Here is a 57,671-nt window from a genome sequence, read left to right as displayed (position 1 = left end):
GCGAGCCTCCTGCGTCGCACGGTCGTACGGTAGCGGCGCGGGCGCCACGACACTCTCTCCGCGCTCCTTGGCCTGCTCATACTCGGCCATCTCGAGCGCCGACGGCGGCATCGGGACGTCCGGGCCGTACTCGGCGATCAGGTCCTCCGGCGACATCGCGAAGTTCTCGAGCACCTGCTCTTCGAGTTGTTGGATGCGCAGGGCCGATTGGGCTCGGGCCACCTCGTCCCGATGTACCGAGTCACGCAATGCGTTGAGTTGGTCGGTCAGCGCAGCGGCCCTGGTCTTCAATGCCTCGAGGGTTTCGGTGCGTGAGGCCTTGATCTGCTCGAGTTCGTCGCGCCCCTCCTGCGCCGTCGCTACAGCACCAACCAGACGCTCCGACACGGCGGTGGCGGCGTCGGCGACCTCCGAGGCAACGCGCGCGGCGACTCGTCGCGCCTCGTCTTGGCGACGCGCCCGTTCTCGGGCATCGCGTTCACGCTGTGCGGCCCGGCGCAGGGAGTCGGCCCGTCCGCGCACCGACGCGAGGCGCTCCTCTGCCGTGCGCAGCGCCAGCCGCGCTTCCATCTCGCTCGACCGCGCACCCGCCACCGCTGCAGCTGCGGCCGACCGTTCGTCTCCGTCTCCCCCGGCGTCTGTCGGTTCGGTCGTCGATTCGTCGCGCGCCAGGCGCAGACGTTCCCGGAGCTCGGCAAGGGTGGCGAGCATCTCGCCGCGGCCGTCCTCGGCGCGATCGCGCTGACGTGTGAGCCTCTCGGCCTCCGACTGCGCGGCACGCACCTCCTGCCCCAGTCGGGCGAGTTGCTCGTAAGCAGCTCCCACGGCAGCATCCGACTCGTGCAGGGCGGCCAGCGCCTCCTCTGCCGCCTCGCGACGCGCGCGTTGCTCGGTCAGCGCGCCCTCGAGTGCTGCCTCGGTTTCCTCAGTGGTCCGCCTTGCTGCGGCCAGATCTTCTGTTGCGGCATCAATGGCCGAGGTGACCTCCAGCGTCGACGGCCGGCGAGACGACCCGCCCTCGACGGACGCCGGGCCGATCCGATCACCGGCACGGGTGACGCAGCGCACGCCGTGGCGAACGGCGAGGTCGACGCCCTGCTCGGCATCGTCGACCACGACGACGTCGCCGAGTAGATGGTCGACCGCACCCGCGATCTGCGTCGGGGCGGTGACCACAGAGACCGCCCAGACAGCACCATCGGGAAGTGTGAGGTCGGGGCGCGACGAGACGCGGTCGAGCCCGCCGAGCAGCAGTGCTGCCCGGCCCCCGTCGCCGTTCTTCAACGCCTCCAACGCCCGCACGGCTGCCTGCGCGTCGACGGTCGCGAGGGCATCGGCTGCAGGCCCCAGCGCGCCTGCGATCGCCGTCTCGAAGCCTGCTTCGACGTCGACCAACTCCGCAACCTGACCAGCCAGCCCGTCGGGCGCGTTCTCGAGCAGCCAGGCACCACCGTCGTTGCGTTCCAGACCGACCGAGAGCGCCTCGATCCGCGCACTCAGCGATGCGATCTTCTGCTCCGCTTCGCGTTCGGCAGCCTGTAGCGACGCGACCCGCTCGTTCGACAGATTCAGCGCGGCAACACACCGCTCGTGGTGCTCGTCGAGACCCTTTTCGGACGCCTCCATCTGACCGAGGGACTCAGCAGCCGAATCCTGTTGCTGCGCGGCAGTTTCCGCACGTTCAGCCGCAGCAGCTATCGCCGCGGTGAGACGTGCGGCCTCCGCGTCGACCCCGTCTGCCTTGGTTTGCAGGCTCTCGACCTGCCCTTCGAGCCGGGCGAGCCCCTCGCGCCGGTCGGCAACAGCACGCACTGCGGCCATATGAGCACGCTCGGCGTCTGCGGCCACGCGCTCGTACTCCTCGAGTTCGAGCTTGGCCACCTCGAGTGATTCCGCGGCCAGCGACACCGCCTCGGCCATTTCGGCTTCGGTCAGCGCGGCTTCCTCGGCCTGTCGCTCGAGTTGATCCGGGTCCGGACCATTCGAGGTGACCGTCGGCTCAGCGAGATACCGACTGCGTTCGGTCGCGACACGGTTCGTCGCGTCGACGCGCTCGGCGAGCGCCGAGAGCCGAAACCACGCCTGGCTGGCGGCAGCAGCCGCGGGAGTCACCTGGGCCAGATGATCGGTGTGCTCAGCGACCTCGGCGTTGACGGCGTCGAGTTCTGCGGTCACCTCGTCGGAGCGGCGTCGGATCTCCTCCTCGACTGCGGTGTGCTCGGCCATCTCTGCACGACGCGTGACGAGGTCGTCGGCGGCCAGGCGCAGTCGCGCGTCACGGAGGTCGGCCTGCACCGTCTGGGCTCGCCGGGCGACCTCGGCCTGACGTCCGAGCGGTTTGAGTTGACGCCGCAATTCTGCGGTGAGATCGGTCAGGCGGGCCAGGTTCGCCTGCATGGAGTCGAGCTTGCGAACGGCCTTCTCTTTGCGCTTGCGGTGCTTGAGGACGCCTGCGGCCTCCTCGATGAAGGCGCGACGATCCTCGGGACGCGATTCCAGGATGGCGGCCAGGCGACCCTGCCCGACGATGACGTGCATCTCGCGGCCGATACCGGAATCCGACAGCAGTTCCTGCACGTCCATCAAACGGCAGGAGCTGCCGTTGATCTCGTATTCGCCTGCGCCGTCGCGGAACATGCGGCGGGTGATCGAGACCTCGGAGTACTCGATCGGCAACGCACCGTCGGAGTTGTCGATGGTCAACGTCACCTCGGCGCGTCCGAGGGGTGGTCGGCCGGACGTTCCGGCGAAGATGACGTCTTCCATCTTTCCGCCGCGCAGCGCCTTGGCACCCTGCTCACCCATGACCCACGTGAGTGCGTCGACCACATTCGACTTACCCGAGCCGTTAGGGCCCACCACGCAGGTGATGCCGGGCTCGAATCGCAGCGTCGTGGCCGACGCGAAGGACTTGAAGCCCTTCAGGGTCAGGCTTTTCAGGTGCACGACCGTAAAGCCTACCCATCACCGCAGTGCGGTTCGCACAACCGGTGACGCCACCTCCAGACAATTCAGCGTTCGACGAAACCCTGCAGGTCACCGCGCGCGGAGTCGAAACGTTCGACGACGAGGTCGACACGGCCGGGTGTGTCGCCGGAGCGGAGTTGGTCGAGTAGCGCGTGGACCTGCGAATCCGGTCCCTCGGCCACCACCTGTACCCGACCGTCGGCGAGGTTCGTCGCCGAACCGACCAGCCCCAACTCCAGGGCCCGCGACCGAGTCCACCAACGGAACCCGACGCCCTGCACCTGCCCGTGGACGTGCGCCGTCATCCGAACCGCCGCGCCGGAGTCTGTCATCGAGGACTCACTCGCTCTCGATGACGAGTTCGACCTCTGTACCTGCCTTGAGGGTCCGGCCAACGGTACACACCGAGTCGATCGCACGCGACACGACGACCAGCAACCGCTCGGCGGCAGCCGGATCGAGCTCCGACAGATCGACGTCGAGCACCTCGCGTAGGCTCGGGTACACCTCGTTCTCGCGATCGGCATCGCCCGATACGTGGATCGTCGCGTCGTAGTCGTCACCGAGACGACGCGACAGCGGCCGATCCGACGACATACCCGTGCACGCCGCCAGCGCGATCTTCAACAACTCACCGGGTGTGAACACGCCGTCGACGTCCTGCGAGCCGATCAGGACCTCAGCCCCACGCGAACTCTTACCGGTGTAGCGGCGCGTGCCGGTTCGCTGCACCCACAACTCGGTGTGCGCGCCGGCGTCGGGTTCCTGCGAACCCGTTGCTGCCGCGGGCACGGTCGAATTCTCACTGGTCATCTCGCGATGACTCCCTTCACACTTGTGATCGACGACGCGCCGCACACGGTCGCCTCGCATCGGTCGTCAGCTCAGGTCCACTTCCGTCAAGCTCAACGGCGCCGCGCCCCGTCCGTATTTCCTTGTAGTAGCGCACGCCCTGTTGCGGTGTCGCCGACTCCATCGACCACGCCAGCGTAGACCACCTTTCCGCCGTGTCGGCCAGGCCCGGGACCCAGATCTATGAGCCAGTCGGCCACACGGATCACCGCGAGGTTGTGCTCGATGACAACGACCGTGTGCCCGTCGTCGATGAGATCGTCGAGCACCGAGAGGAGGCGTGCGACATCTCCGAGATGGAGCCCTGTCGTCGGCTCGTCGAGTAGGTAGATACTCGGTTGGGTGGCCTCCCGCAGTTCCTTGGCGATCTTCACGCGCTGCGCCTCACCGCCGGAGAGCGTGTTGAGTGGCTGCCCGAGCCTGAGATAGCCCAGCCCGACCCGGTCGAGGTGAACGAGTCGGGACCGGATGGCGGGCTCATCGAACCGCGTGATCGCCTGTGTGATGGTCAACTGCTCGACGTCGGCGATGGACACGCCGTCGACGGTATGGGCACGTGCCTCGTCGGTGAACTTCGTCCCCGAACACGCTGGACACGTCGTCTCCTGCCCGTCCATGAACGCGAGGTCGGTGTAGATGATGCCGAGCCCCGCGCATACCGGGCAACCACCGTCGGAGTTCGCGCTGAACAATCCTTCGGGCGCGCCGGTGCGCCGCGCGAAGTACTTCCGCAACGGCTGGGCGATCTGGGTGTAGGTGATCGGCGATGACCGGCGATTGCCCGACACCGGCTTTTGATCGATGGTGATCGCACCCTGCTGCGCGACGAGGTCGACGGCGAGGCTCGACTTCCCCGATCCGGCGACTCCGGTGAGAACGGTCAGCACACCGAGTGGCACCTCGACAGTGACGTTATCGAGGTTGTTCGTCCTCGCATTCGCGACGGTGACCCACCCCGCCGGTTGCCTGGGCGTCACCTTCGCAGCCCTCTCCGTGTTGAGGGCACGACCGGTCGGGCCGTCGGAGCGCACCAACCCGTCGAATCGCCCCTGAAAGACCAGTCGTCCGCCCGCGCCGCCGGGGCCGGGGCCGATCTCGATGATCTCGTCCGCGCGTTCCATCACGGCCGGATCGTGTTCGACGACGAGGACGGTGTTCCCGCGGTCGCGGAGTCGGCACAGGAGTTCCACCATGGCGTCGACGTCGGCGGGATGAAGGCCGTCGGTCGGCTCGTCGAAGACGTACAACATCTCGATCAGGCTCGAGCCCAGATGCTTCACGGCTTTGATGCGTTGGGATTCGCCTCCGGAGAGGGAGCCGGTCGGCCGGGCGAGGTGGAGGTATCCGAGACCGATCGTGTCCATCGCTTCCAGCCGTTCGACCAGAGCGGCGACGACGTTTTTCACTTCCGGCGAGTCGATGGCGGTGACGGTCTCTCGCAGCGCGGCGACCTCCATGCGCGACATCTCGCCGATCGTGCGGCCGTGGACGGTCGCGGTGCGGGCGGCTTCGGTGAGGCGCTCGCCGTGGCAGTCGGGGCACGTTGCCGAGTGTGTGAACTCGGCGATCGTCTTCTTTTTGCGTTCCGAGAGCGCATCGGAGGTGCGCAGGTAGATGCGTTCGAAGCGGTCGACGATGCCCTCATAGTCCTTGGGCAGCGAGGTGTCGAGCGCTGGCGCTGCGTCGCCACCGCGGAGAAGCGCATCGATGTGCGCCTGAGGCCACTGCGTCAGCGGCGTGTCGACGTCGAAGACACCGATCTCGGCGTATTTCCGGTACCAGTACTGTCCGCGACCGAACCCCGGCAGACGGATGGCCCCCTCCCGCAGACTGCGGTCCCGATCGACGAATCGCTCGACATCGGGCGCCACGACCCGTCCCAGCCCCGAGCAGCCCGGGCACATTCCGCCGGGATCGTTGAACGAAAACGCCGACGACTCACCCACATACGGCTCGCTCAGTCGGGAGAAGAGTAGCCGTAGGTAGGTCCACGCATCGGTGATCGTGCCTACCGTCGAGCGCGCGTTGCCACCGAGACGTCGCTGGTCGATGACGATGACCGGCGAGAGACCGGAGATGGTGCCGACATCCGGTCGCGTCCACTTCGGTAGCCGATTGCGGGTGAACGGAGGATAGGTTTCGTTCAGTTCGGCACCCGCCTGCGCAGCAATGGTGTCGAACACCAGCGAGGACTTCCCCGATCCGGACACACCAACGAAGACGACCAGTCGGCCACGGGGGATGTCGACGTCGAGATGGTCGAGGTTGTTGGTCACGGCGTCGCGAATCCGAATCGTCTGCTGGCTCACGGTGTCGACACTATGAGCAGATCCGGCCGGATTCTGACCGCGATGTGTGCCATCGTGACGACATGGCGGATGTGACCAGAAGAATGCTGGATCTCCTCAGCTTGTTGCAGACCAAGCGGCAGTTCACCGGCGCCGAACTCGTCACCCGGCTCGGGGTCAGCGAGCGCACCGTTCGCCGCGATATCGATCGCCTGCGCCACTACGGCTACCCGGTCGACGCTGCGCCAGGACCTGGCGGACGCTACGGCCTCACCGCGGGGCGAGCGATTCCCCCACTGATGTTCGACGACGACGAAGTCGTTGCGATCATGCTCGCACTGGCGGCGAGCGCGAGCACCGATCCGGGTGGCCCTGGCACGATCGGCGAAGCGATGACCAGGGCATATGGAAAGCTGGATCACCTCTTGCCGATCCGATTGGCGGCGAGCGCCACTGCGATACGAGCCAGCGTCGAGGCCGAGGCGTTCCACTCACCGGTTGTCGACATCGCCGACATCACCCGCATCGCCACGGCCATTCACCAGCATCGCGAACTGGAGTTCGACTACCGGCGAGCCGATCGGGTCGCCCACCGCCGCGTCGAACCGCATCGTCAGGTCCACCACCTCCTGCGGTGGTATCTCGTCGCGTGGGATGTCGACAAGGACGCCTGGCGAGTCTTCCGCACAGACCGAATCGACACTCTCGTGCTGCGCACCGCGACGTTTACCCCACGCCCGATGCCCGAGGGCGCAGCACTCGACCTCGTCAAGGTCGGGGTGACGCGCTCTAGCCGACAAGCCGTCGTGACTGTCGAGGCGTCGGTCGATGACGTCGTCGCCGCGCTGGCCTATCAGTCCATGGAGGTCGAGGCGACCGGCGAGGGCCGAACCCGCGTGACACTCTGGTGCGAGGACTGGCACTGGCTTCTGTTCGTTCTCAGCCACCTCGACTGCGCTTTCACGATCGACGAGCCCACCGAATGGTCGGACACCATTGAGCGTTTCGCGGCATCGGTCGCGCGGCGGCCGGCGAGCCGGTGACGACAGGCGCCAGGTCGACAGGTGGCTAGCGTTTGCGCTGACAGACCGGGCAGTAGAAGCTCGAGCGGTTCATGAACTCCTCGCGTCGCATCGGCGTCCCGCAGCGTCGGCAGGGTTGCCCCGCGCGCCCGTAGGCGTTCAACGATCGTTCGAAGTACCCCGACTGCCCGTTGACGTTGACGTACAGCGCGTCGAACGACGTGCCGCCCACCGCCAACGCATCGCTCATCACCTCGGTCGCCGCGTCGAGCAATTCGGCGAGTTTCGCCTTCGAGATTCCGTCGGTCACACGGGTTCCGTTGAGCCGAGCCCTCCACAGCGCCTCATCGGCGTAGATGTTGCCGACACCCGAGATCAGCGACTGGTCGAGAAGCGCCCGTTTGACCTCGGTGTGCTTGCCGCGCATCCGACGCACCACGTCGTCACGGTCGAATGCGGGATCAAACGGATCGGGCGCAATGTGTGCGATCGAGCGGGGCAGTGCTCCGGAATCGCCGGGTAGCTCGACACCTGCGTCGACATAGTCGTCGAGATGCCAGCCGCCGAAGGTTCGCTGGTCGACGAACCGCAGCTCATTGCCGTCATCGAGTGTCGCCCGTACCCGAAGATGGGTGTGATCGGGTGCGCCGACCCGTGCCACAAGCATCTGCCCGCTCATGCCCAGGTGGACGACGAGCGCGAACCGGTCATCGCCCTGCGGCGCCGCGACGTCGAGCCACAAGTACTTGCCTCGTCGACGAGCGGCGAGAATCGTTGCGCCCCTGAGCCTTCCGATGAGATCGGGAGCGTCGCCGACGTGCCTGCGAACCGCTCGCGGGTGCAACACCTCGACGTCGGTGATGGTGCGCCCGACGACGTGCTTCTCGAGACCTGCACGAACGGTTTCGACTTCGGGAAGCTCAGGCATCGTTCGCAGCGCCGCGCTCGGTGAGCGCCTGCCATGCCAGAGATGCTGCCTTCTGCTCGGCTTCCTTCTTGGTGCGCCCGATACCCTCGCCAAGTTCTTCCCCTGCGATCACCGCACGCGCGGTGAACTCCTTGCTGTGGTCGGGGCCTGTGGAGCTGATCTGGTACTGAGGCGGCCCGTAGCCGCGTTCGGCCGCAAGCTCCTGCAGCGACGTCTTCCAGTCGAGACCGGCGCCGAGCTCACCCGCGCGCTCGAGGATCTCATCGAAGAGGTCGAGGATGATGCGCTGCGAGGTCTCAAGGCCATGATCGAGATACATTGCGCCGAAAAGTGATTCGAGCCCGTCAGCCAGGATCGAATCCTTGTCACGGCCACCGGTCAGCTCTTCGCCGCGCCCGAGATAGAGGTGGCGCCCCAGGCCGCCCTCCCCTAGTCCCCGCGCGACGTCGGCCAGCGCATGCATGTTGACGACGCTGGCCCGGATCTTCGCGAGCTCACCCTCGGGACGATCCGGGTACCGCAGATACAACCGCTCGGTGATCACGACGCCGAGCACCGAATCGCCGAGGAACTCCAGGCGCTCGTTGGTCGGCAACCCACCGTTCTCGTAGGCGTAGGACCGGTGGGTCAACGCGAGGGTGAGTAGTTCATCAGAAATGGGTGTGCCGAGTGCGGCGAGCAACGACCCGACGCCCTCTTTCTCGACGCTCCCGGTCGTGCGGGCTTCATGCTTGCCGTGGTGGGGTGCAGGCGACGCCGCGTCGTCGACACCGCTCACGCCGAACCCCGTTCGCCTCGGCCTGAATCCTTCGCCCCCTGCTCCAGCGAGCCGAACTTGTCGGCGAGACCGGCCCACCGCGGGTCGATGTCTCGTGCGAGTGACCCGGGTTCGGCGACGGCCAACCGCACGCCGCATTCGCTACACAGGCCTGCACAGTCCTCACTGCACAGCGGAGACATCGGCAGTTCGAGCGCGACAGCGTCGATCACGGCCTGCTCGAGGTCGATTCGATCGTCGACGATCCGGTGGACGTCTTCGGAATCGGTCGTCTGTTCGGTCTCGCTGTCGGGATAGGCGTACAACTCTGTCAGGAACACAGTGACGGTCCCGTCGACGGGTTCAAGACAGCGCACGCACTGCCCCTCGGTCTCACCGGAGACCGTGCCGGTGACCAGCACACCCTCGGACACAGACTCGAGACGAAGGTCGAGGTCGACGTCGGATCCCGCGGGAATGGCGATCATCTCGACGCCGATCCGCTCAGGTGCGACGACCGTGCGATGCACCTCTTCCATCGTCCCCGGTCGTCTGCCCATCGAGCGGATGTCGAGGACGAAGGGATCGCGCTGCGCCTGCGCACCTTGAGTCACTGCATTCTCGGCCACATGTGCACCATACGCTCGGGCAGGCCATTCATCGAACGACCCGACGCGCCAGTCAGACCGCGAGTGGCGAGCTGGTGTCGTGCAGGTCGCCCGAACCGGGTCGTGCCTGCTCAGCGCTCATCCGGCGAGCACCCGCATCGTCGACGCTCCGCGGGTATTCGACGTAGTCGTGCATGCCCGCGCCGGTGCGCAACTGGTGCCGCCCACGGTTGACCGAACGGAGGGTCCCGGTGAGGACTTCCTCGAACTCGGCGAGCTTCTCGTCGACGTACACGTCGCAGTCACCGCGCAGACGGTCGGCCTCGGCGTGCGCGGCGTCGATGATCCGCTCGGCCTCGGACTTGGCTGCCGCGACGACCTCGGTCTCCGACACCAGTCGCTGCTGCTCGGCGATACCGTCCGCCACGGACTTGTCGTAGGTGTTGTTCGCGGAGTCGATGGTCCGCTGCGCCTCGGCGCGTGCGCGCCCCGTCACCGCATCGAATTCACGTGCAGCGCTCGTCGAGAGCCGGTGGGCTTCGGACGTCGCCTCGTCGAGCAGGTTCTTGCCGTGCGTGCTGGCCTCGTCGACCATCCGATCCGCCTGCGCCTTGGCATCGGCGAGGATGCGGTCGGCCTCGGCGCGGGCGTGCGCGAGCATCGCGTCGGATTCCGACTCGGCGGTGGTCACGACCTTATCGGCGTGATCGGCGGCGTCGCCGAGCATGTTCTCGCGCTGGTCGAGCACGTCCTGGGCGTCGTCGAGTTCGCCGGGGATCGAGTCCTTGATGTCGTCGAGGAGTTCAAGCACATCACCACGCGGTACGACGCACCCGGCGGTCATGGGAACGCTTCGCGCCTCTTCGACGATGGCCACGAGTTCGTCGAGAGCTTCAAATACCCGGTACACAGCTACCCCAATCCGGCTCATGCCATTGCTTTCGGTGAACCTCGCGCCGCGATGACACGAGCCCACCTGAAACTGATGTGACTATTGTGCCGAATGTGATCGCTGGGATTATGGAGCTGGATGATATGGGCGTGTCGCCTGTGACCATTGTGGCGACTCAGCGGCGCCGATGAGCGCTCCAAAAGTCAGACCGTGCGCTCCCCCGCCAGCACGGCGAGGAGCCGGGAATGTATATGCGGAGAGAGGTAGGGCGACGCGTCGCCACCGAGCTTGGCCACCTCTTTGACCAGTGAACTCGACACGTGCGCGAAACGCGGATCGGTGATCATGAAGACCGTTTCGACGTCGGCGAGCTCACGGTTCATCTGCGCCATCGGGAGTTCGTAGTCGAAATCGACACCCGACCGCAGTCCCTTCACCAGGGTTGCGATGCGGTGTTCGGTCAGATAGTCGACGAGCAGGCCGGTCCAGCGATCGACCCGCACGTTGGGCAGGTCGGCGCAGTCCTCTTCGATGAGCGCTATGCGTTCGTCGATACTGAACAGCCCGTGCTTGTTGGGGTTGACCACCACGACGACGACGATCTCGTCGAACGCGGACGCCGCACGTTCGACGACGTATCGGTGCCCCCGGGTGAACGGGTCGAAGGAGCCGGGAATCACTGCGCTGCTCATGGCGTAAACCTACCGACTTGCACCCGTGTCTCCCCGTAGACCTTCTCGACGATCACATCGAACACCTCCGGCCACGTCGGAGGGGTCGACCGCACGTCCCGTTCGACGACCACGACTGCGTCGTCGGCGAGCCACGCGGATGCGAGTCGTCGCAGGTCTGCCTCGACCTCGTCAGTCTCGAGGGCGTACGGAGGATCAGAGAACACGAGATCGAAGCCTGCCGACTCCGCATCCCGTGCACCCGCTTCCGAGAGAAAGGACGCGACCGGTGCCGTCACGACCCGCGTCCGCCCCGCAATGCCGAGCGACCTCAGGTTGGCGGCGACGACCGAGGTGGCACGGCTACGACTGTCCACCAGGACGGCCGACGCCGCGCCGCGTGACACCGCCTCGATGGCGAGCGCGCCCGAACCCGCGTACAAATCGAGAACACGCGCGTCGTCGAACTCGATCCGCGCCCCGAGCACACTGAATACGGCCTCGCGGACACGGTCGGACGTCGGCCTGGTCCCGTCGTCGGGAACCTTGAGTCGACGCCCGCCGAACTCGCCGGCGATAATCCTCGTCATTGCACGTATTCTTCCCCTGATCGGCATCGTCTCCTGCACCCACCTCGTCATCAGGACGTGGTCGCGAATTGCATGCATGTGACCCCAATCACATTGCGGTGTTGAACTGCGCGGACACCGTGCTTTCTATGTCCGATTTCCGCAGCAGCATGACTTCGCTGACACACGTTGTTAACCTTTTAAACGTTATGAGCCCTTCCTCAACGAGAACGGCCCCATCAACTGTCCTGACGATCGAATATCGGATGCCCACGGTGTCCGACGGAACCCGACTCTGGGAAATCGCCTCAGATTCACAGGTTCTCGACGTCAACTCGAGTTACGCCTATGTGCTGTGGTGCCACGACTACGCCGACACCTCGATTGTCGCCGAAGTCGACGGCCGCGCAGTAGGTTTCGTCACCGGGTACCGACGCCCGTCGGACCCGTCGACGATCATGGTCTGGCAGGTCGCCGTAGACGACGACTTCCGCGGACATGGGATCGCAGCAAAGATGCTGCACCACCTGTTCGATCGTGTTCGGCGCAGTTCGGTGGTGGCCATGCACACCACAATCAGTCCCGACAATGTTGCGTCACAACGCCTCTTCGCATCGGTGGCGCGCGATCGCGGCCTGGATTTCGTCCGACGTGATCTCTTCGCCGTCGACGACTTCCCCGACGCACACGAGCCCGAGGATCTCTACATGCTCGAGCCCAAGGTCGGCGAACCCTAACCCGTCCGCCGGTGGCGACGTTGCCCCGGCCCTCACGAAACGGCTCACTGCGCCGCACGCTCCCTGATGCGGAAAGTGCATGCGTCGGTCTTCGACGTCCGTCAGCGAGTCGGCGCGCACCGGCGCGTCCCCACAGCAGTTCTCGACGACGCGCGGCCGAACTGAGCTGTGGCCCACAGATTTCCCACTATGGAGGATGCAGGATGCAACTTCTCGAAACCACCATCGATGACTCGGTGTTCACCCAGAATGAGTCCGAGGTCCGCAGCTACTGCCGCAACTGGCCGACCGTGTTCGGCCGTGCGCGAGGCTCGTGGATCACCGATACCGAAGGCCGCGAATACCTCGACTTCTTCGCGGGCGCGGGTGCACTGAACTATGGACACAATCACCCGATCCTCAAAGAGGCTCTCCTCGAATACATCTCGGCGGACGGCATCACCCACGGCCTCGACATGGCGACCGTGGCGAAGGGTCAGTTCCTCGAGACCTTCCAGAACAAGATTCTCGCGCCGCGTGGACTCGACTACAAGGTCCAGTTCCCCGGCCCCACCGGCACCAACGCTGTCGAGTCGGCACTGAAGTTGGCCCGTAAGGTTACCGGCCGCGAGTCGATCGTCAGCTTCACCAACGCCTTCCACGGCATGACGCTCGGATCGCTGTCCGTGACGGGCAATTCCATGAAGCGCGCCGGTGCAGGCATCCCGCTGGTCCATGCCACCCCGATGCCCTTCGACAACTACCTCGACGGCACGGTCGAGGACTTCAGTTGGTTCGAGCGCGTGCTCGAGGATTCCGGCAGCGGCCTCAACACCCCTGCCGCGGTCATCGTCGAGACCGTGCAGGGCGAGGGCGGCGTCAACGTCGCACGTGCCGAGTGGCTGCGCGGACTTGCCGACCTGTGCAAGCGTCGCGACATCCTGCTGATCGTCGACGACGTCCAGATGGGCTGCGGCCGCACGGGCGAGTTCTTCTCGTTCGAGGAAGCAGGCATCAAGCCCGACATCGTCACCATGTCGAAGTCGATCAGCGGTTACGGCCTGCCCATGGCCCTGACCTTGATCCGTCGTGACCTCGACGTCTGGGCCCCAGGCGAACACAATGGCACCTTCCGCGGCAACAATCCCGCATTCATCACCGCGACGAAGGCCATCGAGGAGTTCTGGTCCGACGACCAGCTCACCCGCGACGTCTACCGCAAGGGTCGCCAGATCGACGAGGTCTTCTCGGCTCTCTCCGATCGCCACGAAGGTCTGTCGACGCGTGGCCGCGGTATGGTCCGCGGACTCGTCTTCGCCGAGCCGACACTCGCCGCCAAGGCGTGTGCCCGCGCATTCGGCGCCGGATTGCTCGCCGAGACGTCCGGCCCCTCGGATGAGGTTGTGAAACTTCTTCCGCCGCTCAACATTTCCACCGAAGAACTTGACCGCGGACTCGGCATCCTCGTCGATTCCGTGGAGGAGGTGATCGCATGATCGTCCGTACCACCCAGGAAATCACCGGCACCGACCGCGAGGTCGCCGATCCCAAGGGCAACTGGGTGTCCAAGCGCATCGTCCTCGGCGGCGACGGCGTCGGCTTCTCGTTCCACGAGACCACCATCAAGGCCGGGAGCGTCAACGACTTCCACTATGCCAACCACATCGAGGCGGTCTGGCTCGTCGAGGGCGAGGGCACCCTCCTCAACAGGGACACCGGGGAGACCTATCCTCTCGCCGCAGGCTCGATGTACCTGCTCAACGACCACGATCGCCACACGGTGACGGCCGAGACCGAGATGCGCATGCTGTGCGTCTTCAACCCTCCGGTCGTCGGCACCGAGGTACACGACGAGAACGGCATCTATCCCCTCGTCACCGTCCCGGAGCAGCCGAACGGCAAGCACGCCAACGCCTGATCGTTTTCGGCGACTGTCCGACATCGACTCGTCCGCGGCCTCGTATTCTCGAGGCCGCGGACGAGTCGTATCAGCGGTCTATTCTGGACAGAGTGCGCACGCGGTTACAGATCGGCTGGACGCCGGCCGAACCGACCCTGATCGACGACGACCTCGATTCCCGTATCGAGCAGATGCGGCATCTCCTCGACGGTCGCCGGTGTGTCGTACTCACCGGAGCAGGTATCTCCACCGACTCCGGTATCCCCGACTATCGCAGTCCCGGTGCACCGGTCCGCACACCCATGACGCTCGAGATGTTCCTGTCCTCACCGGAGTTCCGGCGCCACTACTGGGCGCGTAATCACCTCGGCTGGCGCCACATGGACGCCGCACGTCCCAACGCCTCCCATCACGCACTGACCGATCTACAGCGCGACGGACGCGTCACCACGGTGATCACCCAGAACGTCGACATGTTGCACACCAAGGCGGGCACACGCGGGGTGATCGAGTTGCACGGTTGTTATGGACGTGTCCGGTGTCTGGACTGCGGACAAACCATGTCACGACGCCGCCTCGCCGACGCGCTGGAGGCGTTGAATCCGGGATTCGCCGAACGCATGGCCAGTCGCGGAGCGATCGAGGTGGCCCCCGATGCCGACGCAACACTCGACGACACGGGCGGCTTCATCGTCGCCGACTGCGCTGCGTGCGGCGGGACCCTCAAGCCCGATATCGTCTACTTCGGCGAGAACGCGTCGAAAGACACGGTGCAGCAAGCATTCTCGGCAGTCGACGACGCCGACGCGATGATCGTCGTCGGCTCGTCGCTGACTGTGATGTCCGGTCTGCGGTTCGCACGGCACGCGCATCGCTCGGGAAAACCGCTCGTGGTGATCAACCGCGGCACGACCCGCGCCGACGACATCGCCGACCTCAAGATCGACCACTACTGCGGCGAGGTGCTCCCCGCGCTCAGACGGCGACCAGATCGTCGGCGTGAATGACGGGGCGGTGCAATTCGTTCGGAAGTTCCGATGTCGAGCGGCCCACCATGCGGGCGACGTCGTCGGAGTCGTAACTGCTGACCCCCCGCGCACGTAGATTGCCCTCGGTGTCGACGAGTTCCACCACATCGCCGTCGTAGAAGCGTCCGCGCACCCCGACGACACCCGCGCCGAGAAGCGAGCGTCGGCGCCGTGCGACCGCCGCGACAGCGCCGTCGTCGAGCACGATCTGCCCACGCGCGTCGGCAGCGTGTCTGACCCAGAAGCGTCTGGCGGACAGGCGTTCCGGACGTGCGGCGAACACGGTGCCGACCGACCCGTCTCCGAGCGCGCGGTCGGCCTCGGCCGCGGCGGCCAGCAGAACCGGCACCCCTGCGTCGGCCGAGAGGCGGGCTGCAGCCAGCTTGGACGCCATGCCGCCGGTTCCCAGTGCCCCGCCCGAGCCGGCGATCACACCATCGAGATCCTCCGGGCCGTTCACCTCGTGGATGAAGCGCGCACGTTGGCCGTCGGGGCCGACCTTGCGCGGATCACCGTCGTAGAGGCCGTCGACGTCGGAGAGCAGCATGAGCGCATCCGCGCCTGCCAGATGCGCGACCAGCGCGGCGAGACGGTCGTTGTCGCCGAAGCGGATCTCGTTGGTGGCCACCGTGTCGTTCTCGTTGACCACGGCGACGGCGTGCAGCGCGCGTAGCCGGTTGAGCGTGCGCTGCGCATTGGCGTGGTGAGCCCGGTTGGAGATGTCGTCGGCGGTCAGCAACACCTGCCCGACCGTGCGGCCGTAGCGGTGAAACGACGTACCCCATGCGTGCGCGAGAGCCAGCTGCCCGACACTCGCTGCCGCCTGCTTGGTGGCGAGGTCCGTCGGCCGTTTCTTGAGTCCGAGGGGCGCGATACCCGCACCGATCGCTCCCGACGACACCACGATGACGTCCGAACCGGCCCGCATCCGCGCCTCGAGCGCATCAGTGAGCCGATCGAGTCGTTCACGATCGAGGCCGCTGTCGAGGTCAGTGATCGCCGAGGACCCGATCTTGACGACGATGCTCCGAGCTGCCGCGATCGACTCCCGGACGTCACTCACCGTCGGGCTCATCCTGCAACCCGCGGCGCAGACGACGCGCCTCCTTGCGCTCGGCGGCACCGACGCGTTCGGAGCGGTCGAGCCGAATGTCGGTGCCGCGCCCCGTGATCGGGACGTCGTCGCCCATCGGTGTCGTCGGCTCCCAGTCGAAGCTGACGTCGCCGATGGTGACCGGCGCCCCGGGTTCGGCTCCGAGCCGGACGAGTTCGTCCTCGACGCCGAGGCGGTTGAGACGGTCGGCGAGGTAGCCGACCGCTTCGTCGTTGTCGAACTGGGTCTGCGCGATCCACCGCTCGGGTCGCGTACCGCGCACGATGAACCCGCCCGGCGTCGCGGGGTCGGCGACCACCGTGAAACCACTGTCGTCCACAGGCTTCGGCCGGATGACTGGTCGACGGGCCGCAGGTTTCGGATGGGATTCGCGATATTCGTCGACCATCGTGGCGAGTGCGTCGGTCAGCTCCTTGAGGCCCTGGTGCGCGACCGCCGAGATCCGGAACACAGGCCAACCGCGTTCTGCGAGTTCGGGTTCGACCAGATCGGCGAGCTCGTTGGCCTCGGGCACGTCGGTCTTGTTCAAGATCACCACGCGCGGACGCTCGGCGAGGTCGTCGAGTCCGTGGTCGGAGTGGAGCGCGGGCTCGTACGCGGCGAGTTCGGCTTCGAGCGCGTCGATGTCGGACACGGGATCGCGCCCCGGTTCCAGTGTCGCGAGGTCGACGACATGCGCGAGCACCGCGCAGCGTTCGAGGTGACGAAGAAACTCCAACCCCAGCCCGCGACCGCTCGACGCACCCGGAATCAGCCCGGGCACGTCGGCGATGGTGAATACCCCTCCGGCCGTCTGCACGACGCCCAGATTGGGTTGCAGTGTGGTGAACGGGTAGTCGGCGATCTTGGGCTTGGCGGCCGAGAGCACCGACACCAACGACGACTTGCCCGCGGACGGGAACCCCACGAGTCCGACGTCGGCAACCGACTTCAGCTCGAGAACGAGATCACGGTGCTGCCCCTCCTCGCCGAGGAGTGCGAAGCCGGGAGCCTTGCGTGCCTTGGACGCCAGCGCAGCATTGCCGAGTCCGCCGCGCCCACCCGAGGCGGCGTCGAACGTCGTCCCCTCCCCGACCAGGTCGGCCAGGATGGCGCCGTTCTCATCGAGCACGACGGTGCCATCTGGTACATGGAGGATCAGGTCGTCACCGTTGGCGCCATTGCGGTGGTCTCCCATGCCCGGCGTCCCGTTGCCCGCCTTCGCGTGCGGCCGGAAGTGGAAGTCGAGCAGCGTGTGTACCTGAGGATCGACGACGAGGCGCACGGAGCCGCCATTGCCGCCGTTGCCCCCGTCAGGGCCGCCGAGCGGCTTGAACTTCTCCCGATGCACCGACGAACAGCCGTGGCCACCATTGCCCGCGGCGACGTGAATGGTCACCCGGTCGACGAACCGCGACATGACGTCCTTTCTCGTTCGATGATCTCCGCACCTGCTGCGGTCGCCTCGTCGAACCTGATGTGTTGTTCACCCTTTGAAACAACAGGGCGGGCCGGGTGCATATGCCCCTGGCCCGCCCTGTGATGAGAGCTGTGTGCTCGAAAACCGCTCGGTCAGGCCTGCACGGTCTCCGGAACGATGTTCACGGTCTTGCGGCCGCGCTTGGTGCCGAACTGCACCGCGCCCGACTCGAGAGCGAACAGGGTGTCGTCGCCACCGCGACCGACGTTGACGCCCGGGTGGAACTTGGTGCCGCGCTGGCGGACCAGGATCTCACCCGCGCTGACCTGCTGACCGCCGAAGCGCTTCACACCGAGGCGCTGGGCGTTGGAATCGCGACCGTTGCGCGAGCTGGACGCGCCCTTCTTGTGTGCCATTTTCTCGTCCTCCTGGCTACCTGGATGTCTGGGTGGGGATCAGGGCCGTGGCCCCGGGATTTACTTGATACCGGTGACCTTGAGGACCGTCAGCTTCTGACGGTGGCCCTGGCGCTTGTGGTAGCCGGTCTTGTTCTTGAACTTGTGGATGCGGATCTTCGGGCCCTTGACGTGCTCGACCACCTCACCGGTGACCGAGATCTTCGCGAGCTTGTCCGCGTCGGTGGTCAGGGTCGAGCCGTCGACGACAAGCGCCACGGGCAGGCTCACGCTGCTGCCGGGCTCGCTGTCGATCTTCTCGACCTTCACAATGTCGCCCTCAGCGACCTTGTACTGCTTACCGCCGGTCTTGACGATCGCGTACGTTGCCATCGAAGCTGTCCTCTTACTCATCATCGGGCTCGCGGCGCGTTCGTCGCGCACGAGCGTTGTGGGTGTGTGCGTCCCGGTGCGGGCCGCACGGCATCGGGCATTGCTGCCCGGGATGCTCACGGATCACACCAGAGGGCCTGTCCGCGGGTCTCGTCAGCAGTGCTCACAGCATGACCGGCACAGCTCGAACCCTCCGCGGAAGGCGACCAATCAAGATTACGGGACGCCCGACCGCTGGGTCAAACTCGCCCTATCATGTCATGGCTGCTGACGTGCTACTCAGTCCTCCACCGGAGGTCCAGCGGGCCGCCCGGCGGTGCGCCTGCGCGGTCGACGCCGCACCGCGACGGTTGTCGGCGCCGACGACACCGGTCCGAACGTCGTCAGCGGCTCGCTCGCGGGGGTCTCGTCGCTGAGTACCACCGGCTCGGCCACCCCTGTCGGCGATGCGGCCCGACGCACCGCACGGCGTCGACGTTTCGCCGACTGTGCGCTCCCGTCCGTCGACTGTGCGCTCTCGTCCGTCGACTGTGCGCTCTTGTCCGCCGACTGTGCGCTCCCGTCCGTCGACTGTGCGCCCGTCGCATCGGTTGAGGAGGTCACGGCCTCGTCGACGACCGTCTCGACGTCGACGACCTCGCTGTCCTCGTCATGGGTGTGCGCAGCCATCGCGCGGAACATCGGATGCTCGGCAGGGTTGTGGGCAGGTTTCTGCTCGACCTGCTCGGTCTTCTTCTTGCTGCGGCGAGACCGCTTCGAGCCGGAATTCTCCGATCTTCCGCCGTCGTCCGAGGTCACCTCGACAGGACTCGAATGCACGATGATCCCCCGGCCACCGCACGTCGTGCAGGTCGTCGAGAACGCCTCGAGCAGACCCGTGCCGAGTCGCTTGCGCGTCATCTGAACCAGCCCGAGCGACGTGACCTCGGAGACCTGGTGGCGTGTGCGATCGCGCGAGAGCGCCTCGGTCAGCCGACGCAGCACCAGGTCACGGTTGGACTCGAGCACCATGTCGATGAAGTCGACGATGATCATGCCGCCGATGTCCCGCAGTCGCATCTGCCGCACGATCTCCTCGGCAGCCTCGAGGTTGTTGCGCGTCACCGTTTCCTCGAGGTTGCCACCCGAGCCGGTGAACTTACCCGTGTTGACGTCGACGACGGTCATCGCCTCGGTGTGCTCGATGATCAGCGTGCCGCCCGAGGGCAACCACACCTTCCGGTCGAGGGCCTTGGCCAACTGCTCGTCGATGCGGTGCACGACAAACGAATCCGGTGCATCGGCACGCGGGCGCTCGAAGCGCTCCACCCGATCCATCAGATCCGGTGCAACCGAACTGACGTAACCCTCGACGAGGTTCCATGCCTTGTCGCCTTCGACGACGAGCTTCTTGAAGTCTTCGTTGAACAGGTCGCGCACCACGCGGACCAGCAGGTCGGGCTCCTCGTAGAGGGGGCGCGGCGAGACGGATCCCTTGTTGGCCTTGCCGAATGCCTCGTCGATCGACTTCCACTGCTTCTCGAGTCGCTCGATGTCGGCGGCGAGGTCTTCGGCGCTCACGCCCTCGGACGCCGTGCGGATGATGACCCCTGCGTCGTCGGGTACCAGCTTGGCGAGGATCTGCTTGAGGCGCTTGCGCTCGACATCGGGAAGCTTGCGGCTGATACCGGTCGACGTTCCGCCCGGCACATAGACCAGGTAGCGCCCGGCCAACGAGATCTGTGTGGTCAGGCGAGCGCCCTTGTGTCCGACCGGGTCCTTGCTGACCTGAACGAGCACCGGATCGCCCGGCTTGAGAGCCTGCTCGATCTTGCGGGACCCGCCATCGAGTCCCGCGGCATCCCAATTGACCTCGCCCGCGTAGAGCACGCCGTTACGACCGCGACCGATGTCGACGAAGGCGGCCTCCATACCGGGCAGCACGTTCTGAACGCGCCCGATGTAGATGTTCCCGACCATCGACGACGACGTCTCCGTGGTGACGAAGTGCTCGACGAGCACACCGTCTTCGAGGACGGCGACCTGCGTGTAGTCCTCGACAGGCGTGACGTGATCGTGCTCGTCGGACTGCGCAAGTCGCACGTTGGCACTGCGCTCGCGCACCACCATCACGCGGTCGACGGCCTCGCGTCGCGCGAGAAACTCCGATTCACTCAGGATCGGCGGCCGACGGCGGCCAGCGTCTCGTCCGTCGCGGCGTCGCTGACGCTTGGCCTCGAGTCGTGTTGAACCCGAGATGCCCTGAACCTCGTCGCGTGCTCGCTTGCTGCGCGGTTCGCGTTCGTGGACCACGGTGTTCGGCGGATCATCGGGCGACGCGTCGTCGGAGTCACCGCTGCCGCCCTTGCGACGGCGGCGGCGCCTGCGGCGCTTCGTCGACGATCCCTCCCCGGACTCGGAGTCGTCAGAATCGTCCGAACCGGCCTCGGCCTTGTCGGAGTCGTCGTCGGTCTTCTCATCAGCGTCTGCGTGCCGACCTTCTGGCTCCTTGCCCTCGGCGGGCTTGCCCTTGCCGGACTTCTTGCGCTTCTTTCCCGCCGGCCGATCGCCCGAGTCCGTCTCGGTCGCGTCGGTCTCCGACCGGTTCGCGTCAGCCTGGTCGGTGTCTCCGTGATCAGAGTCCGACTCCGAGTGCTCGGGCTCGGTGGACTCGGAGATGTCGGTGTCGTCATTCTGGTCCCGATCGTTCTGATCACCGCGGCCGCGTCCGCGGCCCCGACGACCCCGCCGACGACGACGGTTACGGCTGCCCTCGTCTCCGGAGGTCTCGGTCTCGTCCGAGTCCGCTGCGTCCGCAGCCGGACTCGACGTCGATTCCTGCGCATCGGATCGGGCATCGACGTCGCTACGCGGTTCGCGCTTTGTGCCCTCTGAGGCGGCCGCTTCGACGGCGTCATCGTCGCTGCTCTTGCGGTGCCGGCCGCTGGGGGCCTCGGATGCCGCAACCGGCGCGGGAGGAAGGAACAGCGGGCCGGTGGCGAACTCGTCGGCCGGAGCCGGCACATGCGGGTTCTCCGTCTCGATCGCGGAGAAGAGCGTGTGGGCTTCCGGCGCACTCGCCTCGTCGGTCGAGGCAGGCGCATCCGAGTCGGTTACGGAGTCCGCAGTCGTGGACTCGACTGCGGATTCGGCGTCTAGGGCCTTGGGTACAGAATCAGCCGTCGCGGACTCGGCTGCGGACTCGGCGTCCACCGTCTCGGATACAGAATCCGCGGTAGCCACGCCAGCGGTCGGCTCACCCTGAGGAGCGACACTCTCGGACGTCTGGCTACTGGTGTCGCCGGGCCCGGGCGCCTCGGATGACTCGGTGGTCGCGGACTCCTCGGACACCTGCTCGGGCGTGGAGGCGGCAGCCTCCGCGGCTTCGTCTGCCTCGAGGTGGTTGCGCACGCGGTCGGCAACGGCCTGCGCCATGCTGCGTTCGACGCTCGATTGAGCACTTCTGCTCGGCCAACCCAGTTCTGTGAGGTGTGCCAGCACCTGCCTACTCGTGAGGCCGAGTGTGCGCGCCAACGCGTGCACCCGAAGCTTGCTGGGAAAATCCTCCGCCGAGCCTGACGCAGCGTTCGCGTCGATCGGCGACCCGTTGTCGGTCACTGATGTCTCCTTGAACCCCCGGGCGCGACATTGTCGGCGGCCACGCGAGGGTCTCTCGTGTGTCCCGATCCTTCCGGACCGGTGTTATATGGTCTCCGCGCTCCTGGTGTTCCGTTGTCCGGAGTCCGCAGGCTGCGCTCTTGCTGGGTGATGAGGCCCGTCATGCCTTCCACGCCATGCGCGGCGGTGTGAACCGCCCGTCGAGTCTCTACCTCGACGTCGATGGGGAAAGCGATCTGTCGAACGCGAGTAGTGCGAACCGCTGCCAACTGCAACGATCTCCACTGCCTTGTCCGGCGCCGAACGCCATCGTCGTCATCACGAGCAGAGTGTGTTCGCGATAACCAAGCAAGTATCCCACACGGGGCGACCTATCCCGCAAACTATGCAAGAAAGCGCGCGTCGACGGCTTGACTTCCGTCGACGCGCGCGTGATCTCGCGGGATGTGCTCAGTCGGTCAGGTCGGGGAACCACAGAGCGATCTCACGCTCCGCCGATTCCGGTGAATCCGACCCGTGGACAAGGTTGTACTGCGTGCTCAGCGCGAAATCGCCGCGGATCGTGCCCGGCACGGCCTTTTCCACAGGGTCGGTGCCGCCGGCGATCTGCCGGAACGCAGCGACCGCGCGCGGTCCCTCCAGCACGGCCGCGACCAGCGGACCCCCCGTGATGAACTCGACCAGCGACGGATAGAAGGGCTTCCCCTCGTGCTCCGCGTAATGCTTGGCCGCGAGGTCGTCGCTGACATTCTTGAGTTCGAGAGCGGCGAAGGTGAGACCCTTGCGCTCGATGCGGGCGAGGATGTCGCCGACGAGTGCGCGAGAGACGCCGTCGGGCTTGATGAGTACCAGTGTCCGTTCAGTCACGAGCACACTGTAGCGACCCGACGCCGCCACACCACTCCGACCTGGCGATTCCAGCCCCAGGTGCTCAGGGGCAGTACTTGGGCTCGATCGGGAAGAACCCGTAATCGAACAGATTTCCCGCTGTGGTGTGCGAATTGATGATCACCTGGACGCATCCGCCCGGTTCAGCGAGGGCCGCGGTGACCGCACGGTCGAACTGCCCGGCGAAGGCCAGGTTCGCGGGTCGATACGAGTCGGGTACCGGAAGTGCCGCGACCGCCTGCGGCAGATTCATCGCGTCCATACGCTTGGTCAGATCGTGCGTCGCCAGGTAGCCGTAAGCCTCACCGGGCACAGGCATCGGAGGTCCCGGCGTCGGAAGCGGGATGTCGGGGTTTGCGGTGCCGCGGTCAACAGACGGTGGCGTGGACTGAGGTGCCGCCGACCGAGGTTCCGCCGACTGGGGCGCCCCCGACAGGGGTGCAGTCGATTGGGGAGCAGCCGAGGCCTCCGGCGCGCCGATCACACCCAGAGACACCAGCGCCAGGGAGGCTGCTGTCGCCAAAGCGAGACGGCCATGCCGCGACGCCTGTGCTGCAGGGCGGAGGAAAAAAGTGGTCGGGGCGCGAAAGGTCACGCGGCTCCTCTCGGATAGACGACGTATCCGACGTCGTACGGGACCTCTCGTCGCCACCCAGGACGCAAGACGTCATAACGAGCGCGCGGGGACCGTCGAATCGCAGATGCAGCCCCCGGGTGCGTGCGCCATTGTCACAGAGCACACCGGGAATGCAAAGATGCATACATCACATTTCGGTCCGCTTCGTCGCGGGCATCGTCGTCGACGCCGCTCAGGCGAAGTGCACGACGCTGATCGCGCCCGCCACGAGGCAGTAGACCACAAACGGGTAGAGCGTTCTGGTGTGGAAGTACTTCGCCAGAAACGCTACCGCGGCGAACGCCGCGACAAACGCACACGCCGAACCGACGAGTACCTGTCCCCCGATGCCCTGGCCGTCTGGCCCGAACAACTCTGGGATCTTGAGCACACCGGCGGCGAGTATGACCGGCGTGGCGAGCAGGAAGGCGAAGTGCGCGGCATCCTCGTGATCGAGACCACGCAGCAGACCGGCAGAGATCGTCGTTCCCGACCGTGAGATCCCCGGGAACAGCGCGAGAATCTGCGCCGACCCGATCGCCGTGCCCTCGCGAAACGACAACGAGGTCACCGGCCGGGCAGGGGCCTGCCGTGCCACGGCATGCCTCCCGATTCGACGGCGCCGCCTGCGCAGCAGTTCCGTGGTGAGCAGCACCAGACCGTTGAGGAACAACAGGATCGCCGCCGCGAGTGGGGTGGCGAACAAGACGCGCAGCGGTTTCTCGGCAACGAGACCCACGACGCCAACCGGAATCGTTCCCGCGATGAGAAGCCACGCCAGCCGACCGTCGTTGTCGTCGATGACGCTGCGACGCCGAATGGACCGGATGAGTCCGGTGACGATACGCACCCAGTCACGCCAGTAGAAAAGTATCAAGGCGAGCGCGGTCGCCACGTGCAGCGCGACGACGAATGCCAGGAAGGGAGTGTGACCGGAGCTCTTCGACTCGGTGACCAGCGAAGCCCAGTCGCCGCCGAGCCACGCAGGCACGAGGATCGAATGGCCGAGACTCGATACCGGGAACAGTTCGGTGACACCCTGCAGCAATCCGAGCACGACGGCTTGCGGGTAGGACAGATCACTCACGTCGGCGGCCCCCTCAACTCGGACGACGAACGTCGCCCCGGGAGGCCACAGTAGCGAAATCCGTTGCGCCGCGCGCTAATCGGACAATTGCGGCGACGACCTCACCCCTCGATGGGCTCCTGCCCGTAGAGCAGTCCGCGGTCGATCCGTTTCTGGACGTCACCCTTGATGTAGCGGATGTAGAGCCACACGCAACCGAAGATCACACCGATCACCGCGATGGACCAGTGGAAGACACCACCGATGATGACAAGCACCTGCAGTGCCAGATCGATGTTCAGTGCCTGTGGTCGCTTCTGCATACCGACGGCGAGCACCATGAGCACCGTCACCACACCCAGGTACGTTCCGGAAACCCACGTCAGGCCGTTTCCCACCCGCGCCACGATCGGGAAGGTCAGGATCATCACGATGATCTCGAGCACCATCGTGCCCGCCATGACACCGCGCAGACCCTTCCACGGATCGTTTGTCGGTGGAGTGAACTTCGGTGCCTCACTTGCGGATTCGCTCATGACGGGTCCTTCCCGAACAGGGTACGTCCCGCACCTGCGGTCACGACCGACCCTGTGATCACCACGCCCGCTCCGGAGACCGGCTCGCCGTCGGATTCCTCTGCGAGTCCGATCGCCATCTCGACGGCGTCGGGCAGGAAGGGCTCCACGTGGACCCGTTCCTCGCCGAACACCTCACGTGCGGTCTCGGCGAGAGCCTCGGCCTCCACTGCCCGCGGTGATCCGTTGTTGGTGATGACCACCGCGTCGAGCACCGGCTCGAGCTGGGTGAGGAATCCCTCGGCGTCCTTGTCGCCGAGCATTCCGACCACACCGACGAGACGGCGGAAGTCGAACTCGTCCGTGAGTGCGTGTGCCAATGCGTGCGCCCCGTGCGGGTTGTGCGCGGCGTCGACGAACACCGTCGGTGCGCTGCGCACCCGTTCGAGCTTTCCCGGACTGCTGACCGCGGCGAAACCGGCACGGACGGCGTCGATGTCGAGCTGTCTATCGGGGCCGGCACCGAAGAACGCTTCAACGGCAGCAAGCGCAATCGAGGCATTCTGCGCCTGGTGCTCGCCGTGCAGTGGCAGGAAGACCTCGTCGTACACGCCACCGAGTCCCTGCAGCCGCAGCATCTGGCCACCGACCGCGGTGATCGAGTCGAGCACGGCGAACTCCGAGTTCTGCCGTGCGACGACGGTGTCCTGTGCGACGGCCTCCCGTAACAGAACGTCCATCACCTCGGGCTCCTGCGGCGCAATCACCGTCACGGGATCGGTCACCACCAGATCGTCCTTGGCCGGCTTGATGATCCCGGCCTTCTCCCCTGCGATCGCTGCGAGCGAATCGCCGAGGTAGTCGGCGTGATCCATCGCGATCGGGGTGACGACGGCGACTGTCGCGTCGACGACGTTGGTTGCGTCCCAACGCCCGCCCATCCCCGTCTCGACCACGGCGACGTCGACAGGTGCCTCGGCGAAGTAGGCGAACGCGATGGCGGTGAGGACCTCGAACTTACTCATTCGCGGACCGTCGGCCGCGGTCGACGAATCGTCGACCATGGTGATGTACGGCTCGATGTCGCGGTAGGTGTCGATGAAGTCGCGCGCCGGGATGGGCCGACCGTCGATTGCGATGCGTTCGGTGACCCGCTGCAGGTGCGGACTCGTGTAACGGCCGGATCGGCGATGCAACGCGACCATCAATGCGTCGATCATCCGCGTGACAGACGTCTTGCCGTTGGTACCGGCGATGTGGATGGCCGGATAGGCGTGCTGCGGTGAGCCGAGAAGATCCATCAACGCTGCGATCCGCGTGAGTGACGGCTCGATCCGCGTTTCGGGCCACCGTGTGTCGAGTTCGTTCTCCAGATCGGCGAGCTCGGCCAGATCCGACGGGCTGTCGACGACGATGATCGGTGTGTCATCGATGTCGTCGCCGAGGAGCGACCCCAGATTCATCGGGTCGGGTTCGACGTCGCCGTCCTCGTACCCCGCGAAATCGGCAGAGGTGAAGATCGGGTCGTCGTCACCGTCTGGAGAGTCGGGAACATAGTCGTCGTCCGACCGGTCTGAACGGCCGTCGCGCGGACTCATGACCCGCCCAGCGATGCCAGTTTCGCCGTGAGCCGCTCGACTTCCTCGGTCGCCACCTGCTGCCGCTGCCGGATCTTGGCGACGACGTGGTCGGGAGCCTTCGCGAGGAACTGCTCGTTACCGAGTTTGCCGGTCGTCTGCGAGAGTTCCTTTTCCGCGGCGGCGAGATCTTTGGCCGCGCGCTTACGTTCGGCTTCGATGTCGACGGTCCCCGACGTATCGATGCGGACCGTCACCGTCGCCGATGACAGGCGCACGTCGATGGTCGCGGTCGCGCCGAAATCATCGCCCGCGGGATCCAGACGTGCGAGTGAGTCGAGGTAGGGACGCGTCTCTGCGAGGCCCGCAACGTCGAGACCGTCGATCTCTGCCGCGACCCGCTGCCCGGGACGGAGTCCCTGGTCGCTGCGGAACCGTCGGACCTCTGTGATCAACCGTTGCAGATCATCGATCTCGGTGGCAGCGGCGCCATCGGTCGGACGGCCCGAACGTGTCGGCCATGGTGCGATCACCACAGACTCGCCGCCGGTCAGCGCTTTCCACAAGACCTCGGTGACGAACGGCATGACCGGTGACAACGCGCGCAACAGGGGATCGAGAACCGCGCCGAGCACCAGCGCGGTCGTCTGCGAGCGCTGCGGATCCCCTTCGGCGAACTGCACTTTGGCGAGTTCGAGGTACCAGTCGCAGACCTCGTCCCACGCGAAGTGGTACAGCGCCTCGCAGGCTTTCGAGAACTCGTACGAGTCGAAGCCGCTGTCGACGTCGGTGAGCACCTCGTCGAGCCGTCCGAGAATCCAACGGTCGGCGACGGTGAGCGCAGCGGCGTCGGAGAGTTCACCGTCGGCAGGCACCTGTGCACCGTTCATCAGCGCGAACTTCGTGGCGTTGTACAGCTTCGTCGCGAAGTTGCGTGACGATTGTGCGTGATCCTCGCCGACGGAGATGTCCGAACCCGGGTTGGCACCTCGAGCGAGCGTGAAACGCAGCGCGTCGGCACCGAAGCGGTCGACCCAGTCGAGCGGATCGATGCCGTTCCCGCGCGACTTCGACATCTTCTTCCCGTGCTCGTCGCGCACCAGACCATGCAGGAAGAGGTTGTGGAACGGCACCTTCTTGTCGGCGTCGAGTTGCTTGCCGACGTACGTGCCGAACATCATCATGCGCGCCACCCAGAAGAACAGGATGTCGTATCCGGTGACGAGAACCGATGTGGGATAGAACTTCTCGAAATCGGGAGTGTCGTCAGGCCAGCCGAGCGTCGAGAACGGCCACAGACCGGACGAGAACCACGTATCCAGAACGTCGGTCTCCTGGACATACCCTTCGGGAGCCTTCTCGTCGGGTCCGACACACACCACCTCGCCGTTGGGGCCGTACCAGATCGGAATCCGGTGCCCCCACCACAGCTGACGCGAGATCGTCCAGTCGTGCATGTCGTCAACCCATGCGAACCACCGCGGCTCCATCGACGTCGGATGGATGACCGTTGATCCGTCGCGCACAGCGTCACCGGCGGCCTTGGCCAGTGATTGCACCTTGACCCACCACTGCATGGACAGTCGGGGCTCGATCGGCTCACCCGTCCGCTCCGAGTGCCCGACGCTGTGCAGGTACGGCCGGACCTCTTTCACGATCCGTCCCTGCGCGGCAAGCGCTTCGCGGATCTTGACCCTCGCCTCAAAGCGGTCCATGCCGTCGAACTCGGTCCCGGTGCCGGCGATGCGCGCTTCCTCATCCATGATCGTCGGCATCGGCAAGCCATGGCGCGTCCCGACGGCGAAGTCGTTCGGGTCGTGTGCCGGGGTGATCTTGACGGCGCCGGTACCGAACTCCGGATCGACATAGTCGTCGGCGATGACCGGGATCTTTCGATCAACGAACGGATGGTCGAGCTCGGTTCCGACGAGAGCCGCATATCGCTCGTCGTCGGGATGGACGGCTATCGCCGTATCGCCGAGCATCGTCTCCATTCGCGTGGTCGCCACGACGATGTGCGGCTCCGAATCGTCGAGCGATCCGTACCGGAAGCTGACGAGTTCGCCCTCGACATCGGCATAGCTGACCTCGATGTCGCTGACCGCTGTCTTCAGCACAGGTGACCAGTTGACCAGACGCTCCGCCTGGTAGATCAGCCCGTCGTCGTACATCCTCTTGAAGACCGTCTGGACCGCGCGCGAGAGCCCCTCGTCCATGGTGAAACGCTCGCGGGTCCAGTCGACGCCGTCGCCCAGTCGACGCATCTGCTCGCCGATATTGCCGCTGATCTCGGCCTTCTCCTGCCAAACACGTTCGATGAACGCGTCACGGCCGAGATCGTCGCGCGTCAGCCCCTCGGCGGCGAGCTTGCGCTCGACCATCGTCTGCATCGCGATGGCGGCGTGGTCCATACCGGGCAGCCACAGCGTCTCGAAGCCCTGCATCCGCGCGCGCCGGGTCAGCGCGTCCATCAGGACGTGCTCGTAGGCGTGCCCCATGTGCAACGATCCGTTGACATTGGGCGGCGGAATGACGATGGAATAGGCGGGCTTGTCGCTGGTGGCATCCGGGGTGAAGTATCCGGCGTCAACCCAGCCCTGGTAGAGCTTCGACTCGTGGTCGGCAGGGTCCCAGGACTTCGGCAGCGCAGGCGTCGAGTCGGTCACCCTTCAATCTTAGGGAACCGCTCCGACGGCACTCGCACCCTCTCCGGGCAGCCGCTCAACCGATCGCCTCGGCGCGCGCGGCGTCGGCCGAGATACGGACACGGTGCACGTCCTCGGGCGAGTTGACGTTGGTCAGCCACAGCGGGTCGGAGACGGTGACGCGATAGGTTGCGAGTGCTTCGAGTGCAGCGGTCATCCGACGCTCCCCTGCTGCGACGAGTTCAGCGATGGCGTCCGCGGCGTCGGTGCGGTAGATCGCAGCCATCGGATGATCACGTTCTGCGTCGTGCGCGACGACGGCCCCCGCGGTGTCGGTGACCGCCGCCTGCAACTCGTCGATGAGTTCCGGCTCGATGAGAGGCATATCGGTGGCCGAGACGAAGGCGAGCTCACAGCCTGCATCGCGTGCCGCCGCCAGTCCGACGGCGAGGCCGGCGAGTGGCCCTGCTCCCGGTTCCTCATCGGTGACCCACGTGGCATCCGGCCCACCGGTTCCATGTAACAGCCGGTAGGCAGCAGAGTCTTCGGTTGCGACGACGAACACCGGCTCGCAGCGCTGCGAGATGGTTCGCACCAGACCCGCCAGCATCGGCTCGCCATTCCAGTCCAGTGCCGCCTTGTCGCTGCCCATCCTGCGTGAGCGGCCGCCCGCCAACACAATGCCCGCGGTTGTCTCTTCGCTGCGTGTCATCTGCTCAGTCTGTACCAGCTGCGCCGTCGACGTCTGCAAGACGACGAAACGCGGGTCACCGTCCGGAGACGATGACCCGCGTGTCGAAGACCAGATATGTCAGGCGCTCTTGTCCCGACGCTCCTCGGAGCTACTCGACCGCGGCACGATGGTCGGCAAGACATTGTCGTTGACGGTCTCCGCGGTCACGACGACCTTTTCGACGTCGTCCCGGCTGGGGATGTCGTACATGACCGGCAGCAACACTTCTTCCATGATCGCGCGAAGTCCGCGGGCACCGGTGCCACGATGGATCGCCTGGTCGGCCACCGCTTCCAGGGCGTCCTGAGTGAACTCGAGTTCCACGTCGTCCATGTCGAAAAGCTTGGTGTACTGCTTGACCAGCGCGTTCTTCGGTTCCGACAGGATCGACACGAGCGATTCCTTGTCGAGGTTGGTCACCGACGCAATCATCGGCAGACGGCCGATGAACTCGGGGATCAGACCGAACTTGATGAGGTCCTCGGGCATCACGTCAGCGAAGTGATCGGTGGTGTCCACATCCTCACGGCTGGCCACCTCGTTGCCGAAACCGATGCCGCGCTTGCCGATGCGCTCCGAGATGATCTTCTCGAGACCCGCGAACGCACCTGCCACGATGAACAGCACGTTGGTCGTGTCGATCTGAATGAATTCCTGGTGGGGGTGCTTGCGCCCACCCTGCGGCGGAACGGAGGCCTGCGTACCCTCGAGAATCTTCAACAGGGCCTGCTGCACACCCTCGCCCGACACATCGCGTGTGATCGACGGGTTCTCGCTCTTGCGGGCAATCTTGTCGACCTCGTCGATGTAGATGATCCCGGTCTCTGCCCGCTTGACGTCATAGTCGGCAGCCTGGATGAGCTTGAGGAGAATGTTCTCGACATCTTCACCCACGTAGCCGGCCTCGGTCAGCGCGGTCGCGTCAGCAATCGCGAACGGCACGTTGAGCATCTTGGCCAGTGTCTGCGCGAGGTAGGTCTTACCGCAGCCGGTGGGGCCGAGCATGAGGATGTTCGATTTGGCGAGCTCGACGACCTCGCCGCTGCGGGCATCCTTCTTCTCCCCCGCCTGGATACGCTTGTAGTGGTTGTACACGGCGACCGCGAGCGTGCGCTTGGCCGTGTCCTGACCGATGACGTAGTTCTCGAGGAAGTCGCGGATCTCCGCCGGCTTGGGCAGCTCATCGAGCTTCACATCGCCGTTCTCGGCCAACTCTTCTTCGATGATCTCGTTGCAGAGGTCGATGCACTCGTCACAGATGTACACGCCGGGCCCGGCAATGAGCTTCTTGACCTGCTTCTGACTCTTTCCACAGAACGAGCACTTCAGCAGATCGCCGCCGTCTCCGATTCGTGCCATCGCGCGCTGTACCTACTTCCCTTGCTTGCCGTGCTGCCGTATCGCCGTGTCGTCTCGAAGAACCCGTTGCAGAGGCAGTCGGACGCGGACCATCGCTTCACGCAGGATCGCCCGATATCACGACGGTACCCGCGCGTGGACATAACTTCGACCGATAAGAGCAAATGTCGTCAACGAGTTTCGACGCCTCCGACCACCTGCTCGCCCGAGCGGTGCGGCACTCAGCATGCCCCTTGTCCCGCACCGCCCCGGGGAACCTCGCGGGTGTGTCGCTACTTCTTGAGCGACTTCTTCCGGTACTCGAACACCTCGTCCACGATCCCGTATTCCTTGGCCTGATCGGCCGTCAGAATGTTGTCGCGATCGGTGTCCTTGCGGATCTTCTCCTTGCTCTGCCCGGTGTGTCCGGCAAGGATCTCGTCGAGCCTGTTGCGGATGCGCTCGATCTCCGCAGCCTGGATCTCGAGATCGGACACCTGGCCCTGGAAGGCGCCACCGGTGCGCGGCTGGTGGATCAAGATGGTTGCGTTGGGCAGTGCAGCGCGCTTACCGGGGCTGCCGCCCGCGAGCAGGATCGCAGCAGCCGACGCCGCCTCACCGAGGCAGACGGTCACGATGTCGCAGTGGACGTACTGCATCGTGTCGTAGATGGCGAGCATGTCCGGCACGCTTCCGCCCGGCGAATTGATGTACATCGTGATGTCGCGGTCAGGGTCCTGGGACTCGAGCACGAGCAGCTGCGCCATCACGTCGTTGGCAACCGTCTGATCGATCGGGGTCCCGACGAAGACGATGCGCTCCTCGAACAGCTTCGCGTACGGGTCGTACTGCCGCTGGCCATTAGGAGTGTGCTCGATGAATTGCGGGAGGATGTAACGCATTTCGATGTTCTTCAGCGCGAGCGCCGCAGCGGGAATACCTGCGGCGACGTCGGCCGACAGCGAGTCGTACATGTTGGTCATGGTCTGCTCCGTGAAAGTGTGAGGTGACGGGTGAACTCGACGGTGGGTGATCGCTTCAGCGAAACGGTCGATCTACGACGCGTTCCTGGTTCGCGAGATCACGTGGTCGACAAGGCCGTACTCCTTGGCCGCGTCGGCGGTGAACCACTTGTCGCGATCGGCGTCGATCTCGATCTGCTCCACGGTCTGGCCGGTGTGTTCGGCATTGAGCTCGTTCATCTGCTTCTTGATGGTTGCGAACTGCTCGGCCTGGATCGCGATATCCGCTGCCGTACCACCGATACCCGCCGACGGCTGATGCATCATGATGCGCGCGTGCGGCAGGGCGTAACGCTTGCCCTTGGCACCCGCGGTGAGCAGGAACTGCCCCATCGACGCCGCGAGACCCATTGCGTACGTCGCGATGTCGCACTCGGCGAGTTCCATCGTGTCGAAGATCGCCATGCCCGCGGTAACGGAACCGCCGGGCGAGTTGATGTACATGTGGATGTCGCGCGTCGGATCCTCGGCCGAGAGCAGCAGGATCTGCGCGCACAACTTATTCGCGATGTCGTCGTCGACCTGCGTGCCCAGGAAGATGATCCGCTCGCGCAGCAGCCGCTCGAACACCGAATCGCTCAGGTTAAGCCCGGCGACTCCTGAACTCATCGAGGGTGTGTAAATGGTCGGCTTGCTCACGGTTCCCACCTTGTCTGTCGTTTGTGGTCTGTCATCCGCGCCCCGGCGACACCGGGACCCGTGTGCTTGGTGATCTCGAGTTCTTCGGATCGTCCTCACCGACAGTAGTCAATCGGCGCGACCCGACACCGCCGATGACACCCCTATTCGCTGAGAGCAGAACAGCCGGCCCCGGGCATGGCCCAGGATCCGGCTGTCACTTCTCTCGTCGAGAAAGCTCAGGCGTCGCTGCTCTTCTCCTCGGCATCCGACTCGTCAGTTGCCGACGCGTCGGCTTCGGCGTCGCCCCCACCGAAGAACTCGGCGGTGTCGACGGTGTTGCCGTCGGAGTCGGTGACGGTCACCTCGTCGACGATCCCGGCCAGAGCCTTGCCGCGGCGCACGTCGGCGTACACGGCGCCGACCTGGTTCGCCTGGGTCAGCTGCTGGATGAATTCCTGCGGGGCCATACCGTAGCGCTGTGCCTGGAAGAGAATCTGCTGGGTCAGCTCATCCTGGCTGACCTCGGTGTCCTGCTGTTCGGCAATGGCGTCGAGGAGCAGCTGCGTGCGCACCGACTTCTCGGCCGACTCGCGAGCATTCTTCTCGAACTCTTCGCGCGTGGTGCCCTGCGCCTCGAGCAACTGCTCGAAGACCGCGTCGTCGTGGCCGATGCTGTGCAGCACCTGCTCGAGCTGACCGTCGACCTCGGCCTGCACGACGTTCTCGGGCAACGGGATCTCGACGGTGTCGAGAAGTTTGTCGAGCACGGCATCACGAATGGCGTTGGCCTGGTCGAAGCGCTTCGACTGCTCCACACGCTCGACGATCGACTCGCGGAGCTCGTCGACGGTGTCGAACTCGGAGGCCATCTGGGCGAACTCGTCGTCGAGTTCGGGCAGCTCGCGCTCCTTGACCGAGTTCACCTTGACGGTGACCTCGGCGTCCGCCCCGGCGTGCTCACCCGCGACGAGTTTGGTGGTGAAGGTCGTCGACTCGCCCGCCTTCAGACCGACGAGAGCCTCGTCGAGCCCCTCGATGAGCTGCCCCGAGCCGACCTCGTGCGACAGCCCTTCGGTCGACGCATCCTCGACGTTCTCGCCGTCGACGGTCGCCGAGAGATCAATCGAGACGTGATCGCCGTTCTCGACTGCGCGATCGACCCCCTTGAGGGTGCCGAACCGCCCGCGCAGGCCCTCGAGCTGCTCATTGACTGCGTCCTCGTCCTCGGCGACGGCGTCGACCTCGACGGCCAGCGTCGAGTAGTCGGGAAGCTCGATCTCCGGTCGGACGTCGACCTCCGCGGTGAAGCTGATGCTCTCGCCGTACTTGAGCTCGGACAGGTCGATCTCCGGCTGACCGATCGCCTTGGTCTCGGTCTCGGCAACGGCTTCCGAGTACTTGCCCGGCAGCGCGTCGTTGACCACCTGGGCGAGGATCGAGTCGCGACCGACCCGAGCCTCGATCAGCTTGGCCGGCGCCTTCCCGGGCCGGAAGCCGGGGATACGGATCTGCTGTGCCAGCGAGCGGTATGCCCGGTCGAAGTCGCCCGAGAGTTCCTCGAACGGCACCTCGACATTGAGCTTCACTCGGGTCGGGCTGAGTTGCTCGACAGTGCTCTTCACGCCTGAATGCTCCTTATATGTACGTCTCGTACGCTGTCGTCACGGGTACGGCCCCGCGGTTTGCGGACCGGTCGGCCTGTCCTGATCGGTCGGCCTTGTCCTGATCGGTCGGGATGACAGGATTTGAACCTGCGACCCTCCGCTCCCAAAGCGGATGCGCTACCAAGCTGCGCCACATCCCGGTGGCCCCGATTACGTGTCACCGCGGCCCCGACGACCCCGGGTTCGGAGCTGTCGGTTCCCTGACGAGCAGGGCCAACAGAAGATAGTACGTGGCCTCCGTGGAGTAGCCGAATCCGGTCCTCGGGAGAGCAATCTCTGGGGACGACACCGTGCTGGATACGACCGGCGCATCGGTCATGCGGGCCTGACTCGCGCGGGGCCGATTTCGATACGGCGCAGTGATTGGGTACAGTCACATGCGCTGCCGCTGAGCGACAGCACGCGGGTGTAGCTCAATGGTAGAGCCCTAGTCTTCCAAACTAGCTACGCGGGTTCGATTCCCGTCACCCGCTCTGAGAAGAGGCCAGAGGGATTCCCTCTGGCCTCTTCTCGTGTGCGGCCGTCCAGCACCTCCCGATCTTTTGTGTGATCCAGAACACACTACCGGTGTAGCCTGAATCCATGTCCTCCAGCTACTCCAAGACCCCGCGAAGGTGCTCCAGCTGCGGAGCACCCCTATTCTTTCGCCGCGACGTCACCACCTCCGACAGCGGCACCCCACGGGTCGACGCCATGCTCGTCTGCCGCAACGAGGCATGCGCAGAGCCCGCCGTGCACCTACGAACCGAACGCTCGAGAACCCAGGGACAGCCCGCGTAAACCACGGTGCCGCAGCCCTTTCGAGACCTTCTGTGCGTCGATTTCACAAAGTGTGATGGGTGTCACATATTCTATGGGCCCTCCGACTACCTCCCCTTTTGCGGTATCGAAGCACCGATGCGAGACCGCAACGCCCCAGCGCCTGCGTTTTCCTTTGAACCGAAGACAACGGTTATGTAACGATGGTCGCGGCGCATGAGGGGGTGCGTCCACCATTTGTCCCGAGAACGAAGGTTTGCGAACACCCGTGCTGAACACAACTTCGTCCCAACGTCGCCGTAAGGGCGTCGTCCGCGGACTTCTCGCCGCAGTGATCGGCATGATCGCCGTTGCGCTCGCTGCGCCGGCCATTGCCCAGGCAACGCCCGTCACCGTCGTGCCCGGCCTTCCGCCGGTCGAGGTCCCCGACAACATCCCGGGACTGCCGACCCCGCCGAAGCAGACCACTCCTGCGCCGGCCCCCAAGACCACCACCCCTCCCCCGACGACCACCGAAGAGACACCGGGTGTTCCGGCGATCCCGAACGTGAAGACGTCGACCGGGTGGGTCGCGCTGGCGACCGACGGCGACCACACCATCTACTGGTGGAAGGACGGCAAATTCGTCAAGAAGATGCCGATCTCGATGGGTTCCAACGCGCACCCGACGCCCAACGGCGTCTACCACACCCGTGAGAAGTACCAGCACATCGTGATGGACTCGTCCACCTACGGCGTGCCGGTCGACTCGCCGGAGGGCTACCGCACCGACGTCTACTGGGCCACCCGTATGTCGAGCGACGGCATCTTCATCCACGCCGCACCGTGGTCGGTCGCGCAGCAGGGCAACAGCAACGTGAGCCACGGCTGCATCAACATCAGCACCGAGAACGGCAAGTGGGTCTACGACACCATTCCGCAGGGCACTCCGATCGTCGTCCGTGGCACGGTCGGTGGCCAGTACGACGGCAACTGATCACGCGGTCTGACGTCTGATTTCACAGACATACGGGAGAGGTCCCGGGTCCGATACGGACCCAGGACCTCTCCCGTCTTCTGAATTCGGGCGGCGACGCGCCGCGTCACCGCGGTTCAGACAAGACTTCCGCTCCCGACGTCGAGATCCATCCTGTTGCCCTCGGCCCGCACCCGGGCAATCGCGCGCATCTTGTTCGACGCATCGAGAGCCGCCACCTTGTAGCCCTCCGCCAGGGTCGGGTAGTTGAACACGGCGTCGACGAGATAGTCGATCTTCCCGCTCAGCCCCATCACCGTCTGTCCGATGTGAACCAGCTCGGCGGCGTTGCTACCGAACGCATGCACGCCGAGCAGGGTGCGTTCCTCTGCGTGTACCAGCAGCTTGAGCAGCCCGTACGAATCACCCATGATCGCGCCCCTCGCCAGTTCCCGGTATCGCGCGACACCGACCTCGAACGGCACATTGGCCGAGGTCAACTGGTCTTCGGTCCTGCCGACGAAGCTGATCTCCGGAATCGCGTAGATGCCGATGGGTTGCAGGTTGTCGTCGGTCGCCCCGACCGGTTCGTCGAACGCATGGTAGGTCGCACGCCTCCCCTGCTCCATCGACGTCGCCGCCAGCGCCGGGAAGCCGATGATGTCGCCGACCGCATAGATGTGGTCGACCTCGGTACGGAAGTCGGCGTCCACGGTGAGCCTGCCCCGCTTGTCCGCGGTCAAACCGGCCGCTTCGACCCTCAGCTCGTCGGATACGCCTTGGCGGCCTGCGGAGTACAGCACGGTGTCGGCGGGGATCTTCTTTCCCGACGCCAGGATCGTCAACGTTCCCGAAGGATGGGTCTCGACGGTCTGCACGTGCTCGCCGAACCGGAACGTCACGCCCCGTTCGCGCAGCTGGTACTGCAGTGCCTCCACGATCTCGCGATCACAGAAGTCGAGCATCGTGGGACGCTGCTCGATGACGGTCACCTTTGTGCCGAGCGCCGCGAACATCGAGGCGTACTCGATGCCGATGACGCCGGCGCCGACCACCACCATCGACCGCGGAACCCGGTCAAGGGCCAGGATCTGGTCGGAGTCGACGACGGTCGTGCCGTCGAAGTCGACAGAAGGCGGGCGCGCAGGCCTCGTGCCGACAGCGATCACGAACTTGTCGGCGCTGACGTGTTTGAGATCGCCCGTGGCATCCTCGATCGCGATCTCGTTCGGGCTGATGAAATATGCGCTGCCGAGCAACATGGTCACGCCGTTGCGGGCGAGCTGGCTCTGGATGACGTCGATCTCCTTGCCCACGACATGCGTGGTCCGTGCCGAGAGATCCGTGACCGTTATATCCGACTTCAGTCGATACGATTCGCCGTACATCTCCCGCTGGTTGAGGCCGGTCAGATACAGGACGGCCTCACGTAACGTCTTGGAGGGGATCGTGCCGGTGTTGATACACACACCACCAACCATGTTGCGGCGCTCCACGATTGCCGCTCGCTTGCCCAACTTCGCCGCTGCGATGGCAGCCTTCTGTCCGGCCGGTCCGGAGCCGATGACAACGATGTCGAAATGATCCACGCGCCCAGTCTTTCGCTCGTCTCTGGCCTGACGACCCGTCGTGGGCCTGTGATCAGTGTCGCTCAGCGGCGGCGTTCGCACGACTCGAGGCGTGCAACGGCGCGAACGTTGCGCCGACCTGTAACCACTGGGCCAACTCCTGGCAGCCCGTCGTGTCCGGTGCCGTCGCGAGACGGCGATACGGCTCACTGCAATACGCCGTATGCCTGCCCCCGTCACGATTCGTGATCACGAGACTGTGCCAGACGATGAGTGCAGGTAGGTATCGGCGCACCGCCCGCGCGGCCGCGCGCAGGCGATGCACATCGCGACTCCACTGTGCGGGGCGCAGCGAGGTGCGCGCTGCATTCTGAAACGCATTGTCCCGCACCACGACCAACATGTCGTGAATCCATCTGAGGGGCCGATGGAACTCGAGCGAGCCGGTGAGGTCGGCGATGTCGCGGATCAACGAATCCGGCTCGGCATTGCAGATCATGTCGGTCGGGGCGCCCACCCACCACGCGGGAATCCGGTCGGGCAGGGGTGGCCCTTCACCTGCGACACCCCAGCCCGCACATCGCGACACCACGCCGGGCGGCTGGTGCGGATCCGCCACGAAACCGAGCCCCAGAATTCGATCGACCGACGAATCACCGTCACGTTCGAGTTCGTGCACGCAGTGTCGAACGACGACGGCCCCCTGCGAGTACCCGACGATCATCACCGGCCCCGCAGAGTCCTCGACTGCCCGGCGCAGCGAACGGACGCCCTGGGCGACGCTGTCGGCATAACTGATGCCGCCTTTGCCTGTCGCCGGCCCATAGCTGGCCGGGTACCCGACCCATCGAGGAACGAAACGCTCGTCGAGGTCTGCGGTGACGGCGGCTAGCATTCCGGTCACCGTTGTGCGCGAATCTCCCTGGTATGACTCGCCCGTGCCACCGACCGCCAGCACGGTGATCCGACGGTTGGGCGTGGAGGCCATGCCGGCGCCTACGGCTACGCGTCGCTCCGCACGAGGGCATGCGTCTGCCGAGTCGATGGTGTGCATGAACTCGATGGTCGTCGCCATCGATGAGAGAAGCGCTTATCGACGCTGAGCTTTCGCTGTGAGGTCTGGCGGAAAGAGCGCAGGTCAGAGGTCGCGTAGATCACGTCGGTTCCGGTTGATTTACACAGAGTTAACGCGAAGAATTGACATAGCACGAGCGGCACGACACTTAGATGCCACGCACCACTCGATGCATCCGATCACAATCCTCGATATGAGAAAGCAGCGTTACCGATGTCTTTCGCACGATTCCGTGCACAACTCCACAACTCCTCCGACCGTCGCAGGCTCTACGACCGGATCAACCGCGTCGCCGCCGAGTCCCAGCGCGACGAACTCCTGATCATGGCGCAGCGCGCCGAGCAGCGGGTGCACTGATCGCCTCGTCCTGATCCCTGTGTGTCGTCAGGCAACGACTACGGCGAAGGCACCTGCTTGCTGTCGCGCGTCGGACTCACGACTGACATACCGGACACCAGAACAGGTTTCGACCCTCGAGCTCGCTATGCGCCACGGGGTTGCCGCAGATCCTGCACGCCTCACCCGCTCGTCGATACACGTAGGTACGCGGACGGTTCGCCGCATATGAGGGCGCACCGTGGTCGTCCTCCGCACGCACCACGTGGATTCGTCCCCGCCGAACCCCGATCGTCATCAGCGCCACCAGGTCGGACCAGACCGCATCGAACTCGTCGGCGGTAATAGACGTACCCGCACGCATGGGATCAATTCCATTGCGGAACAACACTTCTGCGCGATATACGTTGCCCACGCCCGCGATGACCTTCTGATCCATCAGCAGCGCACCGATCGGTCGACGCGACCGTGTGATAGCCGCGTATGCCCGCTGCGGATCGGCGTCGGCGCGCAATGGATCGGGCCCCAGCCGCGCGACGAGCGCATCGAGATCGGCAGGCGTGTACAACTCGCATGCCGTTGGGCCGCGCAGGTCGACGCCGTTCTGCTCACCGACGATTCTCATCCGCACCTGACCGACGGGCTCGTCCATCGGCACCAACTGCTCGGTGAATGAGCCATAGAGACCCAGGTGCACGTGAAGCAATTGCTCACGCCGCCGATCGCGGTAGCGCTGGACGAGATGCTTCCCCCACACCTGGGCGTCATCGAACACCATCCCGTCGACGACTGCGGCCCCCTCTGCGAAGCGACCCTGGGGTGAACTCACCGCAACGCGCTGACCGTCGAACAACTGTCGTTGACGCCGCGCGATGCGGTGCAGGGTATGACCTTCAGGCACGTGTGTCGATCGACCGGTGGGCGGTAGGCCCAGGGGGCATCAGCATTCAGGACTCGGGCAACGCCGGTGCGACACCGGTCTCCTCGTACTCGGTGAGTATGTCGATGCGACGCTGATGGCGCGGCTCCTCGGAGAACGGGGTGCTGACGAACGCGTCGACGATCGCCAGTGCCTCTTCCGTGGTGTGCATGCGGCCACCGATGCCGATCAATTGGGCGTTGTTGTGCTGCCGCGCCAGTTGAGCGATCTCCACGTTCCATGCGAGTGCACAGCGTGCGCCCTTGACCTTGTTCGCGGCGATCTGCTCGCCGTTCCCGCTACCTCCGAGCACGATGCCCAGGCTGCCCGGATCGTCGACGGTCTTCTGCGCGGTGGCAATGCAGAAAGCGGGGTAATCGTCCTGCGCGTCGTACACGTGAGCGCCGGAATCGATCACTTCATGCCCCTGTGCCGTCAGGTGTTCGGTGATCGTGGCCTTGAGTTCGAATCCGGCATGGTCGCCGCCGACGTATACGCGCATAGCGACCACTATAGATTGAAGGCCGTGGACGACTCATCGCCTATTCCCAATGTCCCGGGACTTGCCGATCCGGCGCCGACGGCAACCCCCTACGACCCGAATCGACGCTGGCTCGCGCCGGCCAAGTACGCGGGCACGCCACGACTGCACCCATGGGAGATCCCGACGCTCGTTGTGCTGATCCTCGTGTCGCTGGTCGGGTACGCGATGATCCTGGTGCTGGTGATGTTCGGCGTGTTCAACCAGTTCGCACTCCTGGCGCTGGCGCTCCCGCTGATCCTGTTCCTCATCCGTGGCATCACCTACGCCACGCCTCGTGTCAATGGAGTCCAGATGACTCCGACGCAGTTCGTCGAGGGGTATCGGATGGTCGTCGAGGCCGCCGCGCGATACGGACTCGAGTACGTCCCCGACGCCTACGTGGTGCTGGGCAACGGACAGATCAATGCATTCGCGTCCGGCCACGGTTTCCGGCGGTACGTCGTCGTCTACTCCGATCTGTTCGAGATCGGTGGTAGGGCGCGCGATCCGGAGGCTCTCCGCTTCATCATCGGACACGAGGTGGGCCATATCGCCGCAGGCCACACCTCGTACTGGCGCCAACTCGCGACCAGCATCGGCATGCAGATCCCGGTGCTTGGTTCGCTCCTCTCGCGGGCCCAGGAGTATTCGGCGGACAATTTCGGTTACTACACGCAGCCTGCGGGTGCACCCCGGGCGATGGGCGTGCTGTCGGCGGGCAAGTACATGCTCCGGGCCGTCGACTTCGACCAGCTGGCCGACCGCGCCACACACGAAAAAGGTTTCTTCGTCTTCCTCGTGAATCTGCTTGCGTCGCACCCTGTTCTCACCTGGCGTGCGGCGGCGTTGCGAGATCGGACGCGAGCAGGCGCCATTTTGTTCCGACCCAAGACCATCGTCCGAGGGGTCGGCAGCGGGAACGCGGTGCCGGTGGCACCGCCGCCCCACCCCGCGGCGGTCGCCGAGGGCTCCTTACCGAACGGACTCGAGGCCCCGCCCAAGATCTGACCGCTGTGATGCAAGCAGGTCTCAGTCGAACTGAGGGTCCTCGTCTCGACTCCGCTTGAGTTCGAAGAAGTGCGGATACGACGCGAGCGCGACCGCTCCGTCCCACACTGTTCCGGCGGTCTCACCGCGCGGAATCCGTGACAGCACCGGGCCGAAGAACGCGACCCCATTGACGTGGATGGTCGGCGTGCCGACATCGTCGCCGACCTTGTCCATACCCTCGTGGTGGCTGGTACGAATCCACTCGTCGTACTCGGACGAGTCGGCAGCCTTGGCCAGTTCGGGATCAAGACCGAGCTCGTCGAGCGACTCCCGGATGACCACGTCGAAATCCTTGTTGCCCTGGTTGTGAATTCGGGTCCCCATGGCCGTGTACAGCGGCGCGAGGATGTCGTCACCCTTCGCCGCGACGGCTGCCGCGATCACGCGGACCGGACGCCACGCATGCTTGAGTCCCTCGCGATAGTCGTCGGAGATGTCCTTACCCTCGTTCAGTACAGCAAGACTCATGAGATGGAAGTGCACGTCGATGTCGCGCACCTGCTCGGCTTCGAGAATCCACCGAGAGGTGATCCAACACCACGGGCATAGTGGGTCGAACCAGAAATCAACACGATCGGTCTGCGACATCTACACATTCCCTTCGAGTCATCACGTCACGAGCACTGCTCGACGCGTCGGTTGGGTGACGCGTCTTTCAACCGTTGGCGGTCCACATCGATTCCACGCCGACGTTACGCGGCTAAGCTGGCGATTGTGACTGCCCCGAACCTCACCCGCGACCAGGCGCGCGAGCGCGCCACCACCATCGACGTCTCCCATTACGACGTGGAACTCGATCTCACCGACGGTAACGGCAAGCCCGGAGACAAGACGTTCCGGTCGACGAGCACCGTCACCTTCACCGCGTCCCCCGGTTCGCAGACCTTCATCGATCTGGTCGCCCCGACACTTCTCTCGGCGACGCTGAACGGAAAAGCGCTCGACGTGGACGGTTTCGACGAATCGGTGGGCATCGCGCTTCCCGATCTCGCCGCCGACAACGAACTGGTCGTCGTCGCCGACTGCGCCTATTCACACACCGGCGAGGGTCTGCACCGCTTCGTCGACCCCACCGACGACTCCGTGTACCTGTACTCGCAGTTCGAAACCGCCGACGCCAAGCGGATGTTCGCCTGCTTCGACCAGCCCGACCTCAAGGCGACGTACACGATCACCGTGACCGCTCCGGATGACTGGAAGGTCATCTCGAACGCACCGACCGAGTCCGTCGACGGCGGAGTGCACCGTTTTGCCGAAACCCCTGTCATGAGTACCTATCTCGTGGCTCTCATCGCGGGGCCGTATGCGGAATGGACGGACACCTACACCGACGAGCACGGGTCCATCCCACTCGGGATCTACTGCCGCGCATCCCTCGCAGAGTTCATGGATGCAGAGCGCCTGTTCACCGAGACCAAACAGGGATTCGCGTTCTACCACAAGAACTTCGGCATTCCATACGCGTTCGGAAAGTACGACCAGCTCTTCGTTCCCGAGTTCAACGCCGGTGCCATGGAGAACGCGGGCGCCGTGACGTTCCTCGAGGATTACGTGTTCCGGTCACGCGTGACGAACTACAACTACGAGCGGCGTGCCGAGACCGTACTGCACGAGATGGCGCACATGTGGTTCGGCGATCTTGTCACCATGAAGTGGTGGGACGACCTGTGGCTCAACGAGTCGTTCGCCACCTTCGCCTCGGTGTTGTGTCAGTCGGAGGCCACCGAGTACACGAGCGCATGGACGACGTTCGCCAACGTCGAGAAGTCGTGGGCCTACCGCCAGGATCAGCTGCCCTCGACGCATCCCGTGGCCGCCGACATCCCCGACATCGCCGCCGTGGAGGTCAACTTCGACGGCATCACGTACGCCAAGGGCGCATCCGTACTCAAGCAGTTGGTTGCCTACGTCGGCGTCGACGACTTCCTCGCCGGCCTGCGCGATTACTTCACCGCGCACAAGTTCTCCAATGCGACGTTCTCGGATCTCCTTGCCGCACTGGAGAAGTCGTCGGGACGCGACCTCTCCGACTGGGGTAGCCAGTGGCTCAAGACCACCGGCATCAACGTCATGCGCCCCGACTTCGACGTCGACGACTCCGGCGCGTTCACACGTTTCGCGATCGTGCAGGACGGCGCGGCGCCCGGCGCGGGCGAGACCCGAGTGCACCGCATGCGCGTCGGCATCTACGACGACACCGCGGAGGGAAAGCTCGAGCGCGTGCAGAGCGTCGAACTCGACGTCGAGGGGTCGGTCACCGAGGTTCCCGATCTCGTGGGGGTTCCACGCGGCAAGCTGATCCTGCTGAACGACGACGATCTGACCTACGCGTCCGTGCGTCTCGATCCCGAGTCACTCGCGACGGCCACCGCGCGCATCGGCGACATCACCGACTCGATGCCCCGCACGCTGGTCTGGTCGGCGGCGTGGGAGATGACCCGCCAGGCGGAGATGAAGGCCCGCGACTTCGTCGCGCTCGTCGAACACGGCATCGCCGCAGAGACGGAAATCGGCGTCGTGCAACGGGTTCTGCTACAGGCGACGACCGCGATCGAGTCCTATGCAGATCAGGAATGGGCCACCACCATAGGTTGGCCCGGATTCAGCGCCCGACTGCTCGAACTCGCCCGTGCCGCCGAGGCGGGATCCGACCACCAACTCGCGTTCGTCAATACTCTGCTCGCGGGCAGGCTCTTCGACGAGCAGATCGCGGTTGTCCGGGCACTCCTCGAAGGGGACGATCCCGCCGACCATGGTCTGGCGGGTTTGACCGTCGACACCGACCTGCGGTGGAAGTTGGTACTCGGCTTGGCGACGGCAGGCGCCATCGACGACGCCCCCGCTTCGACGCCCGTCATCGACGCCGAGGCCGCGCGTGACAACACCGCCGCCGGTACGCGCCAAGCCGCGACAGCGCGCGCCGCGCGCCCACTCGCCGAGGCGAAGGCCGACGCATGGTCACAGGCCATCGACGACGACGCGCTCTCCAACATCTATACGAGGGCGGTCGTGGCAGGCTTCAGTCGACCGGGACAGTCAAAGTTGTTGTCGGAGTATGTCGACAAGTATTTCTCCGCGGTTCCTCAGGTCTGGAAGCGTCGCTCGAGCGAAGTCGCGCAAACCGTGGTCAACGGCCTGTATCCCTCGTGGGAGATCACGCCCGAGGCGCTCGCCAAAGCCGACAACTTCCTCGCCGGGGATCACCCCGCAGCGCTGAAGCGGCTGATCGTCGAGGGTCGCGCAGGGGTGGAGCGATCATTGCGCGCGCGGGTGTTCGACGCCGAGTAGCACCGGTCACCGACAACAGGCCGCGGCCCCCGGGGTTCGTTCCGGGGGCCGCGGCCTGTTGTCGCGTTCGAGGCGGTTGTCCGCGATCGATGCTTCTGTCCGCGTTCGGTGCGGCGACGCTCAGATGGGCGCCGCGGCCGTAGCCATGACGTGGAGCGCGGAGACGAGTCCGTCGATGAGTTCGTTCTGGCGGAAGCTGCTGATGGCAGCGGTCACGCCCAGGTCGGCGACGCGATCGTTGACACGATCGGCCACCTCACTCCCGGACACGACGACGACGTCGTGCGTGTTCGGCGAGACAGCGAGAAGCGTGCCGTAAGCGGGTTCGGGGGCCGACTTGAGCAGCACCTGGCGTGCATCAGCAACCGGATCGGCGCCGAGTTCGCCGATGTAGACCGAGAAACGCACCAGTGCCTTTTCGGTCGCAGCGTTGATCGCGTCGTCGAGCGCAATCAACTCGTCGCGCGAGAACGGAGGGGTCGTCGCCGTCTGTCCGGGAAAGCGGGTGGCCGACACGCGTCCGCTGTTCGTGATGACCGTGCCGACGGGGAGCGCCGAGGCCGCACTGACCTCCGGCGTTCCGCCGGCGCCTGTTGTCTGGGAAATCTCACCACTTGGCACTGGCCGAGCCTCCATCCACATCATTCGGTTCCGCATGGCGCGGCAAAGCAATCGACTCGATCTCCGTCGCGGAGAAGAGTAGCGGTCCTCGGTCCCACTTCTGGTCGAGCGTGTATTCCTGCTGCTTGGGGTACTTGACGCCACCCGAGAACGCCATCGAGACCACGCACGCAGCAGCGAACAAAACCACCAGGACCGTGACCGGCATTCCGATGTAGACGATCCAGTTGTCCATGAGACCCTTCCGATCGGTAAACCCTCTTGCGCACGGCCGGTGAGCGCGGGCTGACACGTTCACGCCGCACAGGTCGTGTGATCAATTTAGCCCACACCACCGCCATTCGGGCACCGACCCCTACGGTCTGTCGTAGACGCCTCGGGCGTGGTGTCGCTGCCGCCTCTGGACTGCTGTCGCCGTCGCGTCTCGCACCGATGTTGAGACCACAGCGCAGGGTGAGGACAATGGGTCCGGTGAGCGGCAACATCCCCGCCGGCGGCCAGCCGGCAACCACCGGAGTCCACCGTTCGTTCTACGACGAGGTCGGTGGTCACGAGACCTTCGAGAAACTGACCAGCGTCTTCTACCGCGAGGTCGCCGCCGACGAGATTCTGCGACCGATGTATCCCGAGGAGGATCTGGGTCCCGCTGAGCGTCGCCTCCGCATGTTCCTCGAGCAGTATTGGGGCGGTCCTCGCACCTATTCCGACGAACGCGGTCATCCTCGACTACGCATGCGCCATCAGCCGTTCACGATCGGCCCCATCGAACGCGACGCGTGGTTGCGGTGCATGCACACCGCGATCGCCTCAATCGACGACGACACCCTTGATGCTCCCCACCGGCAAGCACTCGTCGACTACATGGAGATGGCTGCCCAATCAATGGTGAATTCACCGCTCTGATCAGCACTCCCCCAATTCGGGCACATCGGTCACGACGCGCCGACACCACCTGGTCTTCTCCGCGAAAACACAGGTAAGGCAGAATTGTCGCGGTGAGCGACGAGACACCCGACGATGTCAACGAGGACGCGCTCGGCGCGCAAGAACAACCCGACGCCGCGCCCGACACCGTCAACGAGGACGCGCTCGGTGCGCAAGAACAACCCGACGCCGCGCCCGACACCGTCAACGAGGACGCGCTCGGCGCGCAAGAACAACCCGACGCCGCGCCCGACACCGTCAACGAGGACGCGCTCGGCGCGCAAGAACAACCCGACGCCGCGCCCGACACAGCGCCGGACGAGTACCTCCCCGTGGCTGACGGCGACGCCGGAGTCGTCGCATCACAGCTCGACCCGACCGACGACGCCTGGTGGCGCTCGGCGGTTTTCTACCAGATCTATCCCCGCTCGTTCTCGGATCTCAATGGTGACGGTGTCGGCGACCTCGCCGGTGTCATCGACAAACTCGGCTATCTGGAGCTGCTCGGCGTCGACGCGCTGTGGTTGAGCCCGATCATGCGCTCCCCGATGGCCGATCACGGCTACGACGTCTCCGATCCGCGCGACATCGATCCGCTCTTCGGTGATCTGGCCACTTTCGATGAACTGATCGCCGAGGCACACGAGCGTGAGATCCGCGTAACCATGGATCTCGTCCCCAATCACACCAGCGATCAGCACCAATGGTTCATCGACGCGCTCGCGGCCGGGCCGGACAGTCCTGAACGTGCCCGCTACATCTTCCGCGACGGACGCGGCGAAGATGGCGACGAGCCACCCAACAACTGGGTCAGCATCTTCGGCGGGTCGGCGTGGGAGCGGGTCACCGAGGCCGACGGCACGCCCGGGCAGTGGTATCTGCACATCTTCGCTCGCGAGCAGCCAGATTTGAACTGGGAAAACCCCGAGGTCTTCGAGGACCTCGAGAAGACATTGCGCTTCTGGCTCGATCGTGGTGTCGACGGCTTCCGCATCGATGTCGCGCACGGAATGGCCAAGCCCGCCGATCTACCCGACATGGATGTCGAGGCTGCCGGGCTCCTGGTCAACCGCGACGACGATCCGCGATTCAACAACTATGCGGTCCACGACATCCACCGCAAGATCCGGGCTGTCATCGACGAGTACCCAGGCGCCGCCAATGTCGGCGAGATCTGGGTCGACGACAACGAGCGATTCGCCGAGTACCTCCGGCCTGACGAACTGCACCTGGGCTTCAATTTCCGGCTCGCCAAGGCGCCGTTCGACGCCGACGCCATCCGCGACGCGATCGAGAACTCCCTCGACGCCGTGCACAGCGTCGCCGGCACCCCCACCTGGACGCTGTCGAATCACGACGTCGACCGCGAGGTGACGCGATATGGCGCCCTCGCGGATGCTTCCGAGGACGAGTCGACGTCCCACGAGGACCTCGAACTCGGCACTGCGCGTGCACGGGCCATGGCTCTCGTCGAATTCGCGCTCCCGGGATCGATATTCATCTACAACGGAGCGGAACTCGGCCTTCCCAACGCCGATCTGCCCGACGACGCTCTGCAGGACCCGGTGTGGGAACGCTCCGGACACACCGAACGCGGCCGCGACGCATCGCGCGTACCGCTGCCGTGGGAAGGTTCCGAGCCGCCCTTCGGCTTCTCGACGAATCCGCAGACGTGGCTTCCGATTCCGGAGTCGTGGGCGCAGTTCACCGTCGAACATGAACTCGAAGACGTGGACTCGACGCTGTCGCTGTATCGCACTGCGATCGAATTGCGTTACGAGCGAGACGAATTCGCAGGAGATGGCGTCGAATGGTATGGGGCCCCCGCGGGGTGTCTCGCTTTTCGGCGCTCCGAGGGACACCTGGTGTGTGCGCTCAACACGACAAGCGAGCCGGTCGGGCTGCCCCCGGGCGAGTTGATTCTGACAAGCGCACCACTCGTCGACGGCATGCTGGCACCCAACGCCGCTGCGTGGCTGGTCTGACAGACCACCCACTCGGGTGTCGACGACCGGGCGTGCGGCTCGTCAGAGCACCGTGACGTCGAGGTCGCGGTGCCTGCGCTGGTACACCGAGCCGTATCGTGCGTCGATACGAATCCATGCTGCCGATATCCGGACGCGGACGGGCTCGGTGGCTCCGATGGCGTCGAGCGGCGATGCCTCGGTGATCTCGTGACCGTCCGAGTCCCGCACGAAACCCATTGCGGTGAGCGCGAACAGCGACCGTAACGACACCGCCGCGTTCAGCGCCCCGTCGGCGGACGAGACATCGAGCACGCCCTGGTCGAGAAGTCCTGTCGCGGGTCCGAAGTTGCTGCCTTCCTCGCGGGCGAGGCGGGCTCCCTCTCGGGCCAACTCGACCACCGTCCGCGCCGGAACGTCGTCGAGGTGCCGGTATCCGGTGCGCAGTGGCAGAGCGCCACGCCACGCCGAGTCGAGTGACATTCCCGGCTCGACGGGTTCGCCAGGCGTGCCGTCGGCCAGTCGCCCCCGAAGTGTCCCCGCGTCGACGACGAGGTCGGAAGGCGCGACTCTGCCGAAGATCGACCGGGTGACCAAGACGTCGAATCCCGTGTGTGCCCAGAATGCCAGCAACCCGTCGGACCGTTGCACCACGCGGACCACCGCCGCCTCGTCGAGACGCATGGCCCGCGACAGGAAAGCCGTTGCGTCCGTCCTGTCATCGGGACTCGCGGCAACCACGAATCGTTCGGGCAGCACGTTCACGCGTCGTCGCCCGCTACGCGGCGGAAACTCTCGAGATACTCGCGCTCGTCGGGGGTCAGACGACGTAACCGTTGGGCGTCGACGTCGAAAGAGACGAGTTGGGTCGTCGCGGTGACAGCCGGTGCGTCATTCGGCGATGCGGCATCGGGTCGCACCTCGTATCCGACGACGAAGTCGGCGGCCCGCACCTTGTCGATGAACATGGTGACCACGATCGGCCCCTCATCATGTCGCACCTGGTGGCGGTATTTGACGTGTAGATCCGCAACGAGGCAGCCGGTGCGCAGGTGCGCTGTCGGGCGCTCGTCGTAGAAGAGCCAGGGTATCCGGGCCTCTTCGAGAAGCGTCACCATCCGCGCATGATTGATGTGAGCGAATACATCCATGTCCGACCACCGAACGGGAACCTTGACCACGTATCCGGCGTCGGTCCTGACTCCCTCGTCCTCGTAGAGCACGACTGTCCTTTCGTTCGCGACGCCTCGCCTGGACGAGGGTCGATGGTCGTCATCGGATGAGGCTGCGAAGCTGCCGTGCGGCAACCGAGAGTGTTGCGAGGTCGAGTTCTGGTCCCTGCTCGATGTCGGCGAGCATCGTACGCACCCGCGCCAACCGCGACGAGTGCGACGACTCCCACTCGGAGATCTTCTCCGACGCACTCTCGTCGGGTTCGCTGCTCTGCAGAATCGTCAACGTCAATGCCCGCAGCGCTCCGTGCATGTCATCACGAAGAGCCAAGCGCGCCAAAGCATGCCAGCGGTCGCCGTACTCCAGGTCCGAGACCGCGGTCAGCAGTTCCTCGAGCCCGAAATGTTCCATGATCGCGAAGTACAGCTCCCCGACCTCGACGGGATCGCGGTCGGATATCTCGGCAGCGTCGACGATGTCGAGAAGACAGAAGCGGTGCAGGCTGATCGCGACATCGTGAGCGAGGTCGGTGTCGACTCCGAGCGCACGATAGTGCTCGACCCGCTTGTCGACGTCGGCTGCCGACTGCGCGCCGAACCAACTGTCGATGAGTGCGGTGAGCCCAGCCACCTGTTCGGTGTAGCGCGTGATCTCCGCGGTCATGGCCAGGGGTTGCGGACGAAACGCAAGAAGCCATCTCGACGCGCGGAACAGCAATCGCCGTTCGTAGAGCATCATTTCGTCGATCGCATCTACCGGCGCATCGGCGTGCAGGATGCGCGCGAAGAGGTTCGACAAGCCGAATACACGGTCGGCCACGACGTAGGCACGCACGGCCTCTTCAGTGGTCGAGCCGGTCGATTCGCCGAGCCGGAACAGGTGGGTGATCCCCGCGCGGTCGACGACCTCGTTGACGAGCACCGTGGTGACGATCTCCCGATGGAGTCGATGCGCGTGGATTCCCTCTGCAAAACGTTCGCGTAGCGGGCGCGGGAAGTACTCGGCGAGAAGCTGGTCGAAGACGTCGTGCTCCGGTAGGTCCCCGGCGAGAAGATCGTCCTTGGCGATGAGCTTGACGTGCGACATGAGAGTCGCGAGTTCGGGCGAGGTGAGCCCGCGATGTAGCTCGGAGTGCAGTCGCTTGATCAGCTGTTGCGGTGTCGGTAGCGCCTCCAGTTTCAGATCGACTCCGCGCCCACTGATCTCGTGAAGGAGGCGTGCATGGACGTCGACCCGGTCGAGCGAGTAGGCACGGCAGAAACCGAGCTCGGAATTCTGCGATGCGTTGTCGGCCAACACCAGGTCGGCGACCTCGTCGGTCATCGACTCCAGCAGCGGATCCCGGTCGGCCGCGCCAAGGTTGCCCGACGACACAGCGGCGTCGAGCAGGATCTTGATGTTGACCTCGTGATCGGAGCAATCCACACCCGCCGAGTTGTCCATCGCATCGGTATTGATGCGCCCACCGGCGAGATCGAACTCGATCCGACCACGCTCCGTCACGCCGAGGTTTCCACCTTCACCGACGACCTTGGCGCGCAGCTGATCTCCGTTGACGCGGATGGCATCGTTGGCCTTGTCGCCCACCTGTGCGTCGGATTCCGCCGACGACTTGATGTATGTACCGATTCCGCCGTTCCACAGCAGGTCGACCGGAGCGAGCAGGATCGCGTGTATCAACTCGGGCGGCGACAGCGCATCGATCGACGAGTCGAGTCCGAGTGCGCTGCGCATCTGCTCGCTGATCGCGATCGACTTCGTCTCACGTGACCAGACGCCCCCTCCCTCACTGATCAACGACGTGTCGTAATCCGCCCACGATGAACGCGGCAGCGAAAAAAGCCTCGCGCGTTCGGCATACGACGACGCGGCATCCGGAGTCGGATCGACGAACACATGCCGATGATCGAAAGCCGCCACCAACCGGATGTGTTCGGACAACAGCATCCCATTGCCGAACACGTCACCGCTCATGTCGCCGATGCCCACGACGGTGAAGTCCTGCGACTGGGTGTCGACTCCCATTTCACGGAAGTGGCGTTTGACCGACTCCCACGCACCACGCGCGGTGATGCCCATGGCCTTGTGGTCGTAGCCCGCGGAGCCGCCCGAGGCGAACGCATCGCCGAGCCAGAAATCGTACCGGGCCGCAACATCATTGGCGATATCGGAGAAGCTGGCCGTGCCCTTGTCGGCCGCGACCACCAGATACGTGTCGTCACCGTCCCGGCGGATCACCGACCTCGCGGGGATGACCGTACCGGTGTGCCGGTCGAGATTGTCGGTGACGTCGAGCAGCCCGGAGATGAAGTCACGGTATCGCGCAACACCCTCGGATCGTGTGGCGTCGCGGTCGGCTGCGGCGTCGCCGGTCGGTGCAGGGGGTCGTTTGACGACGAAGCCGCCCTTGGCGCCGACGGGCACGATCACCGCGTTCTTGACGGCCTGAGCTTTGACGAGGCCCAGTATCTCGGTCCGGAAGTCCTCGCGACGATCCGACCACCGCAGTCCCCCGCGCGCCACACCGCCGAAGCGGAGGTGAACCCCCTCCACGCGAGGCGAGTACACGAAGATCTCGTGCAGCGGGCGCGGTTCGGGAGTCAGCGCAATCTCCCTCGGCCGCAACTTGAATGACATGACAGGGCGATCGCCATCGTCATCGTGTACATAGAAGTTCGTCCGCGATGTGGCGCTGATGACCGAGGAGAACGCCGAGACGATACGGTCGGCCTCCAGCCCCAGGACCTTTCCGATGTCGTCGCCGAGCTGCGCCGCGGCAACCTCGCGTCGTTGCTCGTCGGCACGGTCGGGATCGAAGGACGCCTCGAACAATGCGACCAGTCCGCGTGTGACAGCGCGGTGTTCGCCGAGCGTGTGGGCGACGAGGGTAGTGCTGTAGGAGAAGCCACACTGACGTAGGTATCGACCATATGCGCGCAGCATCGCCGCCGAGCGCCAATCGAGACCGCATCGGATGATCAACTCGTTGTAGGCGTCCACCTCAGCACGTTGGCGCCAGATCTGGACGAAGGCGTCGGTGAATCGATCCTCGAGGTCGTCGGCGCAGTCGTGGTCGACCGACATCCCGTCGGCGAGCTCGACGCTGAATTCATAGACATGACACACCTGCCCGTCCGGCCGCACCAAACGGTAGGGATGCTCGTCGACGACGTCGAGGCCAAGACTGTGCAAGACCGGCAGCACATCAGTGAGCGTGGCTGCGGCACCGCATAGGTAGAGCGTGAATGTCCACGAGGCGCCCGCCTCGGCGTCATTCGAGGCCAGTGTGACAGCGAGATCGTCGACTGCGAGCTCGGCGACATGGACGAGGTCGGCGACAGCCGCACGCGGCTCACGCTGGTCCTTGTATTCGTCGGGCAGGGCAGGAAGGAGCCGCAGCGCGACGTCCACGCTGCCGGCAGGGAGCCGTCTCGACGCCTCATCGACTCCTCTCGCCGACTCTCGGAAGCGCTCGTCCCACGTGCGGATGGCGTGGGACAGTTCGGTCTGGATGGCGCTCTGCTCGGGAGTGCCGATGTCGAAGGTTCCGTGGCGCGCGGCGTCGTCCCCATCGACTCGGACCATCACCTGGACCTGGGCGAGGGGCATCTCACTGACCCGCGCCGAGTACTCGAGCGCACTGCCGTGCAGTTGTTCGGAGACGACGCGTTGAAGCGCCAGCCTGTTCTGGGTGTTGTATCGGTCGCGAGGCAGATAGATCAGTGCGGTAGCGGTACTGCCCTGCGGGTTCACGCGAACGAACGCGCGCAGGGTTCTCGTGGCGACGGCATCGAGCATCTCGGCGACCCTGCGGCTCAGCTCGGCATCGGACGAAGCGAACATCTCCACGAGGGGGTAGTTCTGCAGCAGTTCGATCATCGACTGGCCGACGAACGAATCGTCATCGACGCCGGCTCGACGTATCACCTCGTGCACCTTGCCCCGTAGCACCGGGACGTCGAGGATCGTCTGGTGCAGGCCCGATGACGTGAATGTCCCGAGAAAACGGTGTTCTCCGACATGCGCTCCGGCGGCGTCGAACTCGGGAACCTGGATCAGAATCGGATAGTTCGACCGCTGCACACCGGTTTCGAGGTAGACGCGCGAGACGCGCGGCAGCAGCGGCGACTGTAGGAGCACTCCGAAATCGTCGTCGAGCGAGCCGCCCCGCCACAGGCCGCGCCCCTGCGACACCGTTCCGTCGAGACCGACCCTGCGATAGCCGAGCGGGACGAAGTGGTTGCCCGCGAACCAGTCGAGCAGACGCGAATACTCGTACCGGTCGACGGCCGCGATCCCCGACTGCGTCGTGGTCGGTGCCACAGCGCACTCTGCGCTACAGGTGGACAGGCGACCCCGCATGTCCACCGCGTCGCGATCGACGTCGGCGACCCGCGAGATCACGTCGACGAGGGCGGTGCGCAACGTCTCGGTGTCGACCTCGCTCGTGCCGGACATCGCGATCACGTAGATCCATGACTCGGTGGTGCGGTCAGGCCCTGACCCGATCTCGGTCAGGATGCCGGCCCCGTCACGGGCGACGGCCATGACCGGGTGGTCGATGCGCCCCACCGTCAGTCCATGCGCCTCGACAACCGTCAACACCGCTTCGACGAGCAACGGCATGTCGTCATTGACGACGACGATCTCGGTTCCGGTCGGCCCTTCGCTGACATCGACGAGGCACTGGCCCGCCGACCTCGTACGGGCCAGTTCGAGATGCCGACGAATCCGATCCAGATCGGTCTCGTCGATCGCCTCGAGGTCCGGTGTGTCGGTGAGCGTGCCATCTGCTGCCGCCGCGGGATGGTGCACGTCGCCCGGCGGATTGCTCGCGCTGAAGTAACAGCCGACCGCCGCGGGCAGCAGAGCACTCACTTGAGACAACGCACTCACCTTCGCTTCAGGAGACTGGGAACTGGTCTCCGATCAGAGCCCTACCGCGATGGTAGTGACCCGGCTCAGTCGCGAGTGAGTTTCCGGTGAGTAACCCGGTGCGGACGGGCGGCCTCGGGTCCGAGCCGATCGACCTTGTTCGCCTCGTAGGCCTCGAAGTTGCCTTCGAACCAGAACCATTGCCCCTCTTCGACATTGCCCTCCCACGCGAGAATGTGGGTACAGGTCCGGTCGAGGAACCACCGGTCGTGGCTGATGACCACGGCACACCCCGGGAACGACTCGAGTGCGTTCTCGAGTGAACCGAGTGTTTCGACGTCGAGGTCGTTGGTCGGCTCGTCGAGCAGGATCAGGTTGCCGCCCTCTTTGAGGGTCAGTGCGAGGTTGAGGCGGTTACGCTCACCGCCGGAGAGCACCTCCGCCCGCTTCTGCTGATCGGGTCCCTTGAACCCGAATGCACTGACGTAGGCGCGCGAGGGCATCTCGTTCTGGCCGACCTCGATGAAGTCGTTGCCGTCGGAGACGACCTCCCACACGTTCTTCTTGGGATCGATGTTGGCGCGGTTCTGGTCGACGTAGCTCAGCTTGACCGTCTCGCCGACCTTGACCGAGCCCGAATCGGGCTCCTCGAGGCCGACGATGGTCTTGAACAGTGTGGTCTTTCCAACGCCGTTGGGTCCGATGACGCCCACGATTCCGTTGCGCGGCAACGTGAACGACAGATCCTTGATCAGCACTCGACCGTCGAACCCCTTGTCGAGGTTGGCGACCTCGACCACCACGTCGCCCAGTCGCGGTGGCGTGGGGATCTGGATCTCCTCGAAGTCGAGCTTGCGCGTCTTCTCCGCTTCTGCGGCCATCTCCTCGTAGCGCGTCAGACGTGCCTTGTTCTTGGTCTGCCGGGCCTTGGCGCCCGAACGCACCCACGCAAGCTCTTCCTTGAGACGCTTCTGCAGCTTCTGGTCCTTCTTGCCCTGGACCTCGAGGCGCTCGGCCTTCTTCTCCAGATAGGTCGAGTAGTTGCCCTCGTACGGGTGGAGCTTTCCGCGGTCGACCTCACAGATCCATTCGGCAACGTGGTCGAGGAAGTAGCGATCGTGCGTGACGGCGAGCACCGCACCGGGATAGGTCGCGAGGAACTGCTCGAGCCACAGCACGCTCTCGGCATCGAGGTGGTTGGTCGGCTCGTCGAGCAGCAGCAGGTCGGGCTTAGAGAGCAGCAGCTTGCACAGCGCCACGCGGCGGCGTTCGCCACCCGACAGGTGGGTGACCGGTGAATCCCCCGGCGGGCAACGCAACGCATCCATGGCCTGGTCGATCTGGGAGTCGAGATCCCATGCGTCTGCGTTGTCGAGGTCCTCCTGGAGCTTGCCCATCTCCTCCATGAGTTCATCGGAGTAGTCAGTGGCGAGTTGCTCGGCGATCTCATTGAAGCGATCGAGCTTCTCCTTGATCTCGCCCATACCTTCTTCGACGTTCTGCTTGACTGTCTTCTCCTCGTTGAGAGGCGGCTCCTGCAGCAGGATTCCGACGGTGGCCTCGGGGTCGAGGAACGCCTCGCCGTTCGACGGCTGGTCGATTCCCGCCATGATCTTGAGGATCGACGACTTACCCGCACCATTGGGACCGACGACGCCGATCTTGGCGCCCGGATAGAAGGACATGGTGACGTCGTCGAGAATGACCTTGTCACCGTGCGCCTTGCGCACCTTCTTCATCGTGTAGATAAACTTCTCAGACATATACGGCCCTCACCTGCATGTTTGCGGTCATCTGCACGGGTAGCTCACTCATTCCTCACAACCGTGCGGAAATCCTCACACATGAGTTGGGAACTAGCCCGTGCAACATCGCTCACCATCCTATCGACGGCACCGCGCCGCCTCTTACGCCGCCGTGGTCGTGTCGGCGGCCCTCGTCTATGCCCTGCCGTTAGCCGCTCTAAAGTTGGCTCTCACGTTCGGCTGGTACGCGTCGTGAAGCACACCACCGAACACGGCTACCTCAACCGCCACGTCTCCGACACACTCGAAACGATCTACGACACCTGGGCCCACTCGGACTACGTAGGCCAGTGTCGACACGCCATCCTCGACATTGCGGGGTGCGACCAGTGACCACGGCACGCGCTGACTTATGGATGCGGGGATACACGCGAGCTTCAGCAGATGTAGCGAAACTCCCCGGCCCCATGCTCTCGATGCTGCTCCCCCGAATGCTGAAGTCGACACCAGACCCAACCGATGATCCGGCCTACGACGGTGGATACCGGACCGCTCTAGCCGACGTGCTCAATCAGATCGGTGGCGTCCGATGACTCCGATGACCCTGACCCCGATCCTCGTGGACGACCCTGGCTCAGACGGTTACCAAATCCACCAGTGGTCCGAGCACGTCGCTCCCGGCCCCGACTTCGACCTCACAGTCACCGTCGCTACCGCAATCCACCCGGTCACCGATCACGTAGACGGTCCTGTCGTGATCCTCGATCAGCCGGTCAATGTGGATGAGATTCGAGACCGTGCCCAGCTTGACGCCCTGATTACGGCCCTGGTCGATGCACGCACCGTGTGGGACCGCCTGAACGGTCTAACCACCTAGCTGCTCGTGGACGCGATTCTGTTGCGTCTGTGACGTTCTCAGCCCTCGTATGGGGCAGCCCTGACGGTCCTGTGTAGCGGTTCGACTCCGCTAAGGGCACTGGTCGCTATCGCAGAGTCCGACCCTTCCTTAACCGACCTGCTCGACGTAGCCTAGTCCCTCACCGTCGATGAGGGCCACCACTGCCGACCTCGCGAACCGACAGCAGGTGCCAGATGGTTACCGCCTTACCTAGGGG

The 57,671-nt window shown here is 65.0% G+C and carries 50 protein-coding genes and 2 tRNA genes (1 of these 52 running past the window's edge); 14 read left to right on the top strand and 38 right to left on the bottom strand.

Annotated features, from left to right (window positions below; all coding sequences use genetic code 11):
• The 4 genes from smc to GOACH_RS15540 all read right to left on the bottom strand — a co-directional run.
• Positions 1–2,946 carry the 5' portion of a chromosome segregation protein SMC gene (gene smc, locus GOACH_RS15555; protein ID WP_005176641.1) on the bottom strand. Its footprint begins 777 nt before the window's first position, so 2,946 of the gene's 3,723 nt are visible here — the first part of the coding sequence; the start codon lies at positions 2,944–2,946; the stop codon falls past the left edge of the window.
• 65 nt (positions 2,947–3,011) lie between these two features.
• A complete protein-coding gene (locus GOACH_RS15550) occupies positions 3,012–3,299 on the bottom strand; it encodes an acylphosphatase (RefSeq protein WP_245551916.1) in 288 nt (95 codons plus the stop codon).
• A gap of 7 nt (positions 3,300–3,306) precedes the next feature.
• The gene (locus tag GOACH_RS15545) at positions 3,307–3,780 is read right to left on the bottom strand and encodes an OsmC family protein (protein ID WP_040518941.1); all 474 of its coding nucleotides are present in this window, start codon (positions 3,778–3,780) and stop codon (positions 3,307–3,309) included.
• A gap of 92 nt (positions 3,781–3,872) precedes the next feature.
• Positions 3,873–6,128, bottom strand: a complete 2,256-nt coding sequence (locus GOACH_RS15540; protein WP_005176634.1) for an ATP-binding cassette domain-containing protein — start codon at positions 6,126–6,128, stop codon at positions 3,873–3,875.
• Between the two features lie 62 nt (positions 6,129–6,190).
• On the opposite strand from GOACH_RS15540, the gene GOACH_RS15535 reads away from it, so the two are divergent.
• Positions 6,191–7,150, top strand: coding sequence for a helix-turn-helix transcriptional regulator (locus GOACH_RS15535; RefSeq protein WP_005176632.1), 960 nt, complete (start codon positions 6,191–6,193; stop codon positions 7,148–7,150).
• A gap of 25 nt (positions 7,151–7,175) precedes the next feature.
• Here GOACH_RS15535 and mutM read toward each other — a convergent pair whose 3' ends face one another.
• The 6 genes from mutM to rsmD all read right to left on the bottom strand — a co-directional run bounded on the left by mutM (position 7,176) and on the right by rsmD (position 11,575).
• A complete protein-coding gene (gene mutM, locus GOACH_RS15530; protein ID WP_005176629.1) occupies positions 7,176–8,057 on the bottom strand; it encodes a bifunctional DNA-formamidopyrimidine glycosylase/DNA-(apurinic or apyrimidinic site) lyase in 882 nt (293 codons plus the stop codon).
• Complete coding sequence (gene rnc, locus GOACH_RS15525; RefSeq protein WP_005176627.1) at positions 8,050–8,835, bottom strand: ribonuclease III; 786 nt, start codon at positions 8,833–8,835, stop codon at positions 8,050–8,052. The genes mutM and rnc overlap by 8 nt, the downstream gene beginning before the upstream one ends.
• A complete protein-coding gene (locus GOACH_RS15520; RefSeq protein WP_005176624.1) occupies positions 8,832–9,443 on the bottom strand; it encodes a YceD family protein in 612 nt (203 codons plus the stop codon). Before GOACH_RS15520 ends, rnc begins: the two co-directional genes overlap by 4 nt.
• 52 nt (positions 9,444–9,495) lie before the next feature.
• Positions 9,496–10,332 carry a DivIVA domain-containing protein gene (locus GOACH_RS15515; RefSeq protein ID WP_373279101.1) on the bottom strand — a complete coding sequence of 279 codons (837 nt, stop codon included), beginning with the start codon at positions 10,330–10,332 and terminating at the stop codon, positions 9,496–9,498.
• A gap of 185 nt (positions 10,333–10,517) precedes the next feature.
• A complete protein-coding gene (gene coaD, locus GOACH_RS15510) occupies positions 10,518–11,006 on the bottom strand; it encodes a pantetheine-phosphate adenylyltransferase (RefSeq protein ID WP_005176617.1) in 489 nt (162 codons plus the stop codon).
• Positions 11,003–11,575 carry a 16S rRNA (guanine(966)-N(2))-methyltransferase RsmD gene (gene rsmD, locus GOACH_RS15505; protein WP_005176605.1) on the bottom strand — a complete coding sequence of 191 codons (573 nt, stop codon included), beginning with the start codon at positions 11,573–11,575 and terminating at the stop codon, positions 11,003–11,005. The genes coaD and rsmD overlap by 4 nt, the downstream gene beginning before the upstream one ends.
• Before the next feature lie 188 nt (positions 11,576–11,763).
• On the opposite strand from rsmD, the gene ectA reads away from it, so the two are divergent.
• The 4 genes from ectA to GOACH_RS15485 all read left to right on the top strand — a co-directional run bounded on the left by ectA (position 11,764) and on the right by GOACH_RS15485 (position 15,177).
• On the top strand, positions 11,764–12,291 hold the full coding sequence (ectA, locus tag GOACH_RS15500; RefSeq protein ID WP_040518910.1) for a diaminobutyrate acetyltransferase: 528 nt from the start codon (positions 11,764–11,766) through the stop codon (positions 12,289–12,291).
• Between the two features lie 203 nt (positions 12,292–12,494).
• Positions 12,495–13,766: a diaminobutyrate--2-oxoglutarate transaminase gene (gene ectB, locus GOACH_RS15495; protein ID WP_005176601.1), complete on the top strand. Its 1,272-nt coding sequence runs from the start codon at positions 12,495–12,497 to the stop codon at positions 13,764–13,766.
• Positions 13,763–14,188: an ectoine synthase gene (locus GOACH_RS15490; RefSeq protein ID WP_005176598.1), complete on the top strand. Its 426-nt coding sequence runs from the start codon at positions 13,763–13,765 to the stop codon at positions 14,186–14,188. The genes ectB and GOACH_RS15490 overlap by 4 nt, the downstream gene beginning before the upstream one ends.
• Before the next feature lie 92 nt (positions 14,189–14,280).
• A complete protein-coding gene (locus tag GOACH_RS15485) occupies positions 14,281–15,177 on the top strand; it encodes an NAD-dependent protein deacetylase (RefSeq protein ID WP_005176596.1) in 897 nt (298 codons plus the stop codon).
• Here GOACH_RS15485 and proB read toward each other — a convergent pair.
• The 17 genes from proB to GOACH_RS15400 all read right to left on the bottom strand — a co-directional run bounded on the left by proB (position 15,146) and on the right by GOACH_RS15400 (position 34,921).
• Positions 15,146–16,261, bottom strand: a complete 1,116-nt coding sequence (gene proB / locus GOACH_RS15480) for a glutamate 5-kinase (protein ID WP_040518937.1) — start codon at positions 16,259–16,261, stop codon at positions 15,146–15,148. The genes GOACH_RS15485 and proB overlap by 32 nt on opposite strands.
• A complete protein-coding gene (gene obgE, locus GOACH_RS15475; RefSeq protein ID WP_005176591.1) occupies positions 16,254–17,711 on the bottom strand; it encodes a GTPase ObgE in 1,458 nt (485 codons plus the stop codon). The genes proB and obgE overlap by 8 nt, the downstream gene beginning before the upstream one ends.
• Positions 17,712–17,863: 152 nt before the next feature.
• A complete protein-coding gene (rpmA, locus tag GOACH_RS15470) occupies positions 17,864–18,127 on the bottom strand; it encodes a 50S ribosomal protein L27 (protein ID WP_005176589.1) in 264 nt (87 codons plus the stop codon).
• 60 nt (positions 18,128–18,187) lie between these two features.
• The gene (rplU, locus tag GOACH_RS15465) at positions 18,188–18,499 is read right to left on the bottom strand and encodes a 50S ribosomal protein L21 (protein WP_005176586.1); all 312 of its coding nucleotides are present in this window, start codon (positions 18,497–18,499) and stop codon (positions 18,188–18,190) included.
• A gap of 279 nt (positions 18,500–18,778) precedes the next feature.
• The gene (locus GOACH_RS15460; RefSeq protein WP_005176583.1) at positions 18,779–22,096 is read right to left on the bottom strand and encodes a translation initiation factor IF-2 N-terminal domain-containing protein; all 3,318 of its coding nucleotides are present in this window, start codon (positions 22,094–22,096) and stop codon (positions 18,779–18,781) included.
• Positions 22,097–22,546: 450 nt separating this feature from the next.
• Positions 22,547–22,963, bottom strand: a complete 417-nt coding sequence (gene ndk, locus GOACH_RS15455; protein ID WP_040518936.1) for a nucleoside-diphosphate kinase — start codon at positions 22,961–22,963, stop codon at positions 22,547–22,549.
• A gap of 64 nt (positions 22,964–23,027) precedes the next feature.
• Positions 23,028–23,579: a hypothetical protein gene (locus tag GOACH_RS15450; protein WP_005176579.1), complete on the bottom strand. Its 552-nt coding sequence runs from the start codon at positions 23,577–23,579 to the stop codon at positions 23,028–23,030.
• A 214-nt stretch (positions 23,580–23,793) separates the two neighbouring features.
• Positions 23,794–24,687 carry an undecaprenyl-diphosphate phosphatase gene (locus GOACH_RS15445; protein ID WP_005176577.1) on the bottom strand — a complete coding sequence of 298 codons (894 nt, stop codon included), beginning with the start codon at positions 24,685–24,687 and terminating at the stop codon, positions 23,794–23,796.
• 101 nt (positions 24,688–24,788) lie between these two features.
• The gene (locus tag GOACH_RS15440) at positions 24,789–25,202 is read right to left on the bottom strand and encodes a DUF4233 domain-containing protein (protein WP_005176575.1); all 414 of its coding nucleotides are present in this window, start codon (positions 25,200–25,202) and stop codon (positions 24,789–24,791) included.
• Positions 25,199–26,779: a bifunctional tetrahydrofolate synthase/dihydrofolate synthase gene (folC, locus tag GOACH_RS15435; RefSeq protein WP_005176573.1), complete on the bottom strand. Its 1,581-nt coding sequence runs from the start codon at positions 26,777–26,779 to the stop codon at positions 25,199–25,201. The genes GOACH_RS15440 and folC overlap by 4 nt, the downstream gene beginning before the upstream one ends.
• Positions 26,776–29,424, bottom strand: a complete 2,649-nt coding sequence (locus tag GOACH_RS15430; RefSeq protein ID WP_005176571.1) for a valine--tRNA ligase — start codon at positions 29,422–29,424, stop codon at positions 26,776–26,778. Before GOACH_RS15430 ends, folC begins: the two co-directional genes overlap by 4 nt.
• A gap of 55 nt (positions 29,425–29,479) precedes the next feature.
• Complete coding sequence (locus GOACH_RS15425; RefSeq protein ID WP_005176568.1) at positions 29,480–30,115, bottom strand: molybdenum cofactor guanylyltransferase; 636 nt, start codon at positions 30,113–30,115, stop codon at positions 29,480–29,482.
• A gap of 99 nt (positions 30,116–30,214) precedes the next feature.
• Entirely contained in the window at positions 30,215–31,495 is a 1,281-nt protein-coding gene (gene clpX / locus GOACH_RS15420; protein WP_005176564.1) for an ATP-dependent Clp protease ATP-binding subunit ClpX, read from the bottom strand.
• A 272-nt stretch (positions 31,496–31,767) separates the two neighbouring features.
• The gene (locus tag GOACH_RS15415) at positions 31,768–32,457 is read right to left on the bottom strand and encodes an ATP-dependent Clp protease proteolytic subunit (protein WP_005176557.1); all 690 of its coding nucleotides are present in this window, start codon (positions 32,455–32,457) and stop codon (positions 31,768–31,770) included.
• Between the two features lie 72 nt (positions 32,458–32,529).
• Entirely contained in the window at positions 32,530–33,135 is a 606-nt protein-coding gene (locus GOACH_RS15410) for an ATP-dependent Clp protease proteolytic subunit (RefSeq protein WP_005176556.1), read from the bottom strand.
• 218 nt (positions 33,136–33,353) lie between these two features.
• Positions 33,354–34,739, bottom strand: a complete 1,386-nt coding sequence (gene tig / locus GOACH_RS15405; RefSeq protein ID WP_005176555.1) for a trigger factor — start codon at positions 34,737–34,739, stop codon at positions 33,354–33,356.
• A gap of 108 nt (positions 34,740–34,847) precedes the next feature.
• A tRNA-Pro gene (locus GOACH_RS15400) sits at positions 34,848–34,921 on the bottom strand.
• 262 nt (positions 34,922–35,183) lie between these two features.
• Between GOACH_RS15400 and GOACH_RS15395 the strand changes: the two genes are divergently transcribed.
• Together GOACH_RS15395 and GOACH_RS15390 are read left to right on the top strand one after the other, a co-directional pair.
• Positions 35,184–35,254, top strand: a tRNA-Gly gene (locus GOACH_RS15395).
• Between the two features lie 554 nt (positions 35,255–35,808).
• On the top strand, positions 35,809–36,516 hold the full coding sequence (locus GOACH_RS15390) for a L,D-transpeptidase (protein WP_040518907.1): 708 nt from the start codon (positions 35,809–35,811) through the stop codon (positions 36,514–36,516).
• Between the two features lie 116 nt (positions 36,517–36,632).
• Here GOACH_RS15390 and sthA read toward each other — a convergent pair whose 3' ends face one another.
• The gene (sthA, locus tag GOACH_RS15385) at positions 36,633–38,084 is read right to left on the bottom strand and encodes a Si-specific NAD(P)(+) transhydrogenase (RefSeq protein ID WP_005176550.1); all 1,452 of its coding nucleotides are present in this window, start codon (positions 38,082–38,084) and stop codon (positions 36,633–36,635) included.
• Positions 38,085–38,136: 52 nt separating this feature from the next.
• Entirely contained in the window at positions 38,137–39,051 is a 915-nt protein-coding gene (locus GOACH_RS15380; RefSeq protein WP_005176548.1) for a PE-PPE domain-containing protein, read from the bottom strand.
• A gap of 300 nt (positions 39,052–39,351) precedes the next feature.
• On the opposite strand from GOACH_RS15380, the gene GOACH_RS24020 reads away from it, so the two are divergent.
• A complete protein-coding gene (locus tag GOACH_RS24020; protein WP_005176547.1) occupies positions 39,352–39,495 on the top strand; it encodes a hypothetical protein in 144 nt (47 codons plus the stop codon).
• Positions 39,496–39,571: 76 nt separating this feature from the next.
• Here GOACH_RS24020 and GOACH_RS15375 read toward each other — a convergent pair whose 3' ends face one another.
• Together GOACH_RS15375 and GOACH_RS15370 are read right to left on the bottom strand one after the other, a co-directional pair.
• Positions 39,572–40,375, bottom strand: a complete 804-nt coding sequence (locus tag GOACH_RS15375; RefSeq protein ID WP_040518903.1) for an Fpg/Nei family DNA glycosylase — start codon at positions 40,373–40,375, stop codon at positions 39,572–39,574.
• A gap of 46 nt (positions 40,376–40,421) precedes the next feature.
• Entirely contained in the window at positions 40,422–40,895 is a 474-nt protein-coding gene (locus GOACH_RS15370) for a ribose-5-phosphate isomerase (protein WP_005176543.1), read from the bottom strand.
• On the opposite strand from GOACH_RS15370, the gene GOACH_RS15365 reads away from it, so the two are divergent.
• Positions 40,869–41,924 (top strand): M48 family metallopeptidase, encoded by a 1,056-nt coding sequence (locus tag GOACH_RS15365; RefSeq protein WP_005176540.1) that lies wholly within the window; start codon positions 40,869–40,871, stop codon positions 41,922–41,924. The two genes, GOACH_RS15370 and GOACH_RS15365, sit on opposite strands and share 27 nt — an antisense overlap.
• A 21-nt stretch (positions 41,925–41,945) precedes the next feature.
• Here GOACH_RS15365 and GOACH_RS15360 read toward each other — a convergent pair whose 3' ends face one another.
• On the bottom strand, positions 41,946–42,554 hold the full coding sequence (locus tag GOACH_RS15360; protein ID WP_005176537.1) for a mycothiol-dependent nitroreductase Rv2466c family protein: 609 nt from the start codon (positions 42,552–42,554) through the stop codon (positions 41,946–41,948).
• Between the two features lie 126 nt (positions 42,555–42,680).
• Here GOACH_RS15360 and pepN point away from each other — a divergent pair, with 126 nt between their 5' ends.
• On the top strand, positions 42,681–45,254 hold the full coding sequence (gene pepN, locus GOACH_RS15355) for an aminopeptidase N (RefSeq protein WP_005176533.1): 2,574 nt from the start codon (positions 42,681–42,683) through the stop codon (positions 45,252–45,254).
• A 120-nt stretch (positions 45,255–45,374) separates the two neighbouring features.
• Here pepN and GOACH_RS15350 read toward each other — a convergent pair whose 3' ends face one another.
• Both GOACH_RS15350 and ctaJ read right to left on the bottom strand, forming a co-directional pair.
• Entirely contained in the window at positions 45,375–45,875 is a 501-nt protein-coding gene (locus tag GOACH_RS15350; RefSeq protein ID WP_005176531.1) for a DUF5130 domain-containing protein, read from the bottom strand.
• Positions 45,862–46,110 (bottom strand): aa3-type cytochrome oxidase subunit CtaJ, encoded by a 249-nt coding sequence (gene ctaJ / locus GOACH_RS15345; RefSeq protein WP_005176530.1) that lies wholly within the window; start codon positions 46,108–46,110, stop codon positions 45,862–45,864. Before ctaJ ends, GOACH_RS15350 begins: the two co-directional genes overlap by 14 nt.
• A gap of 227 nt (positions 46,111–46,337) precedes the next feature.
• On the opposite strand from ctaJ, the gene GOACH_RS15340 reads away from it, so the two are divergent.
• Together GOACH_RS15340 and GOACH_RS15335 are read left to right on the top strand one after the other, a co-directional pair.
• The gene (locus GOACH_RS15340; protein ID WP_005176528.1) at positions 46,338–46,778 is read left to right on the top strand and encodes a globin; all 441 of its coding nucleotides are present in this window, start codon (positions 46,338–46,340) and stop codon (positions 46,776–46,778) included.
• A gap of 92 nt (positions 46,779–46,870) precedes the next feature.
• Positions 46,871–48,784: an alpha-amylase family glycosyl hydrolase gene (locus tag GOACH_RS15335; RefSeq protein ID WP_005176525.1), complete on the top strand. Its 1,914-nt coding sequence runs from the start codon at positions 46,871–46,873 to the stop codon at positions 48,782–48,784.
• Between the two features lie 42 nt (positions 48,785–48,826).
• Here GOACH_RS15335 and GOACH_RS15330 read toward each other — a convergent pair whose 3' ends face one another.
• From GOACH_RS15330 to ettA, 4 genes are all read right to left on the bottom strand, one after another.
• Positions 48,827–49,528, bottom strand: a complete 702-nt coding sequence (locus tag GOACH_RS15330) for a DUF8010 domain-containing protein (protein WP_005176522.1) — start codon at positions 49,526–49,528, stop codon at positions 48,827–48,829.
• On the bottom strand, positions 49,525–49,986 hold the full coding sequence (locus GOACH_RS15325; RefSeq protein ID WP_005176520.1) for an acyl-CoA thioesterase: 462 nt from the start codon (positions 49,984–49,986) through the stop codon (positions 49,525–49,527). Before GOACH_RS15325 ends, GOACH_RS15330 begins: the two co-directional genes overlap by 4 nt.
• Before the next feature lie 49 nt (positions 49,987–50,035).
• Positions 50,036–54,832 (bottom strand): NAD-glutamate dehydrogenase, encoded by a 4,797-nt coding sequence (locus GOACH_RS15320; RefSeq protein WP_005176517.1) that lies wholly within the window; start codon positions 54,830–54,832, stop codon positions 50,036–50,038.
• Positions 54,833–54,897: 65 nt separating this feature from the next.
• Complete coding sequence (ettA, locus tag GOACH_RS15315) at positions 54,898–56,574, bottom strand: energy-dependent translational throttle protein EttA (protein WP_005176508.1); 1,677 nt, start codon at positions 56,572–56,574, stop codon at positions 54,898–54,900.
• A gap of 234 nt (positions 56,575–56,808) precedes the next feature.
• On the opposite strand from ettA, the gene GOACH_RS23795 reads away from it, so the two are divergent.
• Positions 56,809–56,949, top strand: coding sequence for a hypothetical protein (locus tag GOACH_RS23795; RefSeq protein ID WP_157227761.1), 141 nt, complete (start codon positions 56,809–56,811; stop codon positions 56,947–56,949).
• Between the two features lie 205 nt (positions 56,950–57,154).
• Positions 57,155–57,433: a hypothetical protein gene (locus GOACH_RS15305; protein WP_157227759.1), complete on the top strand. Its 279-nt coding sequence runs from the start codon at positions 57,155–57,157 to the stop codon at positions 57,431–57,433.
• The last annotated feature ends 238 nt before the right edge of the window (positions 57,434–57,671 follow it).

Origin of the sequence: Gordonia aichiensis NBRC 108223 (assembly GCF_000332975.1) — a bacterium.
GTDB classification, from domain to species: domain Bacteria; phylum Actinomycetota; class Actinomycetes; order Mycobacteriales; family Mycobacteriaceae; genus Gordonia; species Gordonia aichiensis.
Note: the sequence above shows the minus strand (reverse complement) of the source record. Positions and strands in the feature narration are given on the sequence as shown.

Excerpts from the sequence above, each read along its gene's own strand:
- obgE (WP_005176591.1), bottom strand. The coding sequence starts at position 17,711 with ATGTCGCGGTTCGTCGACCGGGTGACCATTCACGTCGCCGCGGGCAAT.
- ettA (WP_005176508.1), bottom strand. The coding sequence starts at position 56,574 with ATGTCTGAGAAGTTTATCTACACGATGAAGAAGGTGCGCAAGGCGCAC.
- GOACH_RS15415 (WP_005176557.1), bottom strand. The coding sequence starts at position 32,457 with ATGACCAACATGTACGACTCGCTGTCGGCCGACGTCGCCGCAGGTATT.
- ectB (WP_005176601.1), top strand. The coding sequence starts at position 12,495 with ATGCAACTTCTCGAAACCACCATCGATGACTCGGTGTTCACCCAGAAT.
- ectA (WP_040518910.1), top strand. The coding sequence starts at position 11,764 with ATGAGCCCTTCCTCAACGAGAACGGCCCCATCAACTGTCCTGACGATC.
- rsmD (WP_005176605.1), bottom strand. The coding sequence starts at position 11,575 with ATGACGAGGATTATCGCCGGCGAGTTCGGCGGGCGTCGACTCAAGGTT.
- GOACH_RS15545 (WP_040518941.1), bottom strand. The coding sequence starts at position 3,780 with ATGACCAGTGAGAATTCGACCGTGCCCGCGGCAGCAACGGGTTCGCAG.
- GOACH_RS15360 (WP_005176537.1), bottom strand. The coding sequence starts at position 42,554 with ATGTCGCAGACCGATCGTGTTGATTTCTGGTTCGACCCACTATGCCCG.
- GOACH_RS15550 (WP_245551916.1), bottom strand. The coding sequence starts at position 3,299 with ATGACAGACTCCGGCGCGGCGGTTCGGATGACGGCGCACGTCCACGGG.
- folC (WP_005176573.1), bottom strand. The coding sequence starts at position 26,779 with ATGAGTCCGCGCGACGGCCGTTCAGACCGGTCGGACGACGACTATGTT.
- rplU (WP_005176586.1), bottom strand. The coding sequence starts at position 18,499 with ATGGCAACGTACGCGATCGTCAAGACCGGCGGTAAGCAGTACAAGGTC.
- clpX (WP_005176564.1), bottom strand. The coding sequence starts at position 31,495 with ATGGCACGAATCGGAGACGGCGGCGATCTGCTGAAGTGCTCGTTCTGT.
- mutM (WP_005176629.1), bottom strand. The coding sequence starts at position 8,057 with ATGCCTGAGCTTCCCGAAGTCGAAACCGTTCGTGCAGGTCTCGAGAAG.
- GOACH_RS15490 (WP_005176598.1), top strand. The coding sequence starts at position 13,763 with ATGATCGTCCGTACCACCCAGGAAATCACCGGCACCGACCGCGAGGTC.
- GOACH_RS15370 (WP_005176543.1), bottom strand. The coding sequence starts at position 40,895 with ATGCGCGTATACGTCGGCGGCGACCATGCCGGATTCGAACTCAAGGCC.
- GOACH_RS15380 (WP_005176548.1), bottom strand. The coding sequence starts at position 39,051 with ATGGCCTCCACGCCCAACCGTCGGATCACCGTGCTGGCGGTCGGTGGC.
- coaD (WP_005176617.1), bottom strand. The coding sequence starts at position 11,006 with ATGAGCAGCGCAGTGATTCCCGGCTCCTTCGACCCGTTCACCCGGGGG.
- GOACH_RS15535 (WP_005176632.1), top strand. The coding sequence starts at position 6,191 with ATGGCGGATGTGACCAGAAGAATGCTGGATCTCCTCAGCTTGTTGCAG.
- rpmA (WP_005176589.1), bottom strand. The coding sequence starts at position 18,127 with ATGGCACACAAGAAGGGCGCGTCCAGCTCGCGCAACGGTCGCGATTCC.
- GOACH_RS15425 (WP_005176568.1), bottom strand. The coding sequence starts at position 30,115 with ATGACACGCAGCGAAGAGACAACCGCGGGCATTGTGTTGGCGGGCGGC.
- GOACH_RS15365 (WP_005176540.1), top strand. The coding sequence starts at position 40,869 with ATGGTCGCCGCCGACGTATACGCGCATAGCGACCACTATAGATTGAAG.
- GOACH_RS15305 (WP_157227759.1), top strand. The coding sequence starts at position 57,155 with ATGACCCTGACCCCGATCCTCGTGGACGACCCTGGCTCAGACGGTTAC.
- GOACH_RS15440 (WP_005176575.1), bottom strand. The coding sequence starts at position 25,202 with ATGAGCGAATCCGCAAGTGAGGCACCGAAGTTCACTCCACCGACAAAC.
- ctaJ (WP_005176530.1), bottom strand. The coding sequence starts at position 46,110 with ATGGACAACTGGATCGTCTACATCGGAATGCCGGTCACGGTCCTGGTG.
- GOACH_RS15340 (WP_005176528.1), top strand. The coding sequence starts at position 46,338 with ATGGGTCCGGTGAGCGGCAACATCCCCGCCGGCGGCCAGCCGGCAACC.
- GOACH_RS24020 (WP_005176547.1), top strand. The coding sequence starts at position 39,352 with ATGTCTTTCGCACGATTCCGTGCACAACTCCACAACTCCTCCGACCGT.